The organism is Streptomyces sp. NPDC029122, assembly GCF_055569445.1.
The window spans coordinates 192,127-241,292 of the sequence record NZ_JBVHWK010000007.1; the positions used below are offsets into that span (position 1 = coordinate 192,127).

The 49,166-nt window shown below is 73.5% G+C and carries 47 protein-coding genes, 1 pseudogene and 1 riboswitch; of the genes and pseudogenes, 27 read left to right on the forward strand and 21 right to left on the reverse strand.

Going from position 1 to position 49,166, the window contains the following annotated elements; translation table 11 throughout:
* The first annotated feature begins 230 nt into the window (after positions 1 to 230).
* The 3 genes and pseudogenes from ACZ4WZ_RS11840 to ACZ4WZ_RS11850 all read left to right on the forward strand — a co-directional run.
* Positions 231 to 938, forward strand: coding sequence for a DsbA family oxidoreductase (locus tag ACZ4WZ_RS11840; protein WP_467888449.1), 708 nt, complete (start codon positions 231 to 233; stop codon positions 936 to 938).
* A 248-nt stretch (positions 939 to 1,186) separates the two neighbouring features.
* Positions 1,187 to 3,085, forward strand: a complete 1,899-nt coding sequence (locus ACZ4WZ_RS11845; RefSeq protein ID WP_467888452.1) for a DNA/RNA non-specific endonuclease — start codon at positions 1,187 to 1,189, stop codon at positions 3,083 to 3,085.
* Positions 3,086 to 3,108: 23 nt separating this feature from the next.
* Positions 3,109 to 3,303: pseudogene (locus tag ACZ4WZ_RS11850) on the forward strand (aminotransferase class V-fold PLP-dependent enzyme); the annotation flags it as partial.
* A gap of 20 nt (positions 3,304 to 3,323) precedes the next feature.
* Here the strand turns inward: ACZ4WZ_RS11850 and ACZ4WZ_RS11855 are convergent.
* The gene (locus ACZ4WZ_RS11855) at positions 3,324 to 4,397 is read right to left on the reverse strand and encodes an aminotransferase class V-fold PLP-dependent enzyme (protein ID WP_467888454.1); all 1,074 of its coding nucleotides are present in this window, start codon (positions 4,395 to 4,397) and stop codon (positions 3,324 to 3,326) included.
* Positions 4,398 to 4,461: 64 nt separating this feature from the next.
* Here ACZ4WZ_RS11855 and ACZ4WZ_RS11860 point away from each other — a divergent pair, with 64 nt between their 5' ends.
* Together ACZ4WZ_RS11860 and ACZ4WZ_RS11865 are read left to right on the forward strand one after the other, a co-directional pair.
* On the forward strand, positions 4,462 to 5,556 hold the full coding sequence (locus ACZ4WZ_RS11860) for an amidohydrolase family protein (protein WP_467888457.1): 1,095 nt from the start codon (positions 4,462 to 4,464) through the stop codon (positions 5,554 to 5,556).
* 205 nt (positions 5,557 to 5,761) lie between these two features.
* Entirely contained in the window at positions 5,762 to 6,652 is an 891-nt protein-coding gene (locus ACZ4WZ_RS11865; protein ID WP_467888459.1) for an SCO1860 family LAETG-anchored protein, read from the forward strand.
* Positions 6,653 to 6,820: 168 nt separating this feature from the next.
* Here the strand turns inward: ACZ4WZ_RS11865 and ACZ4WZ_RS11870 are convergent, their stop codons facing one another.
* Positions 6,821 to 8,020: a CapA family protein gene (locus ACZ4WZ_RS11870; RefSeq protein ID WP_467888462.1), complete on the reverse strand. Its 1,200-nt coding sequence runs from the start codon at positions 8,018 to 8,020 to the stop codon at positions 6,821 to 6,823.
* 263 nt (positions 8,021 to 8,283) lie between these two features.
* Positions 8,284 to 9,693 (reverse strand): Rv2231c family pyridoxal phosphate-dependent protein CobC, encoded by a 1,410-nt coding sequence (cobC, locus tag ACZ4WZ_RS11875; RefSeq protein ID WP_467888619.1) that lies wholly within the window; start codon positions 9,691 to 9,693, stop codon positions 8,284 to 8,286.
* A gap of 119 nt (positions 9,694 to 9,812) precedes the next feature.
* Here cobC and ACZ4WZ_RS11880 point away from each other — a divergent pair, with 119 nt between their 5' ends.
* Positions 9,813 to 10,577, forward strand: coding sequence for a ZIP family metal transporter (locus ACZ4WZ_RS11880; protein WP_467888464.1), 765 nt, complete (start codon positions 9,813 to 9,815; stop codon positions 10,575 to 10,577).
* Positions 10,578 to 10,597: 20 nt separating this feature from the next.
* On the opposite strand, the gene ACZ4WZ_RS11885 is transcribed toward ACZ4WZ_RS11880, so the two are convergent.
* The 7 genes from ACZ4WZ_RS11885 to ACZ4WZ_RS11915 form a co-directional block, all read right to left on the reverse strand.
* Complete coding sequence (locus ACZ4WZ_RS11885) at positions 10,598 to 11,983, reverse strand: cobyrinate a,c-diamide synthase (protein WP_467888467.1); 1,386 nt, start codon at positions 11,981 to 11,983, stop codon at positions 10,598 to 10,600.
* A 5-nt stretch (positions 11,984 to 11,988) separates the two neighbouring features.
* Positions 11,989 to 12,588 carry a cob(I)yrinic acid a,c-diamide adenosyltransferase gene (gene cobO, locus ACZ4WZ_RS11890; RefSeq protein WP_467888470.1) on the reverse strand — a complete coding sequence of 200 codons (600 nt, stop codon included), beginning with the start codon at positions 12,586 to 12,588 and terminating at the stop codon, positions 11,989 to 11,991.
* Complete coding sequence (locus ACZ4WZ_RS11895; RefSeq protein ID WP_467888472.1) at positions 12,588 to 14,693, reverse strand: putative cobaltochelatase; 2,106 nt, start codon at positions 14,691 to 14,693, stop codon at positions 12,588 to 12,590. The genes cobO and ACZ4WZ_RS11895 overlap by 1 nt, the downstream gene beginning before the upstream one ends.
* A 169-nt stretch (positions 14,694 to 14,862) precedes the next feature.
* Entirely contained in the window at positions 14,863 to 16,383 is a 1,521-nt protein-coding gene (locus ACZ4WZ_RS11900) for a cobyric acid synthase (RefSeq protein ID WP_467888475.1), read from the reverse strand.
* Positions 16,380 to 17,354, reverse strand: a complete 975-nt coding sequence (locus ACZ4WZ_RS11905) for a cobalamin biosynthesis protein (RefSeq protein ID WP_467888478.1) — start codon at positions 17,352 to 17,354, stop codon at positions 16,380 to 16,382. Before ACZ4WZ_RS11905 ends, ACZ4WZ_RS11900 begins: the two co-directional genes overlap by 4 nt.
* Before the next feature lie 58 nt (positions 17,355 to 17,412).
* Positions 17,413 to 17,498, reverse strand: a riboswitch (cobalamin riboswitch).
* A gap of 159 nt (positions 17,499 to 17,657) precedes the next feature.
* On the reverse strand, positions 17,658 to 17,879 hold the full coding sequence (locus ACZ4WZ_RS11910) for a hypothetical protein (RefSeq protein WP_467888480.1): 222 nt from the start codon (positions 17,877 to 17,879) through the stop codon (positions 17,658 to 17,660).
* A 26-nt stretch (positions 17,880 to 17,905) separates the two neighbouring features.
* Complete coding sequence (locus ACZ4WZ_RS11915; RefSeq protein WP_467888482.1) at positions 17,906 to 19,180, reverse strand: inorganic phosphate transporter; 1,275 nt, start codon at positions 19,178 to 19,180, stop codon at positions 17,906 to 17,908.
* Between the two features lie 342 nt (positions 19,181 to 19,522).
* On the opposite strand from ACZ4WZ_RS11915, the gene ACZ4WZ_RS11920 reads away from it, so the two are divergent.
* Entirely contained in the window at positions 19,523 to 20,653 is a 1,131-nt protein-coding gene (locus ACZ4WZ_RS11920) for an alpha/beta hydrolase family protein (RefSeq protein ID WP_467888487.1), read from the forward strand.
* A 140-nt stretch (positions 20,654 to 20,793) separates the two neighbouring features.
* Positions 20,794 to 22,206 carry a hypothetical protein gene (locus ACZ4WZ_RS11925; protein WP_467888490.1) on the forward strand — a complete coding sequence of 471 codons (1,413 nt, stop codon included), beginning with the start codon at positions 20,794 to 20,796 and terminating at the stop codon, positions 22,204 to 22,206.
* Between the two features lie 50 nt (positions 22,207 to 22,256).
* Here the strand turns inward: ACZ4WZ_RS11925 and ACZ4WZ_RS11930 are convergent, their stop codons facing one another.
* Both ACZ4WZ_RS11930 and ypfJ read right to left on the reverse strand, forming a co-directional pair.
* Positions 22,257 to 22,652, reverse strand: a complete 396-nt coding sequence (locus ACZ4WZ_RS11930; RefSeq protein WP_467888494.1) for a VOC family protein — start codon at positions 22,650 to 22,652, stop codon at positions 22,257 to 22,259.
* A gap of 60 nt (positions 22,653 to 22,712) precedes the next feature.
* Positions 22,713 to 23,603: a KPN_02809 family neutral zinc metallopeptidase gene (gene ypfJ, locus ACZ4WZ_RS11935; RefSeq protein WP_467888497.1), complete on the reverse strand. Its 891-nt coding sequence runs from the start codon at positions 23,601 to 23,603 to the stop codon at positions 22,713 to 22,715.
* A 258-nt stretch (positions 23,604 to 23,861) separates the two neighbouring features.
* Between ypfJ and ACZ4WZ_RS11940 the strand changes: the two genes are divergently transcribed.
* The 8 genes from ACZ4WZ_RS11940 to amaP all read left to right on the forward strand — a co-directional run bounded on the left by ACZ4WZ_RS11940 (position 23,862) and on the right by amaP (position 29,266).
* Positions 23,862 to 25,460 (forward strand): ABC-F family ATP-binding cassette domain-containing protein, encoded by a 1,599-nt coding sequence (locus tag ACZ4WZ_RS11940; protein ID WP_467888500.1) that lies wholly within the window; start codon positions 23,862 to 23,864, stop codon positions 25,458 to 25,460.
* A 364-nt stretch (positions 25,461 to 25,824) separates the two neighbouring features.
* Positions 25,825 to 26,046 carry a helix-turn-helix domain-containing protein gene (locus ACZ4WZ_RS11945; RefSeq protein WP_007263382.1) on the forward strand — a complete coding sequence of 74 codons (222 nt, stop codon included), beginning with the start codon at positions 25,825 to 25,827 and terminating at the stop codon, positions 26,044 to 26,046.
* 204 nt (positions 26,047 to 26,250) lie between these two features.
* Positions 26,251 to 27,030, forward strand: a complete 780-nt coding sequence (locus tag ACZ4WZ_RS11950) for an enoyl-CoA hydratase/isomerase family protein (protein ID WP_467888503.1) — start codon at positions 26,251 to 26,253, stop codon at positions 27,028 to 27,030.
* 129 nt (positions 27,031 to 27,159) lie between these two features.
* Complete coding sequence (locus ACZ4WZ_RS11955) at positions 27,160 to 27,591, forward strand: Asp23/Gls24 family envelope stress response protein (protein ID WP_467888506.1); 432 nt, start codon at positions 27,160 to 27,162, stop codon at positions 27,589 to 27,591.
* A gap of 29 nt (positions 27,592 to 27,620) precedes the next feature.
* On the forward strand, positions 27,621 to 27,812 hold the full coding sequence (locus tag ACZ4WZ_RS11960) for a hypothetical protein (RefSeq protein WP_467888509.1): 192 nt from the start codon (positions 27,621 to 27,623) through the stop codon (positions 27,810 to 27,812).
* 7 nt (positions 27,813 to 27,819) lie between these two features.
* Positions 27,820 to 28,185, forward strand: a complete 366-nt coding sequence (locus tag ACZ4WZ_RS11965; protein WP_467888512.1) for an Asp23/Gls24 family envelope stress response protein — start codon at positions 27,820 to 27,822, stop codon at positions 28,183 to 28,185.
* Entirely contained in the window at positions 28,083 to 28,712 is a 630-nt protein-coding gene (locus tag ACZ4WZ_RS11970; protein WP_467888515.1) for a DUF6286 domain-containing protein, read from the forward strand. The genes ACZ4WZ_RS11965 and ACZ4WZ_RS11970 overlap by 103 nt, the downstream gene beginning before the upstream one ends.
* Complete coding sequence (gene amaP, locus ACZ4WZ_RS11975; protein ID WP_467888518.1) at positions 28,709 to 29,266, forward strand: alkaline shock response membrane anchor protein AmaP; 558 nt, start codon at positions 28,709 to 28,711, stop codon at positions 29,264 to 29,266. Before ACZ4WZ_RS11970 ends, amaP begins: the two co-directional genes overlap by 4 nt.
* Before the next feature lie 66 nt (positions 29,267 to 29,332).
* On the opposite strand, the gene ACZ4WZ_RS11980 is transcribed toward amaP, so the two are convergent.
* The 6 genes from ACZ4WZ_RS11980 to ACZ4WZ_RS12005 all read right to left on the reverse strand — a co-directional run bounded on the left by ACZ4WZ_RS11980 (position 29,333) and on the right by ACZ4WZ_RS12005 (position 35,710).
* The gene (locus ACZ4WZ_RS11980; RefSeq protein WP_467888521.1) at positions 29,333 to 30,088 is read right to left on the reverse strand and encodes an SDR family oxidoreductase; all 756 of its coding nucleotides are present in this window, start codon (positions 30,086 to 30,088) and stop codon (positions 29,333 to 29,335) included.
* A gap of 10 nt (positions 30,089 to 30,098) precedes the next feature.
* Positions 30,099 to 30,884: an SURF1 family cytochrome oxidase biogenesis protein gene (locus ACZ4WZ_RS11985; protein ID WP_467888524.1), complete on the reverse strand. Its 786-nt coding sequence runs from the start codon at positions 30,882 to 30,884 to the stop codon at positions 30,099 to 30,101.
* Positions 30,885 to 30,962: 78 nt separating this feature from the next.
* On the reverse strand, positions 30,963 to 31,196 hold the full coding sequence (locus ACZ4WZ_RS11990; protein ID WP_007263378.1) for a hypothetical protein: 234 nt from the start codon (positions 31,194 to 31,196) through the stop codon (positions 30,963 to 30,965).
* Between the two features lie 86 nt (positions 31,197 to 31,282).
* Positions 31,283 to 32,260: a DEDDh family exonuclease gene (locus ACZ4WZ_RS11995; RefSeq protein WP_467888528.1), complete on the reverse strand. Its 978-nt coding sequence runs from the start codon at positions 32,258 to 32,260 to the stop codon at positions 31,283 to 31,285.
* A gap of 49 nt (positions 32,261 to 32,309) precedes the next feature.
* Positions 32,310 to 34,937, reverse strand: coding sequence for an MXAN_6230/SCO0854 family RING domain-containing protein (locus tag ACZ4WZ_RS12000; protein WP_467888530.1), 2,628 nt, complete (start codon positions 34,935 to 34,937; stop codon positions 32,310 to 32,312).
* 146 nt (positions 34,938 to 35,083) lie between these two features.
* A complete protein-coding gene (locus ACZ4WZ_RS12005) occupies positions 35,084 to 35,710 on the reverse strand; it encodes a TetR/AcrR family transcriptional regulator (protein ID WP_467888533.1) in 627 nt (208 codons plus the stop codon).
* A gap of 141 nt (positions 35,711 to 35,851) precedes the next feature.
* Between ACZ4WZ_RS12005 and ACZ4WZ_RS12010 the strand changes: the two genes are divergently transcribed.
* From ACZ4WZ_RS12010 to ACZ4WZ_RS12040, 7 genes are all read left to right on the forward strand, one after another.
* Positions 35,852 to 36,649 carry an acetoacetate decarboxylase family protein gene (locus ACZ4WZ_RS12010; protein ID WP_467888535.1) on the forward strand — a complete coding sequence of 266 codons (798 nt, stop codon included), beginning with the start codon at positions 35,852 to 35,854 and terminating at the stop codon, positions 36,647 to 36,649.
* A gap of 1 nt (position 36,650) precedes the next feature.
* Positions 36,651 to 37,535 carry an SDR family NAD(P)-dependent oxidoreductase gene (locus ACZ4WZ_RS12015; RefSeq protein ID WP_467888538.1) on the forward strand — a complete coding sequence of 295 codons (885 nt, stop codon included), beginning with the start codon at positions 36,651 to 36,653 and terminating at the stop codon, positions 37,533 to 37,535.
* A 10-nt stretch (positions 37,536 to 37,545) separates the two neighbouring features.
* On the forward strand, positions 37,546 to 38,838 hold the full coding sequence (locus tag ACZ4WZ_RS12020; protein ID WP_467888541.1) for an amidohydrolase family protein: 1,293 nt from the start codon (positions 37,546 to 37,548) through the stop codon (positions 38,836 to 38,838).
* Entirely contained in the window at positions 38,835 to 40,058 is a 1,224-nt protein-coding gene (locus ACZ4WZ_RS12025; RefSeq protein ID WP_467888544.1) for an amidohydrolase family protein, read from the forward strand. Before ACZ4WZ_RS12020 ends, ACZ4WZ_RS12025 begins: the two co-directional genes overlap by 4 nt.
* Positions 40,059 to 40,227: 169 nt before the next feature.
* Positions 40,228 to 41,127, forward strand: a complete 900-nt coding sequence (locus ACZ4WZ_RS12030; protein WP_467888547.1) for a sterol desaturase family protein — start codon at positions 40,228 to 40,230, stop codon at positions 41,125 to 41,127.
* Positions 41,124 to 41,822, forward strand: coding sequence for a lysoplasmalogenase (locus ACZ4WZ_RS12035; protein WP_467888550.1), 699 nt, complete (start codon positions 41,124 to 41,126; stop codon positions 41,820 to 41,822). Before ACZ4WZ_RS12030 ends, ACZ4WZ_RS12035 begins: the two co-directional genes overlap by 4 nt.
* A 19-nt stretch (positions 41,823 to 41,841) precedes the next feature.
* Positions 41,842 to 42,885, forward strand: coding sequence for a zinc-dependent alcohol dehydrogenase family protein (locus ACZ4WZ_RS12040; protein WP_467888552.1), 1,044 nt, complete (start codon positions 41,842 to 41,844; stop codon positions 42,883 to 42,885).
* Positions 42,886 to 42,985: 100 nt separating this feature from the next.
* Here ACZ4WZ_RS12040 and ACZ4WZ_RS12045 read toward each other — a convergent pair whose 3' ends face one another.
* Complete coding sequence (locus ACZ4WZ_RS12045; protein ID WP_467888556.1) at positions 42,986 to 44,527, reverse strand: S8 family peptidase; 1,542 nt, start codon at positions 44,525 to 44,527, stop codon at positions 42,986 to 42,988.
* Between the two features lie 257 nt (positions 44,528 to 44,784).
* On the opposite strand from ACZ4WZ_RS12045, the gene ACZ4WZ_RS12050 reads away from it, so the two are divergent.
* From ACZ4WZ_RS12050 to moaA, 3 genes are all read left to right on the forward strand, one after another.
* Complete coding sequence (locus ACZ4WZ_RS12050; RefSeq protein WP_467888558.1) at positions 44,785 to 45,144, forward strand: DUF485 domain-containing protein; 360 nt, start codon at positions 44,785 to 44,787, stop codon at positions 45,142 to 45,144.
* The gene (locus tag ACZ4WZ_RS12055) at positions 45,141 to 46,778 is read left to right on the forward strand and encodes a solute symporter family protein (protein WP_467888560.1); all 1,638 of its coding nucleotides are present in this window, start codon (positions 45,141 to 45,143) and stop codon (positions 46,776 to 46,778) included. The genes ACZ4WZ_RS12050 and ACZ4WZ_RS12055 overlap by 4 nt, the downstream gene beginning before the upstream one ends.
* A gap of 165 nt (positions 46,779 to 46,943) precedes the next feature.
* Positions 46,944 to 47,933: a GTP 3',8-cyclase MoaA gene (moaA, locus tag ACZ4WZ_RS12060; RefSeq protein ID WP_467888563.1), complete on the forward strand. Its 990-nt coding sequence runs from the start codon at positions 46,944 to 46,946 to the stop codon at positions 47,931 to 47,933.
* Between the two features lie 17 nt (positions 47,934 to 47,950).
* Here moaA and ACZ4WZ_RS12065 read toward each other — a convergent pair whose 3' ends face one another.
* Both ACZ4WZ_RS12065 and ACZ4WZ_RS12070 read right to left on the reverse strand, forming a co-directional pair.
* A complete protein-coding gene (locus tag ACZ4WZ_RS12065; RefSeq protein WP_467888565.1) occupies positions 47,951 to 48,184 on the reverse strand; it encodes a hypothetical protein in 234 nt (77 codons plus the stop codon).
* Between the two features lie 137 nt (positions 48,185 to 48,321).
* Positions 48,322 to 48,654, reverse strand: coding sequence for a DUF3099 domain-containing protein (locus ACZ4WZ_RS12070; RefSeq protein ID WP_467888567.1), 333 nt, complete (start codon positions 48,652 to 48,654; stop codon positions 48,322 to 48,324).
* A gap of 181 nt (positions 48,655 to 48,835) precedes the next feature.
* On the opposite strand from ACZ4WZ_RS12070, the gene ACZ4WZ_RS12075 reads away from it, so the two are divergent.
* A complete protein-coding gene (locus tag ACZ4WZ_RS12075) occupies positions 48,836 to 49,114 on the forward strand; it encodes a GlsB/YeaQ/YmgE family stress response membrane protein (protein ID WP_467888570.1) in 279 nt (92 codons plus the stop codon).
* Positions 49,115 to 49,166 lie beyond the last annotated feature (52 nt).

Sequence of the window (49,166 nt, forward strand, 5' to 3'; positions counted from 1 at the left end):
TGCGTCGTCTTGCGTGGGGGGAAAAAGCCACCTCCCCACCAGGCTTCCGCGATCAGAAAACACCCCCCCTCCCCCCCCCCCCCCCCCCCCCCCCCCCCCCCCACCCCGGCCCCCCCCCCCCCCGCCACCGCACGCTCCGGCTGGAGGTCGGCCCGGCGTCCGGGGAATGAGACGGAGCACCAGTTGGTTGAACCGCAAACCATTGGTCCTCCCCGGAGAGAAGAAGGAACATGCGCGTCGAGATCTGGAGCGACATCGCCTGCCCGTGGTGCTACATCGGCAAGGCCCGGTTCACGAAGGGGCTGGCCGAATTCGCCCACCGGGACGAGGTGGAGGTCGTCTTCCGGTCCTTCGAGCTGGACCCGAACGGCGCCAAGGGCGTCACCGCCCCCGTCCTGGAGATGCTCGCCCGCAAGTACGGCCGCACCCTCGAGGAGGCGCGCGGCATGGAGGAGCACGTCGCCGCCAGCGCCCGCGCCGAGGGCCTGGAGTACCGGACCGAGGGCCGCGACCACGGCAACACCTTCGACATCCACCGCCTGCTGCACCTGGCCGCCGCCCGGGGACGGCAGGAGGAGCTCCTCGACCTGGTGTTCCGCGCCAACTTCGCCGAGGAGCGGTCCGTCTACGACCCCGAGGTGCTGCTCGCGCTGGCCGTGGAGGCCGGACTCGACGAGGCGGAGGCCCGTACGGTCCTCGCCGACGGCTCCGCCTACGCGGACCGGGTACGGGCCGACGAGCGCGAGGCGGCCGAACTGGGGGCCAACGCCGTGCCGTTCTTCGTCCTGGACCGGCGCTACGGCATCTCCGGCGGGCAGCCCGCCGAGGTGTTCACCCGCGCGCTGGAGCAGGCCTGGGCGGGGCGCGAGACGGTGGAGACCGCCGCGGACGCCGATGCCTGTGAGTCCGACGGCGCCTGCGCCGTCCCCGGGGCCTGAACCGCCGCCCCTGATCCGGGGCGCCCGCGTACCTCCCGTACCGGGCGCCCCGCCGCCCTGACCCGCACCGCCCGCACCCGTACCGCCCGCACCCGCCGGGCCGCCCGGCGCGCCCGCCCGGGGGCCCCGCCGTAGGCTGGACGTGCGCGCACGGCGCGGGCCCCGGCCTGCTCCCGGTGCGCCAGTCGGCTTCGGCTTCGGCTCCAACCAGCTCGGGGACCTCGACTCCTTTGCGGAAGGAGACCCCGATGACCGCCAGGAAGCGTGCGTCCGCCAAGGCCAGGTCCGGGGCCGCCACCCCGGCGGACGGGCAGGACAGGCTCATCAGTTCGGCCAAGCAGTACATCCGTACCCACGGGTCCAGTTACCTCAAGGACCCGAACATCTCCTCGATCGGCATCGGCTACAAGGAGACGAAGGGGAAGCGGAGCAAGGAGCTGACCCTCCAGTTCACGGTCGACACGAAGGTGAGGCCGGAGGGGATGCGGCTCCTGGGCACCACGGAGATACCCCCGGCCGTCGACATCGGCGGCGGCATCGTGCTGCCCACCGACGTGATCGAGCGCAGCTACCGGCCGCACTTCCTCGTCGTCCCCGAGGCGCAGACGCCCGAGCGGCAGAAGCGCGTCGACCCGGTCCGTCCCGGTGTGAGCGTCGGGAACGTCCGGCTGCACGCGGGCACCCTCGGCTGCATCGTCTACGACAAGAACGACGGCGCCGCCTGCCTGCTGAGCAACTGGCACGTGCTGAACGGCCGCAAGGGCAAGGCGGGCGACGAGGTGGTCCAGCCGGGGACGGACGACGACAGCCGCTTCGCCGCCAACCGGATCGGCGCGCTCCGACGCGGCCACCTGGGCACCCTCGGGGACTGCGCCGTGTCGACCGTCACCGAGCGCGGGATCGACACCGCCATCCTCGGCCTCGGGGTCACACCGAAGCAGCTGGGCGAGCCGCACATCGACGACAAGGTCGTGAAGTCCGGGCGGACCACGGGCGTCACGCACGGGATCGTGACCCGCCCCTTCGTCAAGGTCCGCGTCCCCTACGGGCCGCCGACGGGGGTGAAGGAGATCGAGTGCTTCGAGATCGGCCCAGATCCGCGGCACCCCGCGGACGGCGGTGAGATCAGCACGTTCGGCGACTCCGGTGCGGCGTGGGTGTTCAAGAAGCGGTCGGGCAGGCCCTCGGACGTACTGGCAGGCCTGCACTTCGGCGGTGAGGACGAGTCCGATCCCGTGGACCGGGCGCTGGCCTGCTTCCCGCGCGCGGTCTTCGAGCAGCTGAAGATCACCCTGGACCGGCCGGCGGCGGCCTCGCGGGAGAACCCGGCGGGCTACGACCCGGGCTTCCTCACGGTGCCCGTGGGCACCCCGTCCCTCAGCCCGTCGATCAGGGACACCGCCGTACGCCTCGACGGCTCCGAGGTGATCCCGTACACGCACTTCTCCCTGGCGCTGAGCAAGGAGAGGCGCTTCGCGATATGGGTGGCCTGGAACATAGACGGCGGCACGCTCAAGAAGCTCGACCGCAAGGGGATCGACTTCGTCAAGGACCCGCGCCTGTCGCCTGGGGACCAGGTCGACAACGAGCTGTACAAGGACAAGGGCGGCAGGACCAACCGGCTCGACCGGGGCCACATCGCGCGTCGCGCCGACGTCTGCTGGGGTCCGCTGCCCGAGGCGCAGCGGGCCAACGAGGACTCCTTCGTCTACACCAACATCGCTCCGCAGATGGACGACTTCAACCAGAGCAAGCGGGCCGGGCTCTGGGGGAGGCTGGAGGACGCGGTGTTCGAGGACGTCGAGGTCGACGGTCTCAGGGTGAGCGTGTTCGGCGGCCCGGTCTTCCAGGAGGACGACCGAACCTTCCGCGGGGTGCGGATACCCCGCGCGTTCTGGAAGGTCATCGCCTACTCCGAACACGGCGCGTTCAAGGCCAAGGCCTTCCTGCTGGCACAGAACCTGGTCCTCCCGGAGGCCCTGGAACTGGACGAGTTCCGGACGTTCCAGGTCAAGGTCGCGGAGGTCCAGAAGCAGGCCCGCATCCGCTTCCCCGCCGTGATCACCGAGGCCGACACGCTGGTGGTGCCGGAGTCCCTGGAGGACCGGGCGCCGCTGGAGCGCCAGGCCGACATCGACTGGAGCTGAGCCGCCGGGCCGCGACCCGCTGGCTCGCCCGCCTCGGCCACGAGCCCGTCCCCGGCGACGCCGCGATCGTCTCCGTACCGGGCCTGACCCACCGCCGGCCCGCCCTGGCGGCCGCCGGGATCCACACCTCCGCCCGCGAGGGCGCCCTGCGCGCCCCCTTCCACCTCTACGACACCGAGGCGGACGTCGACCGTCCGCTGGACGTGCTGTCCGGCTGACCGGCGCCGGACCCGGACCGCTACGCCGCCCAGGCCGCCGAAGCCGCGGCCAGGGCCGGCGCCGGATCCGCGCCGAGGGCCCGGGCCAGCGCCCCCAGCGCGGCCCCGACCGCTTCCGGCGAGGCCGCCGGGCCGTAGTGGTTGACCCGCACCATCTCCCGGGCCAGCGCCCCGCCGCCCGCCGCGAGCGGGGCCGAGGGGTCCGCCGCCAGGGCCTTCGCCACCACCAGCGAGGCGTCCGCGACCCGCAGCGTGGTCGCCACCGGCGCCGCCTGAGCCGGGTCCCCGACCCACGGGGCGACGCCCAGCGCCGCCGCGCCCGCCCGGGTGGCCCGGGCGGCAGCCGCGTGCCGCCCCAGCACGCCCGCGGGCCCCTCGGACGCGATCCGGTCCAGGCAGGCCTCCAGCGCCAGCATCTCCAGCTGCGCGGGCGCGTGGAGCAGCGCCTTCCGGCCGCCGTCGATCCAGCGCTCCTTCCAGTCGAGCAGCGAGAGGTACGAACGGCGCGGGGCGGCCGGATTGGCCGCGAACCGCTCCCAGGCGCGCCCGCTCACCGACACCGCCGACACCCCCGCCGGGCCGCCCATGGCCTTCTGCGCACCGATCACGCACAGGTCCACGCCCCACGCGTCCGGCAGCAGCGGCTCGGCTCCCACCGACGCCACCGCGTCCAGCATGAACAGCGCCCCGTGGGCCCGTACCGCCTCGCCGATCTCCGCGACCGGATTGGTGTTGCCGGTGGCCGCCTCGGCGTGCACCAGCGAGACGAAATCGATCTCCGGGTGCGCGGCCAGCGCCCCGGCGACCTGCTCACCGGTGACGGCGGTGTCGAAGGGCACCGCGAGGTCCACCACGTTCGCCCCGGCGTCGCGCAGCCAGTTGCCGAACGTGGTCCCGTACGGCCCGGTGACGATGTTCAGCGCCGTCGAACCCGGCCGTGCCCCCGAGCGGATGCACCCCTCCAGCGGGAGCAGCGCCTCGCCCTGGGTGACCACCACGTCGTTCCGGGTGTCCAGCAGCCGCGCGACCCCCCGCTCGATCGACGCGAAGTGCTCGGCGGTCAGCGGCGGCAGGTCCAGCAGGGGGTGGGTCACGTCGGTGCTCTCTTCGTCCGGGGTTACCGGCCGAGCCTACCCAGCCCGCACGTACAGTGCGGGCATGAGTGATCACAACGGTGTGCTCCATGTGAAGGGGCGGGTACTCGTCGGGCCCCACGAGGTGCGCGACGAACTGTGGGTCGTCGGCGGACGGGTCTCCTTCGAGCGGCCGACCGCCGCCCGGGAGGTCACCACGGTCACCGGATGGGCCCTGCCCGGCCTGGTCGACGCCCACTGCCACGTGGGTCTCGACGCCCACGGCCCGGTCGACGCCCCCACCGCCGAACGGCAGGCCCTCACCGACCGGGACGCCGGCACCCTCCTCATCCGTGATGCCGGATCCCCCTCCGACACCCGCTGGATCGACGACCGCGAGGACCTCCCGAAGATCATCCGGGCGGGCCGCCACATCGCCCGCACCCGCCGCTACATCCGCAACTACGCCCACGAGATCGAGCCGCCCGAGCTCGTGGAGTACGTCGCCCGGGAAGCCCGTCGCGGCGACGGCTGGGTGAAGCTGGTGGGGGACTGGATCGACCGCGACGCCGGTGACCTGACGGCCTGCTGGCCCCGCGCCGAGGTCGAGGCCGCCATCGCGGAGGCGCACCGGCTCGGGGCGCGGGTCACCGCGCACTGCTTCGCGGAGGACTCGCTGCGGGACCTGGCCGAGGCGGGCATCGACTGCGTCGAGCACGCCACGGGGCTCACGGAGGACACCATCCCGCTGTTCGCGGAACGCGGCGTGGCGATCGTGCCGACCCTCGTGAACATCTCGACGTTCCCGAAGCTGGCGGCGGGCGGCGAGGCGAAGTTCCCCCGCTGGTCGGCGCACATGCGGCGGCTGCACGAGCGGCGCTACGACACGGTCCGGGCGGCCTGGGACGCGGGCATCCAGGTGTACGTCGGCACGGACGCGGGCGGTTCCCTGCCGCACGGCCTGGTCGCCGCCGAGGTCGCCGAGCTGGTGAAGGCCGGGATCCCGCCGCTGGACGCCCTCTCGGCGACGGCCTGGGCGGCACGGGACTGGCTCGGCCGGCCCGGCCTGACCGAGGGCGCCCCCGCCGACCTCGTGGTCTACGCCGCCGACCCGCGGGCCGACGTACGGGCCCTGGCGCAGCCGGAGCGGGTCGTCGTGAACGGGGTGGTCCGGGCATAGGAGGTGGGGCGGGCGGGACTCCTGGGCCGGACGATGCGCGGAAAATCGAATACATGCATGGAAACCACCCTTTGGGGTGAAGTGACGTCAGGTTGCTGACCGTTCACTCCCGGTGCGCAAGGATTCGAACGTCGAAGCCGTCGGCGTGCGCGATGTCCCCCATTGGCGCCGCGACGGCACCCAACTCCCCGGGGGTTCCACCATCTTGAACAGCAACACCTTCCGCATGCCCGCGGCCGTTCTGCTCGCCACGGGAGCGGTGGCCCTGCTCACCGCGCCGCCCGCCCTCGCCACGGGCGGCGGCACCGGGAGCGAGGGAACGTCCGGCGCCGCCGTCCTGCGGACCGGACTGGACGTGGGCCTGCTCAACAAGGCCGTCCACGTCCCGCTCAAGGCCACCCTCAACGAGGTCACCGCCCCCGCCAGCGCCGCGAAGACGGCCCTCACCGTCACCCTCGACGGGGCCGAACAGGGGCGGCCGGTCAGCGTCCTGCGGGCGGACGTCGCCACCGCCAGGGCGACCGCCGACAAGAGCCGCGCCGAGGCCGAATCACACCTCGCCCACGCCAAGGTGCACGTCCCCGGCCTGCCCGCGCTCTCCCTCATCGAGGTCGAGAAGGTCACCTCCAAGGCCGTCTGCGAGGCCGGGAAGAAGCCCGTCGCCTCCTCGAACGTCCTCGGCACGGTCACCGCCCTCGGCAAGAAGGTCACCCTCACCGCCGGCGGCCCCACCAAGGTCGAGGTGCCCGGCGTCGGCCTGGTCTCCCTGGAGCTCTCCGGTACGCGGACCACCTCCACCACCGCCGCCGCGTCCGCGCTGCGCCTGAAGGTGTCGGTCAACCCGCTGAACCTGAACGTGGCCGAGGTCGACGGCGAGGTCGTGCTCGCCGAAGCACACTGCGAGTCCCCCCGGGGAACCGCCCCGGGCCCCGGCCCCGCGGCGAAGCCGGACGTCAAGCCGCAGACCGTGCCCCAGGCCAACCTCGCCGAGACCGGCGCCGGTTCGGTGACCCCGTACGTCGCCGGCGGCGCCCTCCTCCTGCTCGGCATCGGCGCGGGCGCCCTCGTCGTCACCCGCCGCGGCAGGACCCGCTAGGCCCTGTCGTCAAAGTCCCGCCTGGCCCGCGGCGGCCGGCACCGCGCCTCGCCGCGTTGTCGGGGCGCCCAAGTACGTCCAGTACTCGGGCGCCCCTCCGCCTTGCGATGCACGGCACCGGCCGCCGCGGGCCTGACCGGCGCTACTTCGACGACAGGACCTAGCCGGTCAGCGCGAGGCGCGCTCCAGCCCCTGGCCGACGGCGCCGCGCGAGGTGACGGCCGCCGTGACCTCCTTGTCGGCCCGGGCGTAGTCGGACCGCCGGGCGGCGCCGTCCACCGCGCAGGAGGTGCACACGACCCGGAAGGGCGGCCCCATGTCCGAGTACTGCGTGAAGTACTCGGCCTTGACGACCTCCCAGCGGCCGGGGCGCCCCGCCGCCGGGGCGAAGGTGAACCGGGGGATCGAGGACATGTTGCCCCGCGCCTTCTCCGCCTCGTAGAAGCTCGCGACCTGATCGCCCATGCCGAACACCACCCAGGTGCCGTTGATCTTCTCGTAGGGCTGCGGCACGTGGTTGTGCGTACCGAGGATCAGATCGATGTCGGGGAGGCCGTCCGCCCCGCGCGAGGCCGTCAGCGCCTGCGCCAGATCGCGCTGCTGCTGGTCGGGAGCCGTCTGCCACTCGGTGCCCCAGTGGATGCTGAGGACGACGACGTTCGCGCCGGCCGCCCGGGCCGCGCGGGCGTCGGCGATGATCCGGCCCTGGTCGATCAGGTTGACGGCCCAGGGCTTGCCCGCCGGGAGCGGTATGCCGTTCGTCCCGTACGTGTAGTCCAACTGGGCGACCTTCGCGCCGCCGGCCGAGAGCACGGCCGGCGCCTTGGCCTCGTCGGCGCTGCGCGCCGAGCCGACGTGCTTGATGCCGACCCGGTCGAGGTGGTCGAGGGTGCGGGTGAGGCCGTCGTAGCCGTCGTCGAGGGTGTGGTTCGAAGCGGTGGAGCAGCTGTCGTAACCGGCGTCCTTGAGGGCGTCGGCCAGCTGGTGCGGGGCCTTGAAGGCGGGGTAGCCGGTGTAGGGGCCGCCGGGCCGCCCGTACGGTATCTCGTGGTGGCACATCGCCAGATCGGCGGCCGACACGATGGGCTTCACGCCCGCCAGTATCTTCCGGAAGTCGTACTCCCCGGCCTTGCCGCCGGCGTCGTCCGCCGAGCGCTGGATGATCGAGGGGTACGGGATGATGTCGCCGGTCGCGACCAGCGTGAACGGCGTCCCGCCCGGCGCGGCCCGGTCGGTCCCCGGCTTCGCCCCGAGCCGCTGCTCGGGGGCGGAGGCCCCGTCCCCCAACAGCCGGGGCGCGACGTAGACACCCCCGCCGACCACGGCCAGCACGACCAGCCCGACCCCTATCCGCGCCGCCACCTTCATGGACCGTCCCCCGTCACACCGTAGTTCCGGCCATCGTAGGCCTCCCGCGCCCCCCGCGCCGGACCGGTCCGACGAGACCGGCTTGCCCAGCACCATCGAGACGGTCGGCCGGACAACCGGCCCCGCCCCACCACCCCCACGGGCCAGGGCCCACACCCACCGCCACGCCCCACCAGGGCACCCGCCACCCGCCCGGCCGGGGCACCCGCCGCCCGCCACCCGCCCGGCCGGGGCCACGGCAACGGCACGCCCCCGCCCCCTCCCTACCGCGCGGCCAGCGCAAGCGCGTGGTCCAGCGCCTGCAGCAGCCTCCCCGTCGTCGCCCTGTCGCGGACCGCCAGGCGCAGCCACGTCGCGTCCAGCCCCGGGAAGGTGTCCCCCCGCCGCACCGCGAAGCCCAGCGCGCGCAGCCGGGTCCGGACCTCCGCCGCGCCGGGGACCTGGACCAGTACGAACGGTCCCTCGGCCACCCCCGACACCCGCACCTCCTCGAACTCCTCCAGCCCCGCCAGCAGGTGCTCCCGGTCGACCGCGATCCGCCTCGCCGCGTCCTCCGCCTCCGCCAGCGCCGCCGGCGAAACGCACGCCTCCGCCGCCACCAGCGCCGGCGTCGACACCGGCCACAGCGGCTGCGCCCCGGCCAGCTTCGCGATGACCTCGGGCTCCGCCAGCACGTACCCGATCCGCAGACCGGCCAGCCCCCACGTCTTCGTCAGGCTCCGCAGCACGACCAGCCCGGGTACGTCCATCCGCCCGGCCAGCGCCTCCCGCTCACCCGGGACGGCGTCCATGAACGCCTCGTCCACCACCAGGATCCGCCCCGGCCGGGCCAGTTCCGCCAGGACCCCCGCCGGGTGCAGGACCGACGTCGGGTTGGTGGGGTTGCCGACCACCACCAGGTCGGCTTCCTCCGGCACCGCCGCCGGGTCCAGCCGGAAGCCGTCCTCGGCCCGCAGCAGCACCCGTTCCACCCGGTGCCCGGCATCCCGCAGGGCCGCTTCCGGCTCGGTGAACTGCGGATGCACCACGACCGGCCGTACGGCTCCCAGCGCCCGCGCGATCAGGACGAACGCCTCCGCCGCCCCCGCCGTCAGCAGCACCCGTTCCACCGGCAGCCCGTGACGGGCCGCCACCGCCGCCCGCGCCGCCCGGCCGTCGGGGTAGGCCGCCAGGTCGCCCAGGCAGGCCGCGATCCGCTCCTTGAGCCACTGCGGCGGCGTGTCCGCGCGTACGTTCACCGCCAGGTCCACCAGCGCGCCGCCCGCGTCCGCCACTTCCGCGTCCCCGTGGTGGCGCAGGTCGTGCTCCTCGGCGGTGGCCACCGCGCACGTCGCCGCCACCGAACGCCGCTTCGGCACGAGGAGTTCCCCGCCCCCGGCCAGCGCCGCCGCCTCGGCCACCGAGGCCGTGCCGGAGGCCTCCCGCACCGCCGCCGACGGATGCGGTACCGGTATGCGCGCGAGCTGTTCCGCCGGATAGCCGACCAACGGCACGCCGAAACGTTTCGCCGCCCCCGCGATCCCCGGCTCCCCGGTCTTCGACTCCACCGTGGCCAGCGCCGCCACCGCCCCGGTGGCCAGCCCGGCCCCCCGCAGCGTCTCCTCCACCAGCGCGCAGACCTCCTCGACGGAGACCCCCGCACGCCCGCCGATCCCGACCACCAGCCGCGTCACGTACTCGCCCACAGCGATCCCTCCTCCGTCCGTCGTCCGTCTGTCGTCGTCAACACGCTGCCGCCCGCCCCCCGCGCACGGAAGTGCGCACCCGGCCGCCAGTCGGTATGCAGGGGCACATGGCGGTGATCGTGGCTTTGGGCGCGTTCCTGATGACGCTGGCCGGCGGCTGGACGGCGCAACGCGTCACCGACCGCCGCCACCTGGTGCTCGGCCTGGCCGGCGGGCTGATGCTCGGCGTGGTGGGCCTCGACCTGCTGCCCGAGGCGATGCACGCGGCCGGCGACGAGGTGTTCGGCGTGCCGCTGGCCCTGCTGCTCTTCGTGGGCGGCTTCCTGACCGCCCACGTGGTGGAGCGCCTGCTCGCCGTACGCCAGGCCGCGCACGGCGCCAGGAACGACGTCGCGGCCGTCGGCGAGGACCCCCACAGCCACAGCGGCGGCCGCGTCCCGCAGGTCGGTCTCACCGCGGCCGCCGCCATGGTCGGCCACAGCGTCGCCGACGGAGTGGCCCTCGGCGCGGCCTTCCAGGTCGGCGGCGGCATGGGCGTGGCCGTGGCGCTGGCCGTCATCACCCACGACTTCGCCGACGGGTTCAACACGTACACCCTCACCCGCCTCTACGGGAACGCCCGCCGCAAGGCCCTGCTGATGCTCTTCGCGGACGCCGTGGCGCCGGTCGTGGGCGCCGCGTCCACCCTGCTGTTCACCCTTCCGGAGGAACCCCTCGGGGCGTACCTCGGATTCTTCGGCGGCGCCCTGCTGTACCTGGCCGCCGCCGAGATCCTCCCCGAGGCGCACCACAGGCACCCCGCCCTGTCCACGCTGATGTGCACGGTGGGCGGGGTGGCCGGGATCTGGCTCGTGGTCGGCCTCGCCGAATGACCGCCGGCCGGGGCGGGCGGTCACCGGTGCGCTGCCGCGGCTTCCGCGAAGCGCCGGGCGACCGAGGGCCGCGCCGCCCAGTGGGTGTGCAGGTAGCTGGCGTGCACGCCCTGCCGTACGAAGCCCTCGACGCGGCGTTCGGGATGCGTGAACCCCCACGCCGGCTCGGCTCCGGCACCCGGCTCGATCACCGTCCGGTGGAACTCGTGCCCCCGCAGCCGCGTCCCCGCGGCGGCGAGCGAGCTGTCCGTCACCGCCACCGCCTCCCGGTAGCCCAGCGTGAGCCGCTCCGACATACGGGCGTCGGCGTCGAGCACCCCGCACATCGGCCTCCCGTCCAGGGAACGCGCCAGGTACAGCAGCCCCGCGCACTCCGCGGCGACCGGCCCGCCGGACGCCGCGAAGTCCGCGACGGCCTTGCGCAGCGGCTCGTTCGCCGACAGCTCCGGCGCGTACACCTCGGGGAACCCGCCGCCGATCACCAGCCCGGACGCCCCCTCGGGGAGCGCCTCGTCCCGGAGCGGGTCGAAGGTGACCACCTCCGCTCCGGCCGCCGTCAGCAACTCCGCGTGCTCGGCGTACGAGAACGTGAACGCGGCCCCGCCCGCGACGGCGACGACGGGCGGCCGGCCCCCGGCGACGACGGGCCGGCCCCCCGAGTCCGGGACGGCGAAGACGGCGTCCCGCGGCGACCACGCCGCGCAGTCCAGCTCTGGGGCCGTCCGGGCCAGCGCCATCAGCGCGTCCAGGTCGCAGCCGGCCCGTACCTGCCCGGCCAGCGCCGCCACCGCGGCCACGGCGTCGGCCCGCCGCTCGGCCACCGGGACCAGGCCCAGGTGCCGGGACGGCGTCGCCACCTGCGGGGCCCGCCGCATGACACCGAGGACCGGCATCCCGGCCTCCTCCAGCGCCTCCCGCAGCATCGCCTCGTGCCGGTCGGAGCCCACCTTGTTGAGGATCACCCCGCCGAGCCGCACCTGCGGGTCGAAGGAGGCGAAGCCGTGCACCAGCGCCGCCACCGACCGCGACTGCGAGGAGGCGTCCACCACCAGCACCACCGGCGCCCGCAGCAGCTTCGCCACCTGCGCCGTCGACGCGAGCTCACCCCGCCCCGCGGCCCCGTCGTACAGCCCCATCACGCCCTCGACCACGGCGAGGTCGCACCCGGCGGAGCCGTGCGCGAACAGCGGCGCGACCAGCTCCGGCCCGCACATGAAGGCGTCCAGGTTGCGGCCCGGCCGGCCCGTGGCCAGCGCGTGGTAGCCGGGGTCGATGTAGTCGGGCCCGGCCTTGTGCGGGGACACGGCGAGGCCGCGCTCCGCGAAGGCCGCCATCAGGCCCGTCGCCACGGTGGTCTTGCCGCTGCCGGAGGACGGCGCGGCGATGACCAGCCGGGGCACGTTCACGGACGTCACCACTCGATGCCCTTCTGGCCCTTCTGGCCGGCGTCCATGGGGTGCTTGACCTTGGTCATCTCGGTCACCAGGTCCGCGAACTCCACGAGCTTCTCCGGTGCGTTGCGGCCCGTGATGACCACGTGCTGCGTGCCGGGGCGGTTCCGCAGCACCTCGATCACCTCGTCCACGTCGATCCACCCCCAGTGCATGGGGTACGCGAACTCGTCGAGCACGTACAGCCGGTGCGTCTCGGCGGCCAGGTCGCGCTTGACCTGCTCCCAGCCCTCCTTGGCGGCCTGCTGGTTGTCGAGCTGCGCGTCCCGCTGCACCCAGGACCAGCCCTCGCCCATCTTGTGCCAGACGACGGAACCGCCCTCCCCGGAGGCGCCCAGCACCTTCAGCGCGTTCTCCTCGCCGACCTTCCACTTCGCCGACTTGACGAACTGGAACACCCCGATCGGCCAGCCCTGGTTCCAGGCGCGCAGCGCCAGGCCGAACGCGGCCGTCGACTTGCCCTTGCCCGGGCCGGTGTGCACGAACACGAGCGGGCGGTTGCGGCGCTGACGCGTCGTGAGCCCGTCGTCCGGAACGACGGTCGGCTGTCCCTGCGGCATTACGCGGCCCTCCTGGAGGATTCGGATGTCACTGCGGTACGTACGTTCTTCACGAGCCCGGCCAGCGAATCGGCCCGCAGCCCGTCGAGGGTCACGGCCGGCCCGCCCAGATCGGCGGCCAGCGCCCCCGCCAGCCCGAGCCGGACCGGCCCGGACTCGCAGTCCACGACCACCGAGGCGATCCCCCCGGCCGCCAGCAGCCGGGCACTGCGCCCCGACAGCTCGCGCGGGTCACCGCCGAGGGTCCCGGCCGAGGTGGCCCGCCCGTCGGTGACGACCACCAGCAGCGGGCGCCGCGAGGGGTCCCGCAGCCGCTCGATCCGCAGCACCTCGTGGGCCTTGAGCAGGCCCGGGCCGAGGGGGGTGCGGCCGCCGGTCGGCAGCTTCTCCAGCCGGGCGGCCGCCGCGTCCACCGAGGAGGTCGGCGGCAGCGCCAGCTCGGCGCCGGCCCCGCGGAAGGTGATCAGGCCGACCTTGTCCCGGCGCTGGTAGGCGTCCAGGAGCAGGGAGAGCACCGCGCCCTTGACCGCGCTCATCCGCTGCCGGGCGGCCATCGAGCCGGAGGCGTCCACCACGAAGAGCACGAGGTTGCCCTCGCGGCCCTCCCGGGTGGCCTGGCGCAGGTCGTCCTTGCGCACGACGAGGCCGCGCCCGGCGCGTCCGCGCGCCTTCTGGTGCGGTGCGGCGGCGTGCACGGTGGCCGCCAGGTGCAGCTTCGTCAGCTGCCCCCGGGGCCGCTGGGCACCGGTGGTGCGGCCGTGCGCGGTGCGGGCGCGCGAACGCCGCCCGGCCGCGCCCTCGCCGAGGCCGGGCACGCTGAGCATCTTGGTGCGGAACGGCTCGGCGGCCCGCACGGCGGCCTGTTCGGGCCCGTCGGCCCCCTGGGCGGAGGGCTGCGGGGTCTCGGTGGCGTCCGCGGGGGCCTCCGGCGCCCCGGTGGCCTCGGTGCTCTCCGGCGGGGCCGCGGCCTCGGACTCGGGGCCGGACCCCTGCGGGGGCACCCCGCTGCCGTCCGGCCCGCCGTCGGGGCCGCCTCCGTCGTCGGGACCCTCGGGCTCCGGGTCCGGCTCGGGCTCGTTCTCCGGCTCCTCGTCCGGGAACCGGTCGAGGATCTCGTCCAGCTTGTCCTCGTCCAGCCCCGGCGCGTCGAAGGGGTTGCGCCGCCGCCGGTGGGGGAGCGCCAGCAGCGCGGCCTGCCGTACGTCCGCCTTCAGTACGTCGGTCCGCCCGGCCCAGGCGGCCAGCGCGGTCGCGGTCCGGGCCATCACGATGTCCGCCCGCATGCCGTCCACCTCGAAGCCGGCGCAGGTGGCGGCGATCCGGAGCAGCGCGGTGTCCCCGAGCCGGACCTGCGGGAGCAGCGCCCGCGCCGCCACCACCCGGGCGCGGACCTCGTGTTCGTCATCGGCCCACCGGGTCGCGAATCCGGCCGGGTCGTCCTCATACGCGAGCCTGCGGCGCACGACCTCGACGCGCTGGGCGGGCTCGCGGGAGGCGGCGACCTCGACGGTGAGCCCGAAGCGGTCCAGGAGCTGCGGACGCAGCTCGCCCTCCTCGGGGTTCATCGTCCCGACGAGCAGGAACCGTGCGGCGTGGCGGACGGAGACGCCCTCGCGCTCCACGTACGAGGCCCCCATCGCGGCGGCGTCGAGGAGAACGTCCACCAAGTGGTCATGGAGGAGGTTCACTTCATCGACGTACAGGATCCCCCGGTGCGCGTCGGCGAGCAGTCCGGGCTCGAAGGCCTTCACGCCTTCCGCCAGGGCCCGTTCGATGTCGAGCGCCCCGACGAGGCGGTCCTCCGAGGCCCCGACGGGCAGCTCCACCATGCGGGCGGGCCGGGCGGCGCCGGGTCCGGGCTCGTGCGGGCCGTCCGGGCAGGCCGGGTCGGGCGCGGCCGGGGCGCACGAGAACCGGCATCCGGGGACCACGTCGACCTGCGGCAGCAGCGCCGACAGTGCGCGCACGGCGGTGGACTTGGCGGTCCCCTTCTCGCCGCGCACGAGCACACCACCGACCGCCGGGCTCACGGCGTTGAGCAGCAGTGCCAGCCTCAGATCGTCCTGGCCGACCACCGCTGTGAACGGGAAGTGGGTGGTGCTCATCCGCTGATCACTCCTTCGAGTGGACCGCTCTCGTTGCCTGTTGCGCAGGAGCGGTCCTTGGTCATGCTGGTTTTCTGCTCCCCGTGATGAAGGGGATGGCCCGCTGCTGCACGAGCACGTGATCGAACTGCTTCTCTGCTCCCCGGATATGCGGGGATCGAACGCGACCTCACGGCGCGCCCGGGGGGAGGAAGGGGAGGCCCGCCGGGGCTCCGGTCTCGATCAGGCTCAGCAGCGCAGCGGTGTCGGCGTGCTCCTCGATCAGGTCGCCCAGCAGGTCCAGCTGCTCCTCCCGCAGGGCGGAGAACGAGGTGTCCGGGGCCGGGACGAAGCGGCGTCCCGCAGCCGAGGCCACCTCGCGGAGGAACGCCCGGCGGAAGCCGTCCGACTCCAGCGAGCCGTGCCAGTGGGTGCCCCACACCGATCCGACCCGGCATCCGTCGAGGAAGGGCTCCCCGCCCAGGACCTCGGCGACGCCGTGGTGGATCTCGTAGCCGTCCACCGGCTCGCCGAGCGCCGAGCCGACGGGCCGGGCCAGGGTCTTGTCCCGCTCGAAGCGGACCCGTACCGGAAGGAGCCCGAGCCCCGGCACGGAGCCGGCCTTCGACTCGACCTCGTCCTCGATGTGCTCGCCCAGGGCCTGGAAGCCGCCGCAGACGCCGAGCACCGGGCGCCCCTCGGCGGCACGGCGCGCCAGCGCGTCCGCGAGTCCCCGCTCCCGCAGCCACTCCAGGGCCTTCACCGTGCCGCGCGTACCGGGTACGACGACCAGGTCCGCGTCCGCCAGTTCCTCGGCCCGGTCCACGAACCGCACCACGACCCCCGGCTCCGCCGCGAGCGCGTCGACGTCGGTGAAGTTCGACATCAGCGGCACCGCGCACACCGCGACCCGCAGCACGTCCTCGCCGACCGGCGGCGCCACCACGGACTCCCGTACCGCGCCGCGCAGGGAGACCCTCAGGCCGTCCTCCTCGTCGATGCCCAGCCCGTGCCGGTAGGGCAGCACCCCGTACGTCGCCCGGCCGGTCAGGTCGCGCAGCATCTCCATGCCGGGCTCCAGCAGGGACACGTCACCGCGGAACTTGTTGACGAGGTATCCGGCGATCAGCGACTGGTCCTCGGGGGACAGCAGGGCCGTCGTGCCGAAGAAGGAGGCGAAGACCCCGCCCCGGTCGATGTCGCCGACCACGACCACCGGGAACCGCGCGGCCCGGGCGATCCCCATGTTCACGATGTCGGTCCGGCGCAGGTTGATCTCGGCCGGACTGCCCGCCCCCTCGCAGATCACGGCGTCATACGTGCCCCGCAGCTGCTCCAGGCAGTCCGTGACGATGCCGAGGAGCTGCTCCTGGCGGCCGCCGTGGTAGCCGCGGGCGCTCATCTCGCCCACCGGCTTGCCCAGCAGCACCACCTGGCTGCTGCGGTCGCTGCCGGGCTTGAGCAGCACGGGGTTCATCAGCGCGGTCGGTTCCACCCGGGCGGCCTGGGCCTGCATGGCCTGGGCGCGGCCGATCTCGGCGCCCTCGCGCGTCACGAACGAGTTCAGCGACATGTTCTGCGCCTTGAACGGGGCCACCTTCACGCCCTGCCGGGCCAGCCAGCGGCAGATGCCCGCCGTGACCACGCTCTTGCCCGCGTCCGATGTCGTACCCGCGACCAGCAGTCCGCCGCCGCGCTTCGTGCCGCTCATGTCCCCGCCCTCCTCGTGCGGCAGCCCTTCCGCGCGCGGGCCGCCAGCGTCCGGGCCGCCACGCAGGCCCCCAGCGCCAGCCAGGTCACCCGCCGCGACAGCCGTACCGCGCGTTCGATGTCCGCGACCTCCACGGGCCGCCCCCGCTCCCCGTTCAGCACCGCCCGGTGCTCGACCCGGCCCCCGTAGGACAGGGTCCCGCCGAGCCGCACGCCGAGCGCCCCGGCGAAGGAGGCCTCCACCGGCCCGGCGTTGGGGCTGGGGTGGGCGGCGGCGTCCGCGCGCCAGGCCCGTACGGCTCCCCGCCGGTCGGGACCGGCCGCGACGGCGGCGAGGGCCGTGAGCCGGGCGCCGGGCCAGCCCGCCACGTCGTCGAGGCGGGCGGAGGCCCAGCCGTAGCGCAGGTAGCGGGGCGACTTGTGGCCGACCATGGCGTCCAGGGTGTTCACGGCGCGGAAGGCCAGCAGCCCGGGGACCCCGGCGACGGCACCCCACACCAGGGCCCCGACCACCGCGTCGGAGGTGTTCTCGGCGACGGACTCCACGACGGCCCGCGCCATCTGCTGCTCGTCCAGGGCCTGGGGGTCGCGCCCGCACAGGTGGGGGAGCCGCTCCCGGGCCACCTCCGCGTCCCCGGCGGCGAGCGCCCCGCCGATCGCGCGGGCCTCCCGGCCCAGCGAGGTGCCGCCGACGACGGCCCAGGTGGCCGCCGCGGTCAGGGCGATACGGGCCGCCGCGGGCCGGGAGCGCACGGCGCGCGCGCCGAGCGCGCCGGCGGCGGCGGCGCCGCCCGCGCAGAGGAGGGTGTGCAGGAGGCCCCGCGCGCGGTCGTCGCGCCACAGGGCGCCCTCGACTGCGGCGGCGGCTCGTCCGAAGGCGGCCACGGGGTGCCCCCGGCGCGGATCCCCGAGGATCCGGTCGCCGATCAGCCCCGCCGTGACGCCGTACGCGAAGACGCGGTCGGCACGCATGGTGGCAGGTATGTCCTCACTCAGGGTCCGCGCCCTGGTTCGACGTGTCCGGCGGCGAGAGTTCCTGGCTCCCGGGGCGCACGCGTCGCGTGAGCTCCTCGGTGACAGTGGCGGGACCGCGCCGGATTCGCACCGGACTTCCTCTCCATGCCGCCGTATTGGCTCGCGCAGTCCACCACGGCCTGCGAACGCCCGTCAACTTGCCGTTGACCTGGTGGGACGGACGGCGGAGAAGGGGCGCGGGTGCGCGAAAGCTCCCTCCGGGGAATCCCGGAGGGAGCTTTCGTACGCGGTGCGCCGGTGTCAGCTGACGATGAGGTAGATCCCGTAGGCCACGGCCGCCGCGCAGAGCGCGAAGCAGGCGTAGGCGCCGGTGCGGGCCAGGCCTGCCGTTCCGCCCTGCTCGGTGGCGGTCTCGTGCTTGGACAGGCCCACCAGGCCGAGGGCGAAGAGGGCCACGAGGGCGACGGTGGCGGAGAGGCTGACCCCGAAGACGGAGCCGAGTGCTGCCCAGTCGATCTTCATACTGCCGTTTCCTCTGTCGTTCGGGCTCAGACCGCCGCGGCCGGAGCCGTGGGGGTCGTCGGGGCGGCCGTCGCGGCCGGGATGGTGGCCTTGAGGTCCTCGTCGGTCACCGCGGCGGTGGTGCCCGCGGCCGGCGGGACGGCGACGGCGGCCATGGCGGTGGTGACCACGCCGGGCTGCTCGGCCCCGGAGAGGTCCGTGTCCGTGGCGTTGACGTTGGTGTGGTCGACGACCTGGCGGCGGGAGATGAGCCAGATGGCGGCGCAGGAGGCGACCAGGAAGACCGTGACGGCGGCGACGCCGACGTCACCGGTGCGCATGACCAGCTCGGCGCCGGCGGCGACGAGGGCGGCGGCCGGCAGGGTCAGGCCCCACGCGACGAACATGCGGGTGGCGGTGGACCAGCGGACCACACCGCCCTTGCGGCCCAGGCCCGCGCCCATGACGGCGCCGGAGCAGGCGTGCGTGGTGGAGAGGGAGAAGCCGAGGCTGGAGGAGGCCAGGATGACGCTCGCGGCCGAGGTCTGGGCGGCGAAGCCCTGCTGCGGCTGGAGGTCGGTCAGGCCGGAGCCCATGGTGCGGATGATGCGCCAGCCGCCCAGGTAGGTGCCCATGGCGATGGCCAGACCGGCGGAGACGATGACCCAGACCGGCGGGTTGGAGCCGGGCGCGAGCGCGCCGCCGGCGACCAGGGCCAGGGTGATGATGCCCATCGTCTTCTGCGCGTCGTTGGTGCCGTGCGCGAGGGAGACCAGTCCGGCGGAGGCGATCTGGCCGGCCTTGTAGCCCTTGGCGGAGGTCTTCTCGCCGATCTGGCCGTTCAGCTTGTACGTGAGCTTCGCGGCCAGCATCGCGGCCACGCCGGCCACGATCGGGGCGGCGACGGCGGGGATGAGTACCTTGGTGACGACGACGCTGCCGTTGACGGCGCCGAGGCCGGCGGAGGCGACGGCCGCACCGACCAGGCCGCCCATCAGAGCGTGGGAGGAGCTGGAGGGAAGGCCGACCAGCCAGGTGACGAGGTTCCAGAGGATCGCGCCGACCAGGGCGGCGTAGATCACCTCCGGCTGAATGCCCTCCTCGTTGACGAGGCCCTTGGAGATCGTCTTGGCGACCTCCACGGACATGAACGCGCCGACGAGGTTGAGCACGGCGGACATGGCCACCGCCGTCTTGGGCTTGAGGGCGCCGGTCGAGATGGTGGTGGCCATCGCGTTGGCTGTGTCGTGGAAACCGTTCGTGAAGTCGAACACGAGAGCGGTGATGATCACGATCCCGAGGAGAAGCGTTATGTGCTCCATTTACCCAGGCTTCTGTTTGGCGTCAGTGGCACGGCGACCGTAGGCAACCTGGGTGAACGGAAGATGAACTGACTCGGGCGGCACGGTGTCCCCACGCGCCACACCATCGGGCCATTCGTCCCGATTCTTTCGTAGCCATCCCGATTCATGCACGTCAAAGGTGGGTGAACGGATCCCTCCGGGGCGATCGGACGCCCTGCGGACCACCGCCCGCCGGCCCCCGGAAGAGAGGTAGATCACTCCTTCCGGGGCCGTTCCCGGCTCCGCCCGACCCCGGGCGCGCCGTTCGCGGAACGATCTCCTCCGGTGGCCCCCGAGCCATCGCGCGCAGAGACTGGAACGGTGCGTACCGCCACAGCGACGGCAGCGGCCGTCACCACGACCCTGATCGGTGCCGGAGCAGCCGCGGTCGCGGCCGGCCGGTACGCCGCCGACGCCGCCCTGCGGCCCGAACCCGGCCGCCCGCTGCCCGGCGGTCCCCGCCTCAGCGTCCACGCCACCGGCCCCGGCCGGGTGGTCCTCACCCGCTCGCTGGCCTCCCTGCGCCCCGGCGTCCACGGACTGGAGGCGCCCGGGGTGCACGCCGTGGTCGGCTCCGTCCTCACCGACGTCCCGCACGACGCGGACACCGTCGTACGCCGCCTCCTCGCCGTCAGCCACGGCAGCCTGACCCCCGGCATGCGGGTCGCCCTCACCCCCCAGGTGCACCGGGGCGACCCCCGCACCGCCCTCGGGCTCGACCACGCCGACGTGGACGTGCCCGGGGAGCTCGGCCCGCTCCCCGCCTGGTTCCTGCCCGGCACCCGGGGCACCTGGGTGATCACCGTCCACGGGCTCGGCACCGGCCGCGAGCACCCGATGGTGGTCATGCCCTTCCTGCACCGCCACGGCCTCCCCGTGCTCGACCTCGGCTACCGGGGCGACCTCGGCGCCCCCGCCTCCCCGGACGGCCTGGGCCACCTGGGCGAGTCGGAGTGGCGGGACCTGGACGCCGCCATCCGCTACGCCGTCCGCTACGGGGCCCGCCGCGTGGTCCTGTACGGCTGGTCCACCGGGGCGGCCATGGCCCTGCGCGTCCTGGAGCGCTCCGCCCTGGCCGGGCGGGTCTCCGGGGTGGTGCTGGACTCGCCCGTCCTGGACTGGCACGCCACCCTGCGCGCCCTCGCCGCCGGCCGGCGCACCCCGGCCCCGCTGCTCCCGCTCGCGGTCCGGGCCGCCGAGGGCCGCGCCGGGCTGCGCGCCGACCACCTCGCCCCGGGGGCCGACCCCGGCGCCCTGCGGGTACCCGTCCTGCTCTTCCACGGGCCCGCCGACGTGATCGCCCCCTGGGGGCCCTCCCGCCGGCTGGCCGCCGCCCGGCCCGACCTGGTCACCCTGCACACCGTCATGGACGCCGGGCACGGGGCGATGTGGAACGCCGACCCGCTGCGGTACGAGGAGGCGCTGCGGCGCTTCCTGACTCCGCTCATGTGACGTGTGATGTGGCGCCAGGGTGAAGGGCCTGTGGCGGACGGGACGGGGTGGGTGATTCATCCCGGTTCCTCCGCCCCGTGACCTGTGGAAATGACCGGTTCCGTTTGGGCTTTCGGCCAGTGACGGGCGAGACTGCTTCCGTGACGTCCCGAAAGCCTGATGAGCAGTTGGCTCGCGACTCCAGACTCCGACTCGTCTCCCAGCGCTCCGTAGCCACGGCGCGCAAGGCGGTGACCGACCGGCGAACCCGGTCGGCCACCCGGCCCCCGGCGGGCACCCCCGCCACGGCAGACCTGGCGAACCGCGCTCGCGCCTCCCTCGCCGACGCGGTACGGCTGGCCCGCTGGGCCGAGCTGAACCTCGGCGCGGGCGACGGCGGCCGCCCCGTACCGGCGGGCGCCCTGCCCGCTTCCGACGTCGAACGCGCCGCCGCCGAACTGGGGCTGACACACGGCCAGATCCGGGTCGGCTGGGACCGCGCCCGGCTCTCCGGCCTCGTCGAGGTGCACGGCGGACACGCCCGCCCCGGCTGGCGGCTGCGCGCCTGGGGCCGCGACGACACCGCCGTACTGCGCGGCTGGGTCGCCCTCTTCGACGCCTGGTCGCTCGTCCACCCGGCCCCGGCGGACATCGCCCCCTCGGCCGTCGCCGAAGTGGTCGAGGCCATGCCGCAGCTGCTGTCGCTGCTCCAGCTGTCCGCCGGCCCGGTGTCCGTCCCGGACCTCCTGGACCTCCTCACCCAGCGGGTCACCGAGCTGCGCGACGAGCGCTGCGAGGTCCCCTACGGCGCGGAGGCCGCCACCGGCTCCGCCACGGCCGAACCCCGGCCGCTCCCGCTCGCCCGGCTGCTGCGCTGGGCCCTCGGCGGACTCGCCGCCGTGGACGCCGTCACCCTCGGCCCCGCCCGGGCCACCCTGACCCCCCTCGGCAGCTGGGCCGTGTGGGTGAAGCTCGAGCAGATCTGCGTCGCCGCCCAGAGCCCGGCCGGGAACATCGAGCAGTCCGCCGCCGCCATGCTGCACGGCTGCGCCCGGCTCACCCCCGGACCGGCCCGCGCCGAGTACCAGGCCTGGCTCGCCGCCCGGCCCGTCGGCCACGCCGTCAGCGAGCTCCTGCACGCCGCCCGGGGCGAGGACGCCCTGCTGCGCGGCCTGGCCTTCGAGGCCCTGCGCGTGGTCGGCGCCCCCGCCGAGCCCGAGGTGCGCGCGGCCCTGCGCGAGCCCGCGCTGCGGCCGTACGCCCTGCTCTGGCTCGCCGAGCACGACGGGGCCGACCCCGACGACGCCCAGGACGTCCTCACCCCCGAGGAGTCGACCTGGCTGTGGGTCGACACGGCCGCCGCCATCGCCGACCACGGCGAGGCCGACCTGCTGGCCCGGCACCTCGACTCCGCCGTCCGCACCACCGTCCCCCGGCTGCTGGACGAGGTCCGCGCGGTCGGCCACCCGCGCACCGTGCAGGTCCTGGTCGCGCTGGCCGCCGCGCACCCCGACCCGGCCCTCGCCAAGGCGGTCCGCCGGGCCGCCTTCCAGGTCCACACCGGCGGCGCGTAGTCCGCGGCAGCGGGGGCGGCGGCACGGGCGGAGGCGTACCGCCGCGGGTCTCAGACCTGCGGCGCGTACGTCCCGAAGCTCCAGATGTTGCCCTCGGCGTCCCGGGCCATGTAGTCGCGGGAGCCGTAGTCCTGGTCGGTGGGCTCCATCAGGACCTCCGCACCGTGCTCGACGGCCCGCCGGTGGTGGGCGTCGACGTCCTCGACCACGACGTAGACCCCCGAGGGCCCCGCGTCGCCCATGGCCTTGTCGAAGACCCCGCCGGTGCCCTTGCTGCCCAGCATCACCACGCCGTTGCCGTACGCCAGCTCCGCGTGCACCACCGAGCCGTCCTCGCCCTCGTACACCGCGACCTGGCTGAAGCCGAAGGCCTCGGTCAGCAGCTTGATGGCCGCCTTCGCGTCGCGGTAGACCAGCGCGGGGCAGATGGACGGAACGCCTGCCATGACGATCACTCCCTCTCGTGACGGTGACCCGCGTCACAGCATGGCAGGAGTCGCCGGCAGTCAGCGGAAGGTGTTGCACTGGGCCATGTCGCCCGTGCGGTAGCCCTGGTAGAACCACTGCTGGCGCTGCTCGGCCGAGCCGTGGGTCCAGGACTCCGGGGTCACCCGGCCCTGGAGCCTCTCCTGGATCCGGTCGTCGCCGACCGCCGCCGCCGCGTCCAGCCCGTCCCTGATGTCCTGCTCGGTGAGGCTGGTGATCAGCGGCCGCCCCGTGGACTCGTCCGGTGTCCGCGTCGCGTTGTGCGCCCACACCCCCGCGTAGCAGTCGGCCTGGAGCTCGACCTTCACCGCGTTGCTGTTCGCGCCCTGCTGCCCGTCCTGGGCCCGCTGGAGCGTGCCGGTCAGGTTCTGGACGTGGTGCCCGTACTCGTGGGCGACGACGTAGGCCTGGGCGAAGGGGCCGCCGCTCGCCCCGAACTTCGTCCGCAGCTCCCGGAAGAAGTCCAGGTCGAGGTAGACCTGCCGGTCGCGCGGGCAGTAGAAGGGGCCGACCGCCGAGGTGGCGGCCCCGCAGGCGGTGTTCACCCGGCCGGTGAAGAAGACCGTGGACGCCGGGCGGTAGGCGCCGCCCCGCTTCTGGAACTCCTGCCTCCAGAAGTCCTGGGTGCTGTTGACCACCGCGACCAGCCGGCAGTCCTCGCGCGTGTTGGCGTCCCGCCCGGTCCGGCAGGACTGCTGCACCTGGGCGGCCGAGGAGGAGGTCGCGGCGGGTTCCGGGCTCCCGTCCGACAGGCCCAGCTGCTCGGGGCCCACCCCGAAGAGCAGCCCCAGCACCAGTGCGATCAGGCCGACGAGGCCACCGCCGATCGTGGCCCTCCCGCCCGGGACGCGGCTGCCGCGCACGTCCTTGACCTCGGACGTGTCCAGATTGGCGTTGTCGTCGAACTGCATCCCGCACCCGCCTCTGTCGGTGAGACCGCAGGAGCGGCCCGGCCGCCCCTGCGGCGAGTATCAACCCGTTCATCCTGATACGCGCCCCGGGGCGCCCGCGTGGCCCGTGCGCCGAACGGGGGACGGGAGGTCCCGAAAAGTGGTTGCGCGCCCCCGGTAGAATGAATCCCATGGCAAATCTCCTCGCGGATTAGCGGCGTCGAAGCAACGCGCGTCCTGCCCCCACTTCCGCCGTCCCCACCGCCCTGGAGTATTTCCGTGATCACCGCCACCGGCATCGAGCTGCGCGCCGGCGCCCGCATCCTCATCGAGAACGCGTCGTTCCGCGTCGCCAAGGGCGACCGCATCGGGCTCGTCGGCCGCAACGGAGCCGGCAAGACCACCCTCACCAAGTGCCTCGCCGGCGAGGGCCAGCCCGCCGGCGGCACCATCACCCGATCCGGTGAGGTCGGCTACCTCCCGCAGGACCCGCGCACCGGCGACCTCGACGTACTCGCCCGCGACCGGATCCTGTCCGCGCGCGGGCTCGACGTACTGCTCAAGAAGATGCGCGCCAACGAGGAACGCATCGCCAGCGGCTCCGGCGCCACCCGCGAGAAGGCCCTGAAGCAGTACGAGCGCCAGGAGACCGAGTTCCTCACCAAGGGCGGCTACGCCGCCGAGTCGGAGGCCGCGACCATCTCGGCCGCCCTCAGCCTCCCCGACCGGGTCCTCGGCCAGCCCCTGCACACCCTCTCCGGTGGTCAGCGCCGCCGTGTCGAGCTCGCCCGGATCCTCTTCTCGGACGCCGACACCCTGCTCCTCGACGAGCCCACCAACCACCTCGACGCCGACTCGATCGTCTGGCTGCGCGACTACCTGAAGAACTACCGCGGCGGCTTCATCGTGATCTCCCACGATGTCGACCTGGTCGAGACCGTGGTCAACAAGGTCTTCTACCTCGACGCCAACCGCTCCCAGATCGACGTCTACAACATGGGCTGGAAGCTCTACCAGCAGCAGCGCGAGGCCGACGAGAAGCGCCGCAAGCGCGAGCGCCAGAACGCCGAGAAGAAGGCCGCGGCCCTCAACGCCCAGGCCGACAAGATGCGCGCCAAGGCCACCAAGACGGTCGCCGCCCAGAACATGGCCAAGCGCGCCGACCGGCTGCTCTCCGGCCTGGAGGCCGTCCGCGCCTCCGACAAGGTCGCCAAGCTCCGCTTCCCGGACCCGGCGCCCTGCGGCAAGACCCCGCTGACCGCCGAGGGCCTGTCGAAGTCCTACGGCTCGCTGGAGATCTTCACCGACGTCGACCTGGCCATCGACAAGGGCTCCCGCGTGGTCATCCTCGGCCTCAACGGTGCCGGCAAGACCACCCTGCTGCGCCTGCTGTCGGGCACCGAGAAGCCCGACACCGGCACGGTCGTGCCCGGCCACGGCCTCAAGCTGGGCTACTACGCGCAGGAGCACGAGACGCTCGACCCGGACCGCACGGTCCTGGAGAACATGCGCTCCTCCGCGCCCGACCTGGACCTGGTCGAGGTGCGCAAGACGCTCGGCTCCTTCCTGTTCTCCGGTGACGACGTCGACAAGCCCGCGGGCGTGCTCTCCGGCGGCGAGAAGACCCGTCTGGCCCTGGCCACCCTGGTCGTCTCCTCGGCCAACGTGCTGCTGCTCGACGAGCCCACGAACAACCTCGACCCGGCCAGCCGCGAGGAGATCCTCGGCGCGCTGCGCACCTACAAGGGCGCGGTCATCCTCGTCACGCACGACGAGGGCGCCGTGGAGGCCCTGGAGCCGGAGCGGATCATCCTGCTCCCGGACGGGGTCGAGGACCTGTGGGGCCCGGACTACCGGGACCTCGTCGCCCTCGCCTGAGCTCCGCCCGACCGCCTCCGCCGGGTTGATCCAGTTCCTTATGGATCATTCGGCTCAGGCGTGATCCATCATCTGAGTGAGACGGTCTCGTACCGTCGCGCCCTGTACGACGGCCCCGGCCGCGTCCTTCCGGACGCGCGACCGGGGCCGCTTTTTTTGCCCTCCCCGGCCGCTGACCTGGTGATTCCCGTCGGCGGTGGAGAAATGTGACGGAGGTCATGCGGCGGAAGAGGAGATTCCGTTCTGCTCGGGTGTCCACGGCCCGGGAAATGCCGTGGCACCGACCTTGCTGAATGGGTGGCCAGGAAGCCGGGGAGGGGTGATCATGAGAAGTCCAGAGCGCACTTCCCACGAGGAGGCACGGGTGGCCGAGACTCTGAAGAAGGGCAGCCGGGTGACCGGCGCCGCGCGCGACAAGCTCGCGGCAGACCTGAAGAAGAAGTACGACTCCGGTGCGAGTATCCGGGCGCTGGCCGAAGAGACCGGCCGGTCCTACGGATTCGTCCACCGGATGCTCAGCGAGTCCGGAGTCACGCTGCGCGGTCGCGGTGGCGCGACACGCGGCAAGAAGGCGGCTGCGGCCTGACCCTGGCCGTCAGGCCGGGGCCGGTACCGAAGACCGCTCGACAGCTCCGTTCTCTTACACGCTGTCTGATCCGTGCTGTCTGTTTCATCCGTTCCACGCACGGTACCTTCGGTGACCCCCGGTCGGCCCTGTGGCCGGCTGGGTGGTTACTGTGCAGTCACTTAGGCCGAGTATGCGGCCACGACTGTACACCGGAGGCACCAGATGGCTCTGCTCGACAAGGATGGCGTACGGCTCACCATCGACGACACGGTCGCCACGGTGACACTGACCAATCCGGCCAAGCGAAACGCTCAATCCCCCGCGCTCTGGCGGGCGTTGGCGGAGGTCGGACGGTCGCTGCCCGGCACCGTCCGGGTGGTCGTGCTGCGCGGCGAGGGCAAGTCCTTCTCCGCCGGGCTCGACCGCCAGGCGTTCACCCCCGAGGGCTTCGAGGGCGAGCCGTCCTTCCTCGACCTGGCGCGCGGTTCGGACGAACTGCTCGACTCCACCATCGCCGAGTACCAGGAGGCCTTCACCTGGTGGCGGCGCAATGACATCGTCTCCATCGCCGCCGTACAGGGCCACGCGATCGGCGCCGGCTTCCAGCTCGCGCTCGCCTGCGACCTGCGCGTCGTCGCGGACGACGTGCAGTTCGCCATGCGCGAGACCAGCCTGGGCCTGGTCCCCGACCTGGCCGGCACCCAGCCGCTGACCGCCCTGGTCGGCTACGCCCGCGCGCTCGAGATCTGCGCGACGGGCCGCTTCGTGCACGCCGAGGAGGCCGAGCGGGTGGGCCTCGCCAACCTGGTGGTCCCGGCCGGTGAACTGGACGCCGCCGTCCAGGACCTCACCACCGCCCTGCTGGCCCCGGCCCGCGACGCCGTCATCGAGACCAAGGCGCTGCTGCGCGGGGCCCCGTCCCGTACCTACGACGACCAGCGCGCCGCCGAGCGCGCCGCCCAGGCCCGCCGCCTGCGCGACCTGGCGGGCCTGTCCGACTGAGGCCGTACGCACGCACGCCCGCAAGACCGGAACGGCGGGACCGTTCCGGTCTTCCGGCGTCGTTCCCGGAGCGCCGGGGACCGTACGCGCTTACCGTGGTCGGGAGACTCCCCTTCCTAAGGACGTCCCATGACCGATTCCGCAGAGGCGGGCTTCGCCAAGGACCCCGCAGACCGTGGCCGCACCAGCATCGCCGACGGGGTGGTCGAGAAGATCGCCGGGCTGGCCGCCCGGGAGGTGGTCGGCGTCCACGCCATGGGCAGCGGCAGCGGACTCTCCCGCACCTTCGGGGCCGTGCGCGACCGGGTCCCCGGCGGAGCCAGGGTCGCGGCCGCCCGAGGCGTCAAGGCGGAGGTCGGAGAAGTCCAGACCGCCCTCGACCTGGAGATCGTCGTCGACTACGGGGTGGAGATCCGCGAGGTCGCCCGGGCCGTCCGGGAGAACGTCATCGCCGCCGTCGAGCGGATGACCGGCCTGGAGGTCGTCGAGGTGAACATCGCCGTCAGCGACGTCAAACTGCCCGACGAGCCCGACGACGAACCGGACTCCCGGCTCCAGTAGCGGGCCGGGAAACGGAGAGGAGCCACGCCATGAGCATGGCGTTCGCCGGCCTGTTCGCCGGCATCGCCCTGGCGTTCGCCGGGTACTTCGGCGGCTTCGGGGCCTTCCTGCTGGTCGCGGCACTGGGCACCATAGGCTTCCTCGTCGGCCGGTACCTCGACGGGGACCTCGACCCGGGCGACCTGTTCCGCCCCCGCGGCCGGGACGGCCGGCGCGGGTGAGCGGCCGATGAGCACGCCCCGCCCCCTGCCGCCCCGGGTGCCGCCCGCCGAGCGGGGCGCCCTGCGGATCGCCGACCGGGTCGTCGCCAAGATCGCGGCACAGGCGGCCCGCGAGGCGCTCGACACCCCGCCCGGGGCCGTCCCGCACGCCACCGTCACCGTCCACCACGACATCGCGCGGGTCCGGGTCAGCCTGGAACTGGACTACCCCTCCGATCTCGCCGCCCAGTGCGCGGCCGTACGCGAGCAGGTCACCCGGCGCGTCCAGCAGTGCGCGGCGATGGCGGTCCCCGAGGTGGCCATCGACATCGAGCACCTGCACTCCGCCCGCACCCGGCCCGGCGCCGCCGGGCGGGACCGGCGGCTGCGGTGAGCGGGCCCCACCGCTTCCGGTCGCCGCGCAGGGGCCCGGCCGGGGTCGTCGCGCTGGTGGTGCTCGCGGTGGCGGGGCTCTTCCTCTACGACCTGGCCGCGGTACGCGCACACCGGCCCGGGATGCGCTGGCGGCGCGAACTGACCGCCCTGCTGGAGCGGTACACCCCGGCCGACGCGGAGGTACTGGCGGGCGGGGCGCTGCTGGCCCTGGCCGGAGCGGTGCTGCTGCTGCTCGCGCTGGCCCCCGGGCTGCGCCGGGTGCTGCCGATGCGGACGGAGCCGGGGGTGCGGGCGGGCATCGGGCGCCGGGCCGCCGCGCTGATCCTGCGGGACCGGGCCATGGAGGTCGCCGGGGTCCGCTCGGTCCGGGTCAGGGTGGGCCGTACCCGCGTCGGGGTCCGGGCCACCTCGCACTTCCGCGAACTGGACGACGTACGGGCCGACCTGGACGAGGTGCTCGCCGTCGGCATCGGGGAACTGGGGCTCGCGCGCCCGCCGCGGGCCCGGATCAGAGTCAGGAGGTGAGCGGCGTGCCGTTGCTCGGCGTGGTGAACCGGGCGGTGCTGGCGCTGGCCGGTCTGGTGCTGCTGGCGGCGGGACTGTCGGTCCTGACGGCGTCCTGGCCGTTCGGCGGACGGCACGCGCCGCTGCTCGAGCGGCAGCGGGGCCTGGAGGGCGGGTGGTGGTGGGCGGTGTTCGCCGCGCTGGCGGTGTGCGTGCTGCTGGCGCTGTGGTGGCTGGTGGCGCAGCTGCGGCGTCCGCGGCTCGCGGCGGTGGCGGTGGACACCGGCGACGGGGACTTCGCGCTGCTGCGGGGGCGGGCGCTGGAGTCGGCGGTGGCGGCCGAGGCGGCGGCCCTGGACGGTGTCGCCCACTGCCGGGTCGTGCTGCGGGGCCGGCGGGGTGCCCCTGCCCTGCGGGTGGCGCTGGAACTGGCACCGCACGCCGTGCCGGCGGACGCCCTCGCCGCCCTGGCCGGCCCGGTCCTCGCCCACGCCCGTACCGTGACGGGCCTCCCGTCCCTTCCCGCGGAAGCCCGCCTGCACGTCAGGCCGCACCCGGCGCAACGGGTCACGTGAAACGGGGTGTGGCCCCGGACGACACCCCACCCCGCCCCGCCCCCTGGCGCGGCCGTCTTTCGGCGGCTAGAAGCCGTGGCGGGCTCCGCCGTCCACCGGCAGCATCACGCCCGTGAGGTACGACGCCGCCGGGGAGAGGAGGAACGCCGCCGTGCGGCCGAACTCCTGCGGGGTGCCGTAGCGGCGCAGCGGGATGCGGGACTCGTGGCCCGTCCGGGCCGCGTCCGCGTCGCCGGACAGCGCGTCCAGCTCCCGCACGCGGTCCGTGTCGATCCGCGCCGGCAGCAGCCCGACCACGCGGATCCCGCGCGGGCCCAGCTCCACCGACAGGGACTTGGCGAAGCCCGCCAGCCCCGGCCGCAGGCCGTTCGAGATGGTCAGGCCGGGGATCGGCTCGTGGACCGAGCCCGACAGCACGAAGCCGATGACCCCGCCCTCGCCCAGCTCGGCCGCGGCCGCCCGGGCCAGGCGGACCGCGCCCAGGAAGACCGTCTCGAACGCCGCCGTCCACTGCTCGTCGGTGTTGCCCGCCGCGGAGCCCGGCGGGGGGCCGCCGACGCTGATGAGGACGCCGTCGAAGCGCCCGAAGCGTTCCCGCGCGGTGGCGACCAGCCGCGCCGCCGCGTCCGGGTCGGAGTTGTCCGCCGCCACACCGACCGCGTTCGGGCCGAGTTCGGCGGCCGCGTCGGCCGCGCGCTTCGCGTCCCTGCCCGTCAGTACGACCTGTGCCCCGTCGGCGGTGAGCTCGCGCGCGGCGGCGAAGCCGAGGCCCCGCGTGGCACCGGTGACGACGTAGACGCGGTCCTTCAGTCCAAGATCCATACCGGACAACCTACGCCGAAGCGGGCTCCGGAGACACCGCCTTCGCCGCCGCCTCCTCGCGGTCGCGCTTCTCGCGCCGCACCAGCACCAGCCACCCCACCGGGACCGCCGATGCGAAGAGCCACCACTGCACGGCGTAGGCCATGTGCGCGCCGATCGAGTCGTGGTCGGGGTCGGCCACCGGCTCGGGGCTGCCGCCGGCCGGTTCGGGCGCGGTCAGTTCGAGGTAGCCGCCGAGCACCGGCCTGCCCAGGGCGGCCGCCTGCTGCTCACTGTTGATCAGCATCACCTGGCGGTCGGGCAGGCCCTTGCGGTCCTTGATCCCGCTGCCGCCGCTGGTCTCGTCGGCCTTGAGCCGCCCGGTGACCGTGACCTGGCCCGTGGGCGCGGCCGGGACCGGCGGGAAGGCGCGCGGGTCGCCGCCGCCGGGCACCCAGCCCCGGTTGACCAGTACCGCCCGGCCGTCGTCCAGCACCAGCGGCGTCACCACGTGGAAGCCGACCTTGTCGCCGTTCGAGGTGCGCATCCGTACGACGACCTCGTGCGCGGAGTCGTACGTGCCGGTGGCGGTGACGGCCCGCCAGTAGTCGGCCCTCGGGACGGTGTGCCCGGGCGAGGTGATCTCGGTCACGGGTACCGGCTTCCCGTACAGGTTCCTCGCGATCAGCTCGTTCTGGGCGACCCGGTGCTCGTGGCGGTGGAACTGCCAGAACCCCAGCTTGACCATCACGGGGACGAGGACGAGGGCGACGAGGGTGAGGGACACCCACTGCCGGGTCAGCACAAAGCGGTACACGCCCACGACGGTACCCCCAGCGGGGAGGACCCCAGCGGCCGGGTGGCCTTCCGGGGTCCAGGGGAAGTGGGGGAGGGGTCAGACGTGGTCGACGATGCCCACCTTCCCCTCCGCACGGGCGCAGTGACCGCCGCAGTACCACTGGCCCTCGACCTCGACGCCCTGTCCGATGATCTGGACCCGGCAGTGCTCGCAGATGGGCGCCATGCGGTGGATGGCGCAGGAGAAGCAGTCGAAGACGTGCACCGCGCCCTGCGCGTGCACCTCGAAGGACATGCCGTAATCGTTTCCGCAGACCTCGCAACGTGCCATGCGCCGCATGCTCGGCGGGGCGGCCGGACGGAACAAGATCCACCGGGGTGAGTCGCCGCGCCTGCACCCGGCCGGAGCAAGGGTCGTTACTTCTCCCCGGCCGCCGCCACGTCCCGCAGCAGCTGGGTGAAGGCCGCCTCGTCCACGATCGGGGTGCCGTACGACTTGGCCTTGACCGTCTTCGAGGTCGGGGAGTCGGGGTCGTTGGTCACCAGCAGGCTGGTGAGCCGGGACACGCTCGTCGCGATGTGCAGGCCCGCCTCCACCGCCCGGTCCTCCAGCAGCTCCCGGTCCACGGAGGTGTCGCCCGAGAAGGCGATCCGCATGCCCTGTTTGAGCGGCTTGCCGTCCTCGAAGCGCCCCGGGTTGGGGTACGGGCACGGCGGCCGCTTGCGCGAGACCCGCCAGTTGCCGCCGTTCCCGTAGGAGGACTGGTAGCCGACGCGCGGAGTGGCGGGGGAGTCCGACCACTCGGTCAGCGGGCGGCACTCCAGCAGGGGCAGCCGTACGCCGTCGCGCGCGGCCGCGTGCAGCGACGGACGGAAGGCCTCCGCCAGCACCCGGGCGTCGTCGAGGGCGTGGTGGGCACGCTGCTGGACCACGCCGTAGTGGGCGGCGAGGGACTCCAGCTTGTGGTTGGGGAGCGGTAGGTTCAGCTCCTTCGACAGGGCGATGGTGCACAGCCGCTGGCGCACGGGCGCGGTCACGGAGGCCCGCGCGTACTCCCGGGCGATCATCTGCCAGTCGAACATGGCGTTGTGCGCGACGAGCACCCGGTCGGCGAGCCGGCCCGCGAACTCCTCGGCGATGTCCTCGAAGAGCGGCGCGTCCTGGAGCATCGCGGTGGTCAGGCCGTGGATCCAGGTCGGTCCGGGGTCACGGCGCGGGTTGACCAGGGTGTACCAGTGGTCCTCCACGTTGCCCTGCGCGTCGAGCCGGTAGACGGCCGCGGAGACTATCCGGTCGTCGCGAGCGAGCCCGGTGGTCTCCACGTCGACGACCGCGTACCCCTGTGGGTACGCGGTCGGCCATTCCGCCTCTGCGGTCGTACGGTCGTAGAGCATGGTCACAGAGGATATCGGCACGCACCGACACCCGTGGTCCGATGCCCTTTCAGGCCGGCTTCGGCCCCGGACCGGCGGCCAGCTCCGCCACCAGGTCCGAGGCGCTCACCGACGCGAAGGATCCGGCCACTTCGGCCGGCCCCGGGAAGAGCCGGTAGGCCGTTCCCGAAGCGCCCGGCCCGGCGGCGGTGGAGTGCACCGTGGCCAGGAACACCCTGCGGCCCGCGCTCTCCTCGGCGACGGCCGCCCCGGCGTCCGCGGCCGCGCGCCGCTCCTCGGGCCCGCCCGCCGCCGCGACACGGGCGGCGAACCCGGCCACCGTCTCCGCCGCGCCGGCCCGGTACCTCCACAACTCCCCGTCCCGCAGGACGGCCACCTCGCGGGAGCGGGCCGCGGCCCGCCACACCGCCAGGTCCCACAGGGTGGTGCGGGTGCCGGACCCGAAGTGCTCCCACACGTCGCGGGCGACGGACCCGAGCCGCTCGCCGTGCGAGGCGACGCTCTGGAAGCCTTCGGACGGCGGCAGGTGGACGTCCGCCCACAGGGCCCGGCGGGCGGCGAGGTCCACGACCATCGGCATGCAGACCCGGGATTCGCCCGTCAGGTCGAAGCGCTGGCGCACGGTCCGCGGGTCGTACGAGGAGCCGCGCGGGCCGTCCGCCGGCAGGGCCATGAAGCCGGCGAAGGCGTCCGGCAGTTCGTCGAAGGGCACGTTGTTGTAGCTGAAGACCAGCGGTACCGCGTACACGTCCCCGTTCTCGGCGAGGGCCGCCAGGTCCAGGTCCACGTACTCGGTGGCACCGTCCGGAGCGGGCGCCGAGGTGAGGTCGCCCGAGTGCACGGCGGCCGCGTGCGGCCCGTACCGCAGGCGGGTGTAGTCGCAGAGCCCCCTGTACTTCCAGTCGGCGTCGAAGAAGGCGACGGACAGGTCCAGGTCGGTGCGGTCGCGCGCGGGCTCCGTCCAGTGCAGGAACAGCCGCAGCACCTCGTCCCCGGGCAGGGTCTGCGTACTGCCGCGCGGGACGGCGACCAGCGACCGGGACGCGTTGCGCTCGCCGAAGGGCACGGTCAGGTCCGCGAGCCCGGCGTCCAGGACCGCCAGGTCGTACGCCTCCCCGCCGGCGGCGGCGAACCGGCGCAGCACCTCCGCCTCCAGCCGGGCCGTGACCGCCCCGACGAGGCGCGCGGGCAGCGGGACCCGCTCCTCCCACGCCACCTGGGCGCGCGCCACCCGGCCGCGCGGGAAGAACACCCGGCGCCCGCCGGTACGGTCCTCGGCGCGGGTGCGCAGCGCGCCGAGCGCCGACAGCAGCGGTCCCGCCCCCACCTCGGGCAGGCCCCGGTCGAGTGCCCGCTCCAGCTCGGGCAGGAGTTCCGCGCCCGGGTGCAGGCGCAGCAGGTGGTCGAGGCGGCGTACGAGTTCCCCCGGGCGCTGCCCGGCGAGCGCGGCGGCGGCCCGCGCGTCCCCCTCGGCGAGGGCCTGCTCGAGCCGGCCGGCCCATGTGGCGGGCCGGATCCGGTCCCCGTCCACGCGGACGGCGTCCGGGTGCGCGGCGGCGCAGGCCAGCAGCGCCGCGCCGAGCGGTGTGGCGGCGGACACGGTCGTGCCGCGCAGCACGGCGAAGGCGAGCGCGGTCCGGGGATGCCGGTCGTGCCGCTCGAAGGGGTGCAGCAGCTCGGCGGCCCGCTTCCAGGCGGTGGGGTGCCGCAGCAGGTCCTCGACCAGGTACCGCGGGTCCAACGCGTCGAGGACCGCGAGGATTTCCCGGCGCAGCGGCCGTCCGGGGTTCACGAACCGGGGCGGCGGCAGCTGTCCGGCGTCCCCGCCGGACAGCACGGCGAGCAGCCGCAGCACGTCGGTGGCGGTGGTGAGCCGCGCGGCGAGCAGCGGACGTACCGCGTCGGCGGTCCGCCAGTCGCGCAGCAGCGTGCCGAGGACCTGCGCCTTGGTCTCGCGTACGGGGATCTGCTCCGGGAGCCAGCCGAGGTCCGCCGGAGCGGCGGGCAGCAGCAGGTCCAGGTCGTCGCGGTCCTCGGGGGACAGCGGGGTCTGCCGGGCCAGCAGCGAGGCGACCACGCGGGCGCAGTCGGCCTGCCGGTCGGTGCCGAGCCGCAGCAGCCGCAGCGGGCCCCCGGCCGCGTGGGCGGCGGGCGCGGCGGATCCGGAGGACCGGTCGGGGACCGGGCGCAGGAAGGGGTCGGCGGGGTCGACGCGCCGGTGGCAGACGGGGCAGCCCGTGTGGTCGGCGCCGTCCCAGCAGGCGCGGCAGACGAGGTGGGCGCAGGGCGCGACCGGGTGGACCGTACCGGCCTCGCCGCACAGTACGCACGGCTGTGCGGGTTCCTGGAGCAGCAGGGCGAAGACGCGGCTGACGTACCAGTGTTCGGTGTCGTGCGGGATGGAGAAGGGGAAGCGGCGGAAGAGCGGCTTGTGCACCCGGTCGGAGCCCATCAGCCCGTCCAGGAGCGCCAGGAGCCGCAGCCGCTCCTCGGCGAGGTCGGTCGGCGCGAGCCGCGAGAGCGCGGCGTGCAGCTCCGGGCTCAGGGCGTGGCCGCGCTCGAGGAGCTCGCCCTCCAGGGGCCGCACTCCCTCGCGGCCGGGTGACGCGGCGGCCTTCGGCCGGTCGACGTAGACGGTCCGGAGCCGGTGCAGCAGGACGGACTCGATGGCAGACACGGGTGGCACTCCCCCTCCGGGAACGACAGAGCGGGGGCGGAGAGTGGGCGCGCGGATTCTTGAAAGGAAGTGGAGAAGGATGCGCGCCGGGGAGCCGCCCCCGCACGGCCGATCTGATCACGCGGCCGGGCACCCGGGCAATCCGATTATCGTCCGGACCCGGTGAGCAGGGCCTCCGTCAGGGCCCGTACCGACAGCAGGAACAGGCGTTCCGGGTCGGCCGGGCGGGCCAGGGCGCGGGCGAGCGCCGGGTCGCCGGGGGCGGACCGCGGGTCCCACAGCTCGCCCTCGCCCGGCGACTGGGCGGGGGAGCGCTCGCGGTTGCGTTCGACGAGCAGGAAGCCGACGGTCTGGAACTGGACGGCGCGCACCGCGTCGGCGGCCCGCGCTCCCCGCAGTCCGGCGGCGTGCACCTCGTCGGCCAGTGCCCGCTGGGCGGGCAGGAACATCCGCTCGGTGAGCCCGCGCTCGTGGACCATCGCGATCAGGTGCGGGCGGGCGCGGATCTCCCGCCGCAGCGTCAGGGCCACCGAGACGATCCGCTCGGCCGGGGTGCGGCCGGCGGGGCGCACCGCGCCCATCTCCCGGACGGTCCGCTCCACCAGGGCGTCGAGGAGCCGCTCGCGGTTGCCGACGTGCCAGTAGATGGAGGTCACCGCCGTGCCCAGCTCGGCCGCGAGGCCGCGCATGGTCAGGGCCGCCGGGCCGTGCCGCCTGACCAGGGACGCGGCCGCTTCCAGTACGTCGTCGCGGGTCAGCGCGCTTCTCGCCATCGCCGGGGCCGCCGATCTGTCTGTCGGAACGTCAGTTTCCTTGCGTGCAGGGGTCTTTACCCTTCATCGGCGCCGGTGTAACTGTGTTACAGAACCGCCTCCGGCCCCGCCGGGGGGACCCTCGGAAGGGTGGTGCGAGACATGGCACGCATACGGTACGGAGCGCGGACCGAGGCCGAGATCACGGCATCGCGCGAGAAGAGCGCCAAGCTCCCCGACATCTGGTCCACCGGGGTGGTGGCCGTCTGGGAGACCGACCCCGACGTGGTGGCGGCGGTCCTGCCCCCACCGCTCAAGCCCGCCGAACGGCCCCTCGTACGGGCGAACATCAGCAAGGTCGACCTGCCCGGCTACCCCCTCGGCGCCGGCTCGGTGGCCGTGGCGGCCCGGCACGGCGGGGTCGACGGCTGGTACCCCCTCGTCATGCCGATGACCCACGAGCGCGCCCTGACCGGCGGCCGCGAGGTGTTCGGCGAGCCGAAGAAGCTGGGCGAGGTCACCGTCGAGCGCGAGGGGCTCGTCGTACGGGCCGTCCTCGCCCGGCACGGGATCGCCTTCGTCGAGGTGCGCGGGGCCGTCGACCGCGAGCTGCCGCCGCCCGGACCGACCGTGAAGACCGACTTCTACTTCAAGTTCCTCCCCGCCGTGGACGGCTCCGGCCTCGACGGCGATCCGGTGCTCGTGCACTGCACCCGCAACGAGAAGGTCCGCAGGCTGGAGCACCTCACCGGGGACGTGGTGCTGCGCGAGTCGATGTACGACCCCGTCGCCGACCTTCCGGTACGGCGCCTCGTGGAGCTCACCATCGGCGAGAAGACCACCGACCAGCGGGGCCGGGTCGTCGAACGGGTCAGCGCCCGGGCGCTGCTCCCCTACGTCCACCAGCGCTACGACGACCCCCTCCAGATCCTCGACGGCCCGCCCGAGGGGAGCGTGTGACATGCGGCTCGCACCCGGACAGGTGGCCGTCGTCACCGGCGCCGCGAGCGGCATCGGCCTCGCGATGGCCCGCCGCTTCGCCGCCGAGGGCCTCAAGGTGGTCCTCGCCGACGTGGAGGAGGCCGCCCTGCGCAAGGCCGCCGACGCCCTCGCCGCGGACGGCGCCGAGGTGCTCGCCCGGACCGTCGACGTCGGCGAGCGCGACTCCGTCCTCGCCCTCGCCGACGCCGCCTACGAGACCTTCGGCGCCGTGCACGTGCTGTGCAACAACGCGGGCGTCGGATCCGGCGCCGAGGGCCGGATGTGGGAACACGAGCCCAACGACTGGAAGTGGGCCTTCTCCGTCAACGTCTGGGGCGTCTTCCACGGCATCCAGGCCTTCGTCCCCCGCATGATCGCCTCCGGCGCCCCCGGCCACGTCGTCAACACCTCCTCCGGCGACGGCGGCATCGCCCCCCTGCCCACGGCCTCCGTGTACGCCGTCACCAAGGCCGCCGTGGTCACCATGACCGAGTCCCTCTACGCCCACCTCAAGGCGGAGGGCGCCGCCGTGGGCGCCTCCGTCCTCTTCCCCGGCCCGCACATGCTGCGCACCGGCCTGTGGGAGTCCCACCGCAACCGGCCCGAGCGCTTCGCGAAGGAGCGGCCGCGCAGGTCCCCGTACCGCAGCCTCGGCCAGTACGAGGCCGCGATGAGGGAGGCCGGGCACGAGGTCCGCTTCACCCCGGTCGAGGAGGTCGCGGAGCACGTCGTCGACGGCATCCGCGCCGACCGCTTCTGGATGCTGCCGCCGAGCGAGCACAGCGACCGGCAGATCCGCGCCCGGTCGCGGTCGATGCTCGACCGCGCCAACCCCGCCTACCTGGAGAGCTTCATCCTCGACTGAGGGGACCGACGTGCCTGACGAGACGTACGAAGACCCGTACCTGATCATCTCCTCCGACTGCCACGCGGGCCTGCCCACCGAGCAGTACCGCCCCTACCTCGACTCCCGCTTCCATCCCCGGTTCGACGAGTTCCTCGGGCAGCGCGACGCGCGCCGCGAGGAGGCCACCCGGCTCGGCGTGCGCAACGAGGCCTTCGCCGCGAAGTGGTTCCACGACCACGAGGAAGGCCTCAAGGGCGGCTGGGACAGCGCCCAGCGGCTCAAGGAGCTCGATGGCGACGGTGTGGCCGCCGAGGTCGTCTTCCCCGACGCGGACGCCGTCGACAGCCAGACCGCCGCCCCCTTCGGGGTGGGCCTGGGCCTGTCCGGCGACCAGGACCCCGAGCTCGGCATGGCGGGCGCGCAGGCGCACAACCGCTGGCTGGCGGAGTTCGTCGGGCGCGATCCGGAGCGCCACTGCGGTGTCGCGCTGCTGCCCATCACGGGCGAGCCGTCCAAGGTCGTCGCCGAGATCCACCGGGCCAAGGAGTCCGGCCTCGGCGCCCTGATGATCCCGTCCATGTGGGTGGACCGGGCGCCCTACCACGACCGCCGTTACGACCCCGTGTGGGCGGCCGCCGCCGAGACGGCGATGCCGATCGTCACCCACTCGGGGGCCGCGCCGCGCCACGAGTACGGCGACCACCTGGGCATCTACGTCTCCGAGGTCACCTGGTGGCCGGCCCGTCCGCTGTGGTTCCTGCTCTGGTCCGGGGTCTTCGAGCGCCACCCCGGCCTGAGGTTCGGCGTCGCCGAGTCGGGCTGCTGGTGGCTGCCGAACCTGCTGTGGTTCATGGACCGCCTCTACCTCGGCGCCCACGGCGGCAAGAAGCTCTCGCCCTTCTCGGAACTGAAGCGCCCGCCGAGCGAGTACCTGGACCGGCAGGTGTTCGTCTGCGCGACCAACACCAAGCGCCGGGAACTCGCCCAGCGCTACGAGATCGGCGTGGACAACATCCTGTGGGGCTCGGACTTCCCGCACCCCGAGGGCACCTGGCCCGACACCCGCGCCTGGCTGAAGAAGACCTTCCACGACATCCCGGTCGCCGAGACCCGCCGGATGCTGGGCCTGGCCGCCGCCGAGGTCTTCGGCTTCGACACCGGCCGGCTCGCCCCGATCGCCCGCCGCATCGGCCCCACCCCGGCCGAGCTGGGCCAGAGCCCCGACCAGGCGGCGGTGGAGGCCTCCTGGGCCCGCTCCCGCGAGACGGGCCGCCACTGGCTCACCGGCGACGACTTCCCCTCGCTGGGGGTGTCCCGGTGACGACGGACGAGCGCTACACGGTCATCTCGGCGGACTGCCACGCGGGAGCCGACCTGCTCGACTACAGGCCGTACCTCGCCAAGCGCCACCACGAGGCCTTCGACGCCTGGGCCGCTTCCTACGTCAATCCGTACGAGGACCTCCTCGCCGACTCGGCGGACCTCAACTGGAACTCGCGGCGCCGGCTCGCCGAGCTGGAGGCCGACGGCATCGTCGCCGAGGTCGTCTTCCCGAACACCATCCCGCCCTTCTTCCCCGAGGCCTCGCTGATGGCCCAGCCGCCGACCGCCGAGGAGTACGAACTGCGGTGGGCCGGGCTCCAGGCGCACAACCGCTGGCTGGCCGACTTCTGCGCGGACGCGCCGGGGCGGCGGGCGGGCGTCGCCCAGATCCTCCTCAACGACGTGGACGCGGCGGTGGCGGAGATCCGCCGCGCCCGGGAGGCGGGCCTGACCGGCGGCATCCTCCTCCCCGGCGTCCCGCCCGGGTCACCCGTCCCCGAGCTGTACTCGGCCGCGTACGACCCGATCTGGGCGGTGTGCGCGGAGCTGGACGTCCCGGTCAACCACCACGGCGGCTCGGCCTCGCCCCCGCTGGGCGACGAACCGGCCGCGCGGGCCGTCTTCATGGTGGAGACCACCTGGTTCTCGCACCGCGCCCTGTGGCACCTCGTCTTCGGCGGGGCCTTCCGCCGCCACCCGGGCCTGAAGCTCGTCCTGACGGAGCAGGGATCCGGCTGGATCCCGGGCGTGCTGGAGATGCTGGACTACTACCACGGCCGCCTGGTCGCGGCGTCGTCCACCGCCGAGGCCAAGTTCGGCGCGGGCCTGGCCGAGTCCATGGGCCGGGGCCCGAGCGAGGTCTGGCGGGACAACTGCTTCGTGGGGGCCAGCTTCATGCGCCCCCACGAGGTCCCGCTGCGGGAACGGATCGGCCTCGACAAGATCATGTGGGGCAGCGACTTCCCCCACGACGAGGGCACGGCCCCCTTCTCCCGCGAAGCCCTGCGCATCGCGTACGCGGGCCTGCCGAGGGAGGAGGTCGCGGCCATGACCGGCGGCAACGCGGCCCGCGTGTACGGCTTCGACCTGACCCTGCTGGACAAGCTCGCGGCGCAGCACGGCCCGCTGGTCTCGGAGATCGCCGAGCCCCTGACGCAGATCCCGCCCGGCGCCACCAGCCCGGCCTTCGCCCGGGGAGCGTCCGTCCGGGTCTGGTGACGCATGGCTCCCGCCGGAGCGGCCCCCGCCGGTGCGGGCGCCGCTCCGGCGGTGGCGGGCCGTTTCGGGGGCTGCCCTGCGCGACCCCCTTGTACCCCGGGTAACCCCGTCGGATACTGATCGGTAACAACCCCTGGCGGCAGCCCGGAACCCGCCCTAAGGTGCGCCCATGCCAAATCTGCCCGATGTCGTGCTGTGGTCCATACCCGCCTTCGTACTGCTCACCGTCATCGAGGTGGTCAGCTACCGGCTCCATCCCGACGAGGACGCCGCCGGCTACGACACCAAGGACGCGGTCACCAGCGTCACCATGGGGCTCGGCAGCATCGGCTTCGACCTGCTGTGGAAGATCCCGGTCGTCGCCGTCTTCACCGCCGTCTACGAACTGACCCCGCTGCGCGTGCCGTTCCTGTGGTGGACCGCCCTGCTGATGCTGCTCGTCCAGGACTTCCTCTACTACTGGCAGCACCGGCTCCACCACGTCATCCGCATCCTGTGGGCCTGCCACGTGGTCCACCACAGCAGCCGCCGGTTCAACCTCACCACCGCCCTGCGCCAGCCGTGGACCAGCGCGACCACCTGGTGGTTCTACCTGCCGATGGTCGCCCTCGGGGTGCACCCGGCGGCGATCCCCTTCTGCTACGGCATCAACCTGCTCTACCAGTTCTGGGTGCACACCGAGCGCATCGGGAAGCTGCCGAGGCCCTACGAGTACGTCTTCAACACCCCCTCCCACCACCGCGTCCACCACGCCTCCCAAGGCGGCTACCTGGACCGCAACTTCGGCGGCATCCTGATCGTCTGGGACCGGATGTTCGGGTCCTGGGTGGGGGAGACCGAGCGGCCCGTCTACGGGCTCACCAAGAACATCGACACCCACAACCCGCTGCGCGTCGCCACCCACGAGTACGCCGCCATCGCCCGCGACGTACGCGCCGCCGACAGCTGGCGCGAGCGGGCCGGGCGGGTGTTCCGGGGCCCCGGCTGGCAGCCGGCGGCCGAGCGCGCCGAAGCCGCACGGGCCGCCGCCCCCGCTCCCGCCGCGAAGGCGCCGGAGCGCGCCGCGTGAGCGCCGCCGGGACCCGTACGCCCTCCTGGGCGGCGCGGCCGGTGGCCGCCGGACGTGCCGGACGCGTCCTGCTCGCCGGCTTCGGCGCGGCGGCCGCCGCCGACCTCGGTTCGCTGCTGGCCGACTGGCACCTCGGGCACGTCCTCGCCAAGCCGCTGCTGATGCCGCTGCTGGCGGGGTACGTGATGACCCGCGGCGCGCCCCGCCTGCTGGTCGCCGCCCTGCTCTTCGGCTGGGGCGGGGACCTCGCCCTGCTCTTCGACGCCGAGCCCGCCTTCCTCATCGGCATGGGCTCCTTCGCCCTCGGGCACGTCTGCTACCTCGGGCTCTTCGGCAGGGGCCGTACGAGCCTCGCGCTCGGGGGCGCGTACGCCCTCGCGCTCGTCGGGACCGTCACGCTGCTGTGGCCGGACCTGCCGGCGGACCTGCGGATCCCCGTCGCCGGGTACAGCCTGCTGCTCACCGCCATGGCCTACCGCTCCAGCGCCCTCGGCCGCGCGGCGGGCGCCGGCGGGGCACTGTTCCTGCTGTCCGACACCCTCATCGCCACCGGGGTCGCCGAGTGGCCCCAGCTCCCGCGGCCCGACTTCTGGATCATGGCCACCTACCTCGCCGCCCAGTACCTGCTGGCCCTGGGCGCGATCGCCCGGGGGCAGGCGTACCGTAGGGAGGTCATACAAGGCTCAACCATTTGACCCGGAGGGCTGCCCCACCATGCGCGCCACCGTCATCCACGCCCCGCACGACATCCGCGTGGAGGAGGTGCCCGACGCTGCGATCCAGCGCCCCGAGGACGCCGTCGTCCGCGTCCTGCGCGCCTGCATCTGCGGCAGCGACCTCTGGGCCTACCGCGGCGAGGCCGCGCGCCAGCCCGGCCAGCGCATCGGCCACGAGTTCCTCGGCATCGTCGAGGAGACCGGCTCCGCCGTCTCCGGCCTGCGCGCCGGGGACCTCGTCGTCGCCCCGTTCATGTGGTCCGACGGCACCTGCGACTACTGCTCCGAGGGCCTGTACACCTCCTGCGCGCACGGCGGCTTCTGGGGCTCCGTCGGCCACGACGGAGGCCAGGGCGAGGCCGTCCGGGTCCCGCACGCCGACGGCACCCTGGTGAAGCTGCCCGCCGAGGCCGTCTCGGACGACCACCTGCTGACCGGGCTGCTCGCGCTCTCCGACGTCATGGGCACCGGTCACCACGCCGCACTGGGCGCCGGCGTCCGCGCGGGCTCCACCGTGGCCGTCGTCGGTGACGGCGCTGTCGGGCTGTGCGGCGTCCTCGCGGCCAAGCGGCTCGGCGCCGAGCGGATCATCGCACTGGGCCGCCACAGCGCCCGTACGGACATCGCGAAGGCCTTCGGGGCCACCGAGGTGGTCGCCGAGCGCGGGGAGGCCGCCGAGGCCGCCGTGCGCGAGCTGACCCGGGGCCAGGGCGCGCACGCCGTGATCGAGGCGGTCGGCACCGAGCAGTCCATGCGCACCGCCGTGAACATCACCCGCGACGGCGGGGCCATCGGCTACGTCGGCGTCCCGCACGGCAGCGGCACCGGCCTCGACCTCGGCGTGATGTTCGACCGCAACATCACCCTGCGCGGCGGCGTGGCACCGGTCCGGGCCTACATCCCGGAGCTGCTGGAGGACGTGCTGAGCGGCGCGATCGACCCGGCCCCCGTCTTCGACCGGGCGGTCTCCCTGGACGAGGTCCCGGACGGCTACCGCGCGATGGACGACCGCAGCGCGCTGAAGGTCCTGATCAAGCCCTGAACCGGCGGACGTAAAGGGGCCGGGCGGACGTGAAGGGGCCGGGCGGACGTGAAGGGGCCGGGCGGGGAAACACCCCGCCCGGCCCCTCACGCGTGCGCCGCTACTTGACGGCCTTGAGCGCGTCGACCACGCCCGAGCCGTAGTACGCCGTCTGGCCCCACTTGGTGGTGCAGGTGGTGGCGTCGATCAGGTTGCCGGTGCTGTTGTAGACCTTCTCCGGGCAGGCCGTCTTCGTGGCCTGGGCCTTCAGCATGGCCTGGAGCTGGGACGGCGTGGCCGTCGGGTGCGCGCTCTTCAGCAGCGCCGCGACGCCCGCCACGTGCGGGGCGGCCATCGAGGTGCCCTGCTTGTAGCCGTAGCCGCCGGGGACGGTCGACAGTACGCGGCCGTTGGCGTCCGGGGTGGCGGGGACCTGCCACTTGTCACCGCCCGGGGCGGCGACGTCGACGACACCCAGGCCGTAGGTGGAGTAGTACGACTTGAAGCCCTTGTCACCGGTCGCGCTCACCGTGACCACGCCCGGCAGCTGGGTGGGCAGGTCCAGGCAGACCTTCGGGTCGATCGTGCGCGGGCCCGGGGTGGAGTCGTTCGGGCTGGAGTCGTCGAGGATCGAGTCCCCGGCCAGGTCGTGGTTGGAGTTGCCGGCCGAGGCCACGTGGAGCACGCCCTTGCGCTCGGCGTACTTGGTGGCCCGGCTGAGGGCCTCCACCAGCGCCTTCTGGTCGTCGTCCGCCTTGCAGTTGTAGAGCCACGGGTCGACGTAGTAGCTGTTGTTGGTCACCTCGATCCCCTTCTCGGCGGCGAACATGAAGCCGCACACGACCGCCTCGGTGTAGAAGAGGCCGTTCCCGGGCTCGCTCACCTTGATCCCGGCGACCTTCGCGCCCGGCGCGACACCGCTGATGCCCACGCCGTTGCGGGCGGCGGCTATGGTGCCCGCCACGTGGGTGCCGTGGTCGCTGCCGTCCGCGTACGGGCGCCACGCGCCCTCACTGGTGTCGGCGACGCCGCCGACACAGTTGGCCGACTGCTCCTTGGAGAAGTTGGCCGCCAAGTCGGGGTGAGTGTCGTCCACACCCGTGTCGATGACGCCCACGGTGACGTCAGTGCTGCCATCGTTGATCTTGTGCGCCGCGTCGGCCTTGATCGCCCGCAGGTCCCACTGGTTGGACTCCAGGGGCTCCTGGCCCGGCTCGGCCTGCGCCGCCGCGTTGGCGGCGGCCTCCGCGCTCAGCCGCTGGGTCGTGCCCTCATCGGTGGTCTGCACCGGCTGGAGGGGGGCCGTGCGGGTGGCGCCGACCGAGACGAAGAGGCCGCGCTGCGCCCGCAGCTGCTTGGCGAAGTCCGGGTTCTCGGAGTGCGCGACGATGACCCCGATCTGCTCGTGGGCGATCACCACCGTCCCACCGGCCCGCTCGATGGCCTTCTTCGCCGCCGTCGTCGTGGCGTACACGTTCAGGTTCGCCACGTAGGACAGCTTCGGGCCGGTGGCGGCGGTCTTCGAGGCCGTCACCGAGTCCGCCGTGGTGCCCAGCGGCGCCGCCGAGGCGGCCACCGAGGGCAGGAAGGCGAGCGAGGCCGTGAGCGCCAGGCCGACCGGAACGGCGAGAGCTCGCCGGCGGCCGTGTCCCAGATGAGCCATGGGTTCTCCACATCATCCGTCAAAAAGCCGTCCGCACGCGGTCGCGTGGGACGGGTTCATGACACGCGAACCTAGCGCTGACGTTCCTGTTTGCGCCATGAGTTCGAGAAAGAAGTTCTTGAAGTAGCAGCGGGTGTTGAACCGTCCCGACACGCCGGCCGTGCCGTTGACAGGGGGGATCAGCACCACCGTCCCCCCACACGGAGGTTGTTTTGTCCGTCGTCCCCACCGCACCCGCGTCACAAGGAGAACCCCCCGTGACCACCGAAGCAGCGCCGCCGACGGGCGGCGCGGGACCGGCCCGCCCGTCGGCCGAAGAGTTCACGCGCGTCCAGCAGAGCCCCGAATTCGCCGAACTGCGCGGCTCCTACCGGTCGTTCGCCTTCCCGCTCACCGTGGCCTTCATCGCCTGGTACCTGCTCTACGTCCTGCTGTCCAGCTACGCGGGCGGCTTCATGGGGATCAGGCTCTTCGGCAACATCAACGTCGCTCTGGTCCTCGGCCTCGCCCAGTTCCTGACGACCTTCCTGATCGCCTGGCTGTACTCGCGGCACGCCGCCGCCAAGCTCGACCCCAAGGCCGAGGCCATCAAGGAACGCATGGAGGCCGGAGCATGAGCATGGGCACGAGCGCGGTCCCCGCGATGACGGTCGCCGCCGGGGCGGGCGAGCACCGCCCGCTGATCATCACCCTCTTCGGGCTGTTCGTCGTCGCCACCCTCATCATCACCGTCTGGGCCGGCCGCCAGACCAAGGACGCCGCCGACTTCTACGCGGGCGGCCGCCAGTTCACCGGGTTCCAGAACGGCCTGGCCATCTCCGGCGACTACATGTCCGCCGCGTCCTTCCTCGGCATCGCCGGGGCCATCGCGCTCTTCGGCTACGACGGCTTCCTGTACTCCATCGGCTTCCTCGTGGCCTGGCTGGTGGCCCTGCTGCTCGTCGCCGAGCCGCTGCGCAACTCCGGCCGCTACACGATGGGCGACGTCCTCGCGTACCGGATGCGCCAGCGGCCCGTCCGCACCGCCGCCGGCACCTCCACCATCGTGGTCTCGATCTTCTACCTGCTCGCCCAGATGGCCGGGGCCGGCGTGCTCGTCTCGCTGCTCCTGGGCATCACCAGCGACGGCGGCAAGGTCGCCGTCGTCGCCCTGGTCGGCCTGCTGATGATCGTCTACGTCACGATCGGCGGGATGAAGGGCACCACCTGGGTCCAGATGGTCAAGGCGGTCCTCCTCATCGCGGGCGCCCTGCTCATCACCTTCCTGGTGCTGCTGAAGTTCGACTTCAACATCTCCGCCCTGCTGGGCCAGGCCGCCGAGAACAGCGGTCAGGGCACCAAGTTCCTCGAGCCCGGGCTCAAGTACGGCAAGGACGGGCTCACCAAGCTGGACTTCATCTCCCTCGGCCTCGCCCTCGTCCTCGGCACCGCCGGTCTGCCGCACATCCTGATCCGCTTCTACACGGTCCCCACCGCCAAGGCCGCCCGCAAGTCCGTGAACTGGGCCATCGGCATCATCGGCGCCTTCTACCTGATGACGATCGCCCTCGGCTTCGGAGCCGCGGCCCTGCTCGAGCGGGCCGACATCCTGGCCTCCAACAAGGCCGGCAACACCGCCGCCCCGCTCCTCGCCCAGGAGATCGGCGGCGGCGCGGACTCCACCGGCGGCGCGATCCTGCTCGCGGTGATCTCGGCGGTGGCCTTCGCCACCATCCTCGCCGTGGTCGCGGGCCTGACCCTGGCCTCCTCGTCGTCCTTCGCGCACGACATCTACGTCAACGTCATCCGCAGGGGAAAGGCCACCGAGAAGGAGGAGGTGCGCGCCGCCCGCTGGTCCACCGTGGTCATCGGCGCCGTCGCCATCTTCCTCGGCGCCCTCGCCCGCGACATGAACGTCGCCGGCCTGGTCGCCCTCGCCTTCGCGGTCGCGGCCTCCGCCAACCTCCCGACCATCCTCTACAGCCTCTTCTGGAAGCGCTTCACCACCCAGGGCGCGCTGTGGTCGATCTACGGCGGGCTGATCTCGGCGGTCGGGCTCGTCCTCTTCTCGCCGGTCGTCTCCGGCAAGCCCACCTCGATGTTCAAGGACGCCGACTTCTACTGGTTCCCGCTGGAGAACCCGGGGATCATCTCCATCCCCCTCGGCTTCCTCCTGGGGTGGCTGGGAACCGTCCTCTCCAAGGAAGAGGCCGATCCGCGGAAGTTCGCCGAGCTGGAGGTGCGCTCCCTCACCGGCACCGGAGCCCACTGACCGGGGGCTCCCCGAGACCGTACGAACACCGTGCGTGGCCGCGTCGTACTTCCCTACGACGCGGCCCCGTTACGTATCGTTCATTCGGGCATCCCTCCACGACACACGGGTCGCGTACGCTCGATGCATAGAACCTCTAGATCCGGACAGGGGAGGGGGCCCACAGTGCTTCTCGACACGTACGGCCGCGTGGCCACTGACCTGCGCGTCTCACTCACCGACCGGTGCAACCTGCGGTGTACCTACTGCATGCCCGAGGAGGGCCTGCAGTGGCTGGGGAAGTCCGATCTGCTGAGTGACGACGAGATCGTCCGGCTCATCCGCATCGCCGTGACGAGCCTCGGCATCACCGAGGTCCGTTTCACCGGCGGCGAGCCGCTGCTGCGGCCCGGCCTGGTCGGGATCGTGGAACGGTGCGCGGCCCTCGAGCCCCGCCCCAGGATGTCGCTGACGACCAACGGCATCGGCCTCAAGCGCACCGCCCAGGCCCTCAAGGCCGCCGGCCTGGACAGGGTGAACGTTTCCCTGGACACCCTGCGGCCCGAGGTCTTCAAGACCCTCACCCGCCGCGACCGCCACCACGACGTCATCGACGGCATGGCCGCCGCCCGCGAGGCCGGCCTGACCCCCGTCAAGGTCAACGCCGTCCTGATGCCGGGGCTGAACGACGACGAGGCGCCCGACCTGCTCGCCTGGGCCGTGGAGAACGAGTACGAGCTCCGCTTCATCGAGCAGATGCCGCTGGACGCCCAGCACGGCTGGAAGCGTGAGGGCATGATCACCGCCGGGGACATCCTGGAGTCCCTGCGCACCCGCTTCACCCTCACCGAGGAGGGATCCGAGGAGCGCGGCTCGGCCCCGGCCGAGCGCTGGCTGGTCGACGGCGGCCCGGCCACCGTCGGGGTCATCGCGTCCGTCACCCGCCCGTTCTGCGGCGCCTGCGACCGTACCCGGCTCACCGCCGACGGCCAGATCCGTACGTGCCTGTTCGCCACCGAGGAGTCGGACCTGCGGTCCGCACTGCGCTCGGGCGCCCCGGACGAGGAGATCGCCCGCCTGTGGAAGGTGGCGATGTGGGGCAAGAAGGCCGGGTCCGGACTCGACGACCCGTCCTTCCTCCAGCCCGACCGCCCCATGTCGGCGATCGGCGGCTGACGCCCGCCGGACACCCCCTAGCGCTCGCGCTCGGAGCCCTCGGGCTGGACCCAGTCCTCCAGCCTCACGACGTCCTTGAGGAAGCCGCGGACCCCCAGGAACTGGGAGAGGTGTTCGCGGTGTTCCCCGCACGCCAGCCAGGTCTTGCGGCGCTCCGGCGTGTGCAGCTTCGGGTTGTTCCACGCCAGGACCCATACGGCCGCGTCGCGGCAGCCCTTGGCGGAGCAGATCGGGGTTTCGGGAGAAGTCACGGCCCCAACCCTAGAACGGAAGGGCGACGCCGGGCAGCCACGGGGGGAGCTGCCCGGCGTCGGTCCGTCGCTCCGACGGGGGATGCGGAGCGCGTAGGCAGTATGTCACGCACGACCCGGTGCGGTGCACCGGAACTTCATGATTGATCTGAGCTTTTATTGAGGTTTCCCGGGTCCAGTGCGGGGCGCACAGGGGCGGGCATGAAGTGCGAGGGCAGCGAGGGCGTCGATTCGCGCCCCGCGTTGGCGATGACGACGGCGATGTACGGCAGCAGCAGCCCGGCGGCCAGTGTCACGACGGCCACATGGCGCTCCACGTTCCACAGGACCACCGTGGCGACCACCGACAGGGTCCGGATCCCCATCGAGATGACGTACCGGCGCTGGCGGCCCCGTACGTCCTCGGCCAGGCCCATCCGGGCTCCCGTGATCCGGAAGACCACGGGTCCGTTCCGCTTCGTCCGCTGCATGCTCCACCACCCGATCAGCCCGCCGGACGCTCCCCGGTCCGGACCAGTCCACGGTACGCCGCTCCCGCGCGCGGGGAGGAGAGGGGGGTGTCCCCCGAACGGCAGTGTCCGAAATGCGCTGTACGCCGGATGGGCCGAGACTGGGCCCACATGCGCACAACGCGCCACGAGGAGGCTCGACATGCAATGGTTGTGGGCGATCATCGTCGGTTTCGTGCTGGGCCTCATCGCCCGGGCCGTCCTGCCGGGCAAGCAGCACCAGCCCCTCTGGCTGACCACCATCTTCGGCATCGTCGGCGCGGTCCTCGGCAACGCCGTCTCGCGATGGATCGGCGTCGAGGACACCAAGGGCATCGACTGGATCCGGCACCTGCTCCAGCTCGCCGGAGCCGTCGTCATCGTCGGCCTCGGCGACATGGTCTACATGGCCCTCCGAGGCGGCAGGCGCCATACCGTCTGACAGCGGTGGCACGGCCGAGGGGCCGGTGCGGACGATGGAGTCCGCACCGGCC

Coding starts and splice junctions, on each gene's coding strand:
- ACZ4WZ_RS11840 (WP_467888449.1), top strand. CDS start 231: ATGCGCGTCGAGATCTGGAGCGACATCGCCTGCCCGTGGTGCTACATC.
- ACZ4WZ_RS11845 (WP_467888452.1), top strand. CDS start 1,187: ATGACCGCCAGGAAGCGTGCGTCCGCCAAGGCCAGGTCCGGGGCCGCC.
- ACZ4WZ_RS11860 (WP_467888457.1), top strand. CDS start 4,462: ATGAGTGATCACAACGGTGTGCTCCATGTGAAGGGGCGGGTACTCGTC.
- ACZ4WZ_RS11870 (WP_467888462.1), bottom strand. CDS start 8,020: ATGAAGGTGGCGGCGCGGATAGGGGTCGGGCTGGTCGTGCTGGCCGTG.
- ACZ4WZ_RS11880 (WP_467888464.1), top strand. CDS start 9,813: ATGGCGGTGATCGTGGCTTTGGGCGCGTTCCTGATGACGCTGGCCGGC.
- cobO (WP_467888470.1), bottom strand. CDS start 12,588: ATGCCGCAGGGACAGCCGACCGTCGTTCCGGACGACGGGCTCACGACG.
- ACZ4WZ_RS11895 (WP_467888472.1), bottom strand. CDS start 14,693: ATGAGCACCACCCACTTCCCGTTCACAGCGGTGGTCGGCCAGGACGAT.
- ACZ4WZ_RS11900 (WP_467888475.1), bottom strand. CDS start 16,383: ATGAGCGGCACGAAGCGCGGCGGCGGACTGCTGGTCGCGGGTACGACA.
- ACZ4WZ_RS11905 (WP_467888478.1), bottom strand. CDS start 17,354: ATGCGTGCCGACCGCGTCTTCGCGTACGGCGTCACGGCGGGGCTGATC.
- ACZ4WZ_RS11910 (WP_467888480.1), bottom strand. CDS start 17,879: ATGAAGATCGACTGGGCAGCACTCGGCTCCGTCTTCGGGGTCAGCCTC.
- ACZ4WZ_RS11915 (WP_467888482.1), bottom strand. CDS start 19,180: ATGGAGCACATAACGCTTCTCCTCGGGATCGTGATCATCACCGCTCTC.
- ACZ4WZ_RS11930 (WP_467888494.1), bottom strand. CDS start 22,652: ATGGCAGGCGTTCCGTCCATCTGCCCCGCGCTGGTCTACCGCGACGCG.
- ypfJ (WP_467888497.1), bottom strand. CDS start 23,603: ATGCAGTTCGACGACAACGCCAATCTGGACACGTCCGAGGTCAAGGAC.
- ACZ4WZ_RS11950 (WP_467888503.1), top strand. CDS start 26,251: ATGGCTCTGCTCGACAAGGATGGCGTACGGCTCACCATCGACGACACG.
- ACZ4WZ_RS11955 (WP_467888506.1), top strand. CDS start 27,160: ATGACCGATTCCGCAGAGGCGGGCTTCGCCAAGGACCCCGCAGACCGT.
- ACZ4WZ_RS11960 (WP_467888509.1), top strand. CDS start 27,621: ATGAGCATGGCGTTCGCCGGCCTGTTCGCCGGCATCGCCCTGGCGTTC.
- ACZ4WZ_RS11965 (WP_467888512.1), top strand. CDS start 27,820: ATGAGCACGCCCCGCCCCCTGCCGCCCCGGGTGCCGCCCGCCGAGCGG.
- ACZ4WZ_RS11980 (WP_467888521.1), bottom strand. CDS start 30,088: ATGGATCTTGGACTGAAGGACCGCGTCTACGTCGTCACCGGTGCCACG.
- ACZ4WZ_RS11990 (WP_007263378.1), bottom strand. CDS start 31,196: ATGGCACGTTGCGAGGTCTGCGGAAACGATTACGGCATGTCCTTCGAG.
- ACZ4WZ_RS11995 (WP_467888528.1), bottom strand. CDS start 32,260: ATGCTCTACGACCGTACGACCGCAGAGGCGGAATGGCCGACCGCGTAC.
- ACZ4WZ_RS12005 (WP_467888533.1), bottom strand. CDS start 35,710: ATGGCGAGAAGCGCGCTGACCCGCGACGACGTACTGGAAGCGGCCGCG.
- ACZ4WZ_RS12010 (WP_467888535.1), top strand. CDS start 35,852: ATGGCACGCATACGGTACGGAGCGCGGACCGAGGCCGAGATCACGGCA.
- ACZ4WZ_RS12015 (WP_467888538.1), top strand. CDS start 36,651: ATGCGGCTCGCACCCGGACAGGTGGCCGTCGTCACCGGCGCCGCGAGC.
- ACZ4WZ_RS12030 (WP_467888547.1), top strand. CDS start 40,228: ATGCCAAATCTGCCCGATGTCGTGCTGTGGTCCATACCCGCCTTCGTA.
- ACZ4WZ_RS12040 (WP_467888552.1), top strand. CDS start 41,842: ATGCGCGCCACCGTCATCCACGCCCCGCACGACATCCGCGTGGAGGAG.
- ACZ4WZ_RS12045 (WP_467888556.1), bottom strand. CDS start 44,527: ATGGCTCATCTGGGACACGGCCGCCGGCGAGCTCTCGCCGTTCCGGTC.
- ACZ4WZ_RS12055 (WP_467888560.1), top strand. CDS start 45,141: ATGAGCATGGGCACGAGCGCGGTCCCCGCGATGACGGTCGCCGCCGGG.
- ACZ4WZ_RS12070 (WP_467888567.1), bottom strand. CDS start 48,654: ATGCAGCGGACGAAGCGGAACGGACCCGTGGTCTTCCGGATCACGGGA.
- ACZ4WZ_RS12075 (WP_467888570.1), top strand. CDS start 48,836: ATGCAATGGTTGTGGGCGATCATCGTCGGTTTCGTGCTGGGCCTCATC.